Origin of the sequence: Streptomyces sp. NPDC057939 (assembly GCF_042887545.1) — a bacterium.
GTDB lineage: Bacteria > Actinomycetota > Actinomycetes > Streptomycetales > Streptomycetaceae > Streptomyces.
Map to the genome: position 1 here is coordinate 112,312 of NZ_JBHVPG010000002.1, position 56,680 is coordinate 168,991.

General features: G+C 72.6%; 50 protein-coding genes (2 of these 50 running past the window's edge). 28 read left to right on the plus strand and 22 right to left on the minus strand.

Going from position 1 to position 56,680, the window contains the following annotated elements; translation table 11 throughout:
* The 7 genes from ACFVS6_RS02755 to ACFVS6_RS02785 all read right to left on the minus strand — a co-directional run.
* A protein-coding gene (locus ACFVS6_RS02755) for an amino acid adenylation domain-containing protein (protein ID WP_389700137.1) crosses the window boundary here: on the minus strand, positions 1-6,767 show its 5' portion. The gene continues 4,393 nt to the left of window position 1, outside the view; only the first 6,767 of its 11,160 coding nucleotides appear in the window; it begins with the start codon at positions 6,765-6,767; its stop codon lies beyond the left edge, outside the window.
* A 57-nt stretch (positions 6,768-6,824) separates the two neighbouring features.
* Positions 6,825-8,615: an ABC transporter ATP-binding protein gene (locus tag ACFVS6_RS02760; protein ID WP_389700138.1), complete on the minus strand. Its 1,791-nt coding sequence runs from the start codon at positions 8,613-8,615 to the stop codon at positions 6,825-6,827.
* A complete protein-coding gene (locus ACFVS6_RS02765; protein ID WP_389700139.1) occupies positions 8,612-9,676 on the minus strand; it encodes an iron-siderophore ABC transporter substrate-binding protein in 1,065 nt (354 codons plus the stop codon). Before ACFVS6_RS02765 ends, ACFVS6_RS02760 begins: the two co-directional genes overlap by 4 nt.
* Positions 9,677-9,826: 150 nt before the next feature.
* The gene (locus ACFVS6_RS02770) at positions 9,827-10,723 is read right to left on the minus strand and encodes an ABC transporter ATP-binding protein (protein ID WP_389700140.1); all 897 of its coding nucleotides are present in this window, start codon (positions 10,721-10,723) and stop codon (positions 9,827-9,829) included.
* Between the two features lie 42 nt (positions 10,724-10,765).
* Positions 10,766-11,917 carry a FecCD family ABC transporter permease gene (locus tag ACFVS6_RS02775; RefSeq protein ID WP_389700141.1) on the minus strand — a complete coding sequence of 384 codons (1,152 nt, stop codon included), beginning with the start codon at positions 11,915-11,917 and terminating at the stop codon, positions 10,766-10,768.
* Positions 11,918-12,047: 130 nt separating this feature from the next.
* Positions 12,048-13,106 (minus strand): FecCD family ABC transporter permease, encoded by a 1,059-nt coding sequence (locus ACFVS6_RS02780; RefSeq protein ID WP_389700142.1) that lies wholly within the window; start codon positions 13,104-13,106, stop codon positions 12,048-12,050.
* Positions 13,107-13,373: 267 nt separating this feature from the next.
* A complete protein-coding gene (locus ACFVS6_RS02785; RefSeq protein ID WP_389700472.1) occupies positions 13,374-14,252 on the minus strand; it encodes an aminoglycoside phosphotransferase family protein in 879 nt (292 codons plus the stop codon).
* 302 nt (positions 14,253-14,554) lie between these two features.
* Between ACFVS6_RS02785 and ACFVS6_RS02790 the strand changes: the two genes are divergently transcribed.
* From ACFVS6_RS02790 to ACFVS6_RS02800, 3 genes are all read left to right on the plus strand, one after another.
* Positions 14,555-15,034 (plus strand): hypothetical protein, encoded by a 480-nt coding sequence (locus ACFVS6_RS02790; RefSeq protein WP_389700143.1) that lies wholly within the window; start codon positions 14,555-14,557, stop codon positions 15,032-15,034.
* Between the two features lie 59 nt (positions 15,035-15,093).
* Positions 15,094-15,525 carry a hypothetical protein gene (locus ACFVS6_RS02795; protein ID WP_389700144.1) on the plus strand — a complete coding sequence of 144 codons (432 nt, stop codon included), beginning with the start codon at positions 15,094-15,096 and terminating at the stop codon, positions 15,523-15,525.
* Between the two features lie 86 nt (positions 15,526-15,611).
* Positions 15,612-16,142: an adenylate kinase gene (locus ACFVS6_RS02800; RefSeq protein WP_389700145.1), complete on the plus strand. Its 531-nt coding sequence runs from the start codon at positions 15,612-15,614 to the stop codon at positions 16,140-16,142.
* A gap of 9 nt (positions 16,143-16,151) precedes the next feature.
* Here ACFVS6_RS02800 and ACFVS6_RS02805 read toward each other — a convergent pair whose 3' ends face one another.
* Positions 16,152-17,849: an ADP-ribosyltransferase domain-containing protein gene (locus ACFVS6_RS02805; RefSeq protein ID WP_389700146.1), complete on the minus strand. Its 1,698-nt coding sequence runs from the start codon at positions 17,847-17,849 to the stop codon at positions 16,152-16,154.
* A gap of 361 nt (positions 17,850-18,210) precedes the next feature.
* Between ACFVS6_RS02805 and ACFVS6_RS02810 the strand changes: the two genes are divergently transcribed.
* Positions 18,211-18,885, plus strand: a complete 675-nt coding sequence (locus ACFVS6_RS02810; protein ID WP_389700147.1) for a macro domain-containing protein — start codon at positions 18,211-18,213, stop codon at positions 18,883-18,885.
* 101 nt (positions 18,886-18,986) lie between these two features.
* Here ACFVS6_RS02810 and ACFVS6_RS02815 read toward each other — a convergent pair whose 3' ends face one another.
* Positions 18,987-20,453 (minus strand): carotenoid oxygenase family protein, encoded by a 1,467-nt coding sequence (locus tag ACFVS6_RS02815; RefSeq protein WP_389700148.1) that lies wholly within the window; start codon positions 20,451-20,453, stop codon positions 18,987-18,989.
* 305 nt (positions 20,454-20,758) lie between these two features.
* Here ACFVS6_RS02815 and ACFVS6_RS02820 point away from each other — a divergent pair, with 305 nt between their 5' ends.
* A complete protein-coding gene (locus tag ACFVS6_RS02820) occupies positions 20,759-21,262 on the plus strand; it encodes a hypothetical protein (protein WP_389700149.1) in 504 nt (167 codons plus the stop codon).
* A 22-nt stretch (positions 21,263-21,284) separates the two neighbouring features.
* Here the strand turns inward: ACFVS6_RS02820 and ACFVS6_RS02825 are convergent, their stop codons facing one another.
* Together ACFVS6_RS02825 and ACFVS6_RS02830 are read right to left on the minus strand one after the other, a co-directional pair.
* Complete coding sequence (locus tag ACFVS6_RS02825) at positions 21,285-21,665, minus strand: ArsR/SmtB family transcription factor (RefSeq protein WP_389700150.1); 381 nt, start codon at positions 21,663-21,665, stop codon at positions 21,285-21,287.
* 187 nt (positions 21,666-21,852) lie between these two features.
* Positions 21,853-22,227 carry a hypothetical protein gene (locus ACFVS6_RS02830; protein WP_389700151.1) on the minus strand — a complete coding sequence of 125 codons (375 nt, stop codon included), beginning with the start codon at positions 22,225-22,227 and terminating at the stop codon, positions 21,853-21,855.
* Positions 22,228-22,719: 492 nt separating this feature from the next.
* Here ACFVS6_RS02830 and ACFVS6_RS02835 point away from each other — a divergent pair, with 492 nt between their 5' ends.
* The 5 genes from ACFVS6_RS02835 to ACFVS6_RS02855 all read left to right on the plus strand — a co-directional run bounded on the left by ACFVS6_RS02835 (position 22,720) and on the right by ACFVS6_RS02855 (position 27,144).
* Complete coding sequence (locus tag ACFVS6_RS02835; protein WP_389700152.1) at positions 22,720-23,355, plus strand: NUDIX domain-containing protein; 636 nt, start codon at positions 22,720-22,722, stop codon at positions 23,353-23,355.
* 1 nt (position 23,356) lies between these two features.
* Positions 23,357-23,986, plus strand: a complete 630-nt coding sequence (locus ACFVS6_RS02840; RefSeq protein WP_389700153.1) for a kinase — start codon at positions 23,357-23,359, stop codon at positions 23,984-23,986.
* A 93-nt stretch (positions 23,987-24,079) separates the two neighbouring features.
* Entirely contained in the window at positions 24,080-24,841 is a 762-nt protein-coding gene (locus ACFVS6_RS02845) for a PIG-L deacetylase family protein (protein WP_389700154.1), read from the plus strand.
* Positions 24,842-24,951: 110 nt separating this feature from the next.
* The gene (gene argG, locus ACFVS6_RS02850; protein WP_389700155.1) at positions 24,952-26,397 is read left to right on the plus strand and encodes an argininosuccinate synthase; all 1,446 of its coding nucleotides are present in this window, start codon (positions 24,952-24,954) and stop codon (positions 26,395-26,397) included.
* Positions 26,398-26,619: 222 nt separating this feature from the next.
* On the plus strand, positions 26,620-27,144 hold the full coding sequence (locus ACFVS6_RS02855) for a peptidase inhibitor family I36 protein (protein WP_389700156.1): 525 nt from the start codon (positions 26,620-26,622) through the stop codon (positions 27,142-27,144).
* Between the two features lie 31 nt (positions 27,145-27,175).
* Here the strand turns inward: ACFVS6_RS02855 and ACFVS6_RS02860 are convergent, their stop codons facing one another.
* Positions 27,176-27,988, minus strand: coding sequence for a polysaccharide deacetylase family protein (locus tag ACFVS6_RS02860; RefSeq protein WP_389700157.1), 813 nt, complete (start codon positions 27,986-27,988; stop codon positions 27,176-27,178).
* Positions 27,989-28,348: 360 nt separating this feature from the next.
* Between ACFVS6_RS02860 and ACFVS6_RS02865 the strand changes: the two genes are divergently transcribed.
* From ACFVS6_RS02865 to ACFVS6_RS02890, 6 genes are all read left to right on the plus strand, one after another.
* Positions 28,349-28,666, plus strand: coding sequence for a hypothetical protein (locus tag ACFVS6_RS02865; RefSeq protein ID WP_389700158.1), 318 nt, complete (start codon positions 28,349-28,351; stop codon positions 28,664-28,666).
* A 133-nt stretch (positions 28,667-28,799) separates the two neighbouring features.
* Entirely contained in the window at positions 28,800-29,858 is a 1,059-nt protein-coding gene (locus tag ACFVS6_RS02870) for a serine hydrolase domain-containing protein (protein ID WP_389700159.1), read from the plus strand.
* 163 nt (positions 29,859-30,021) lie between these two features.
* Entirely contained in the window at positions 30,022-30,507 is a 486-nt protein-coding gene (locus ACFVS6_RS02875; protein WP_389700160.1) for a hypothetical protein, read from the plus strand.
* A 151-nt stretch (positions 30,508-30,658) separates the two neighbouring features.
* Complete coding sequence (locus ACFVS6_RS02880; protein ID WP_389700161.1) at positions 30,659-31,729, plus strand: DUF5954 family protein; 1,071 nt, start codon at positions 30,659-30,661, stop codon at positions 31,727-31,729.
* Positions 31,730-31,758: 29 nt separating this feature from the next.
* Entirely contained in the window at positions 31,759-32,151 is a 393-nt protein-coding gene (locus tag ACFVS6_RS02885) for a RidA family protein (RefSeq protein ID WP_389700162.1), read from the plus strand.
* 141 nt (positions 32,152-32,292) lie between these two features.
* On the plus strand, positions 32,293-32,529 hold the full coding sequence (locus tag ACFVS6_RS02890) for a hypothetical protein (RefSeq protein ID WP_389700163.1): 237 nt from the start codon (positions 32,293-32,295) through the stop codon (positions 32,527-32,529).
* 108 nt (positions 32,530-32,637) lie between these two features.
* On the opposite strand, the gene ACFVS6_RS02895 is transcribed toward ACFVS6_RS02890, so the two are convergent.
* Positions 32,638-33,249, minus strand: coding sequence for a GPP34 family phosphoprotein (locus tag ACFVS6_RS02895; RefSeq protein ID WP_389700164.1), 612 nt, complete (start codon positions 33,247-33,249; stop codon positions 32,638-32,640).
* A 170-nt stretch (positions 33,250-33,419) separates the two neighbouring features.
* Between ACFVS6_RS02895 and ACFVS6_RS02900 the strand changes: the two genes are divergently transcribed.
* Positions 33,420-34,493: a hypothetical protein gene (locus tag ACFVS6_RS02900; RefSeq protein WP_389700474.1), complete on the plus strand. Its 1,074-nt coding sequence runs from the start codon at positions 33,420-33,422 to the stop codon at positions 34,491-34,493.
* Positions 34,494-34,509: 16 nt separating this feature from the next.
* On the opposite strand, the gene ACFVS6_RS02905 is transcribed toward ACFVS6_RS02900, so the two are convergent.
* The 4 genes from ACFVS6_RS02905 to ACFVS6_RS02920 form a co-directional block, all read right to left on the minus strand.
* On the minus strand, positions 34,510-35,481 hold the full coding sequence (locus ACFVS6_RS02905; RefSeq protein ID WP_389700165.1) for an LLM class F420-dependent oxidoreductase: 972 nt from the start codon (positions 35,479-35,481) through the stop codon (positions 34,510-34,512).
* Positions 35,482-35,532: 51 nt separating this feature from the next.
* On the minus strand, positions 35,533-35,820 hold the full coding sequence (locus tag ACFVS6_RS02910) for a hypothetical protein (protein WP_389700166.1): 288 nt from the start codon (positions 35,818-35,820) through the stop codon (positions 35,533-35,535).
* A 145-nt stretch (positions 35,821-35,965) separates the two neighbouring features.
* A complete protein-coding gene (locus ACFVS6_RS02915) occupies positions 35,966-36,232 on the minus strand; it encodes a DUF4235 domain-containing protein (protein ID WP_389700167.1) in 267 nt (88 codons plus the stop codon).
* 194 nt (positions 36,233-36,426) lie between these two features.
* Positions 36,427-36,603, minus strand: a complete 177-nt coding sequence (locus ACFVS6_RS02920; protein ID WP_389700168.1) for a CsbD family protein — start codon at positions 36,601-36,603, stop codon at positions 36,427-36,429.
* A 284-nt stretch (positions 36,604-36,887) separates the two neighbouring features.
* Here ACFVS6_RS02920 and katG point away from each other — a divergent pair, with 284 nt between their 5' ends.
* The 6 genes from katG (at position 36,888) to ACFVS6_RS02950 (ending at position 47,075) form a co-directional block, all read left to right on the plus strand.
* On the plus strand, positions 36,888-39,074 hold the full coding sequence (gene katG, locus ACFVS6_RS02925; RefSeq protein WP_389700169.1) for a catalase/peroxidase HPI: 2,187 nt from the start codon (positions 36,888-36,890) through the stop codon (positions 39,072-39,074).
* A 133-nt stretch (positions 39,075-39,207) separates the two neighbouring features.
* Entirely contained in the window at positions 39,208-40,179 is a 972-nt protein-coding gene (locus ACFVS6_RS02930) for a cyclase family protein (protein ID WP_389700170.1), read from the plus strand.
* 134 nt (positions 40,180-40,313) lie between these two features.
* The gene (locus ACFVS6_RS02935) at positions 40,314-43,097 is read left to right on the plus strand and encodes a SpoIIE family protein phosphatase (protein WP_389700476.1); all 2,784 of its coding nucleotides are present in this window, start codon (positions 40,314-40,316) and stop codon (positions 43,095-43,097) included.
* Positions 43,098-43,283: 186 nt separating this feature from the next.
* Positions 43,284-44,834 (plus strand): sugar ABC transporter ATP-binding protein, encoded by a 1,551-nt coding sequence (locus ACFVS6_RS02940; RefSeq protein ID WP_389700171.1) that lies wholly within the window; start codon positions 43,284-43,286, stop codon positions 44,832-44,834.
* Positions 44,831-45,895: an ABC transporter permease gene (locus ACFVS6_RS02945; protein ID WP_389700172.1), complete on the plus strand. Its 1,065-nt coding sequence runs from the start codon at positions 44,831-44,833 to the stop codon at positions 45,893-45,895. The genes ACFVS6_RS02940 and ACFVS6_RS02945 overlap by 4 nt, the downstream gene beginning before the upstream one ends.
* A gap of 34 nt (positions 45,896-45,929) precedes the next feature.
* Positions 45,930-47,075: a substrate-binding domain-containing protein gene (locus ACFVS6_RS02950; RefSeq protein ID WP_389700173.1), complete on the plus strand. Its 1,146-nt coding sequence runs from the start codon at positions 45,930-45,932 to the stop codon at positions 47,073-47,075.
* Positions 47,076-47,077: 2 nt separating this feature from the next.
* Here the strand turns inward: ACFVS6_RS02950 and ACFVS6_RS02955 are convergent, their stop codons facing one another.
* The 4 genes from ACFVS6_RS02955 to ACFVS6_RS02970 form a co-directional block, all read right to left on the minus strand.
* Positions 47,078-47,851 (minus strand): YqjF family protein, encoded by a 774-nt coding sequence (locus ACFVS6_RS02955; protein ID WP_389700174.1) that lies wholly within the window; start codon positions 47,849-47,851, stop codon positions 47,078-47,080.
* Entirely contained in the window at positions 47,848-48,282 is a 435-nt protein-coding gene (locus tag ACFVS6_RS02960) for a hypothetical protein (RefSeq protein WP_389700175.1), read from the minus strand. The genes ACFVS6_RS02955 and ACFVS6_RS02960 overlap by 4 nt, the downstream gene beginning before the upstream one ends.
* A gap of 112 nt (positions 48,283-48,394) precedes the next feature.
* Positions 48,395-49,261 carry a DMT family transporter gene (locus ACFVS6_RS02965; RefSeq protein WP_389700176.1) on the minus strand — a complete coding sequence of 289 codons (867 nt, stop codon included), beginning with the start codon at positions 49,259-49,261 and terminating at the stop codon, positions 48,395-48,397.
* A gap of 112 nt (positions 49,262-49,373) precedes the next feature.
* A complete protein-coding gene (locus tag ACFVS6_RS02970; RefSeq protein WP_389700177.1) occupies positions 49,374-50,261 on the minus strand; it encodes a LysR family transcriptional regulator in 888 nt (295 codons plus the stop codon).
* Between the two features lie 102 nt (positions 50,262-50,363).
* Between ACFVS6_RS02970 and ACFVS6_RS02975 the strand changes: the two genes are divergently transcribed.
* Together ACFVS6_RS02975 and ACFVS6_RS02980 are read left to right on the plus strand one after the other, a co-directional pair.
* The gene (locus ACFVS6_RS02975) at positions 50,364-51,323 is read left to right on the plus strand and encodes a DMT family transporter (protein ID WP_389700178.1); all 960 of its coding nucleotides are present in this window, start codon (positions 50,364-50,366) and stop codon (positions 51,321-51,323) included.
* A gap of 7 nt (positions 51,324-51,330) precedes the next feature.
* The gene (locus ACFVS6_RS02980) at positions 51,331-51,723 is read left to right on the plus strand and encodes a hypothetical protein (RefSeq protein ID WP_389700179.1); all 393 of its coding nucleotides are present in this window, start codon (positions 51,331-51,333) and stop codon (positions 51,721-51,723) included.
* On the opposite strand, the gene ACFVS6_RS02985 is transcribed toward ACFVS6_RS02980, so the two are convergent.
* Complete coding sequence (locus ACFVS6_RS02985) at positions 51,710-51,979, minus strand: hypothetical protein (RefSeq protein ID WP_389700180.1); 270 nt, start codon at positions 51,977-51,979, stop codon at positions 51,710-51,712. The two genes, ACFVS6_RS02980 and ACFVS6_RS02985, sit on opposite strands and share 14 nt — an antisense overlap.
* A gap of 102 nt (positions 51,980-52,081) precedes the next feature.
* Between ACFVS6_RS02985 and ACFVS6_RS02990 the strand changes: the two genes are divergently transcribed.
* The 3 genes from ACFVS6_RS02990 to ACFVS6_RS03000 form a co-directional block, all read left to right on the plus strand.
* The gene (locus ACFVS6_RS02990) at positions 52,082-52,510 is read left to right on the plus strand and encodes a CGNR zinc finger domain-containing protein (protein ID WP_389700181.1); all 429 of its coding nucleotides are present in this window, start codon (positions 52,082-52,084) and stop codon (positions 52,508-52,510) included.
* Between the two features lie 91 nt (positions 52,511-52,601).
* Entirely contained in the window at positions 52,602-53,186 is a 585-nt protein-coding gene (gene thpR / locus ACFVS6_RS02995) for an RNA 2',3'-cyclic phosphodiesterase (protein WP_389700182.1), read from the plus strand.
* Positions 53,187-53,339: 153 nt separating this feature from the next.
* On the plus strand, positions 53,340-56,680 hold the 5' portion of the coding sequence (locus tag ACFVS6_RS03000) for a molybdopterin-dependent oxidoreductase (protein WP_389700183.1). The gene runs 61 nt beyond the window's last position; the window shows 3,341 of its 3,402 coding nt (coding positions 1-3,341); its start codon is at positions 53,340-53,342; the stop codon falls past the right edge of the window.

Consider the following 56,680-nt stretch of genomic DNA (forward strand, 5'->3'; position numbering starts at 1 on the left):
TGGGCGAACCGGTTGAGGGGACCGCCCAGCTCCCGTTGGCGCAGGATGATCGGTGTCGGTGTCAGCGGGCCGTCGTGGTGGGCTGGGGGTGCGGTCGGCGCCGCCCGCGGTGTGCTCGTGGTGAGGTGCTCGGCGAGGGCGCGCGGGGTCCTGAGCAGGAACACGTCGCGCGGCGTGATGGCGAGGCCCAGTGCCCGGGCCCGGTTGACGACGGTGATGGCGAGGATGCTGTCGCCGCCGGCCCGGAAGAAGTCGCAGTCGCCGTCCACGGCGGTGCCGGGCAGCGTCTCGGTGAAGATGTCGACGAGTGCGGTGAGGGCGGCGGGCGCGGGGCCGTTCCCCAGTGGCGGGGTGTCCTGTCGGGCGGCGCGTTCGGTGAGGGACTTCCGGTCCAGTTTGCCGTTGACCGTCAGTGGCAGGGCGCCGACGGTCAGGGCCCGGCCGGGCACCATGTGCGCGGGCAGCTTCGCGGTCAGCAGGGCGGTGAAGTCGTCCGGGATGCGTCCGACGACGTGCGCGATCAGGTGGTCGCCGCTGTCGGCCACCGTGACGGCGACGTCGACGACGCCGTCGAGTTCCCTGATCCCGGACTCCACCTCACCGAGCTCGATGCGGAACCCCTTGAGCTGGACCTGGTCGTCGGCGCGGCCCGTGAACTCCAGTTCCCCGTCGGGGGTCCGGCGGGCGAGGTCGCCCGTGTGGTACATGCGGGAGCCGTCACCGGCGAACGGATCGGCCACGAACCGGCCGGCGGTCAGCGCCGGCCGGCCGAGGTAGCCGAGGGACACCTGGTCGCCCGCCACGTAGATGGCGCCCTCCCGGCCCGGTGGCACCGGCCGGAGCCGGTCGTCGAGGAGGTGCGTGACGAGGCCGGGGATGGGGGCCCCGATCGGGCTGACGTCGTCGCCGCGGTCGAAGTCCTCGTCGGTCAGGACGCGGTGGGTGACGTGCACGGTGGTTTCGGTGATGCCGTACATGTTGACCAGCTGGGGGGTGGTGGTGCCGTGCCGATCGACCCAGCCGCGCAGCCGCCCGAGGTCCAGCGCCTCCCCTCCGAAGACGACCCGACGGAGGCTGGTCGGCGGGGATCCGGCGTGCCGGTCGGCCTCGATGAACTGGTGGAAGGCCGACGGCGTCTGGTTGAGCACCGTCACTCCGCGGTCGCGCACCAGGCGGTGGAAGTCGACCGGCGAGCGGGTCAACGCGTGCTCCGGGATGAGGAGTTCACTGCCGTGCGCCAGCGCGCCCCACAGTTCCCAGACCGCGAAGTCGAAGGAGTAGGAGTGGAACTGGACCCACACGTCCTCCGGGGCGAAGTCCATGTCGTGCCAGGTGTTCGCGAGCAGCGTGACCACGGCGGAGTGCGGGACGACGACGCCCTTGGGGGCGCCGGTGGATCCGGACGTGTAGATCACGTACGCCGGATCCTGCCCGACGGCCCGGGCGGTCGGCGGGGCCGCGGTCGTGGGCGCGACGTCGTCGGGTGCGGGCGCGTCCCCCTGGACGAGCACGCGGGCCGGCACTTCGGCCCGGGCCAGCAGCCGTGCGAACCGGTCCCGCTGCTCACGGTCCACGAGGACGACCTGCGGGGCGGAGTCGGCCAGGATGTACTCCAGCCGTTCGTCCGGGTAGGCGGGCTCCAGCGGTACGTAGGCGCCGCCGGCGGTGACGACGGCGATCAGGGCCGTGACCTGCTCCACGGAACGCGGTACGGCGACGGCGACCCGCTCGCCGGGCCCCACTCCGGCCACGCGCAGGGCGGACACCAACGCGTCCCGGGCGTCCGCCAGTTCGCCGTAGCTCAGGGACCGGGTTGCGCCGTCGATCGAGCACTGGGTGACGGCGGGGGCGTCCGGGTCGCGCTGTACGGCGGCGTCGAACAGGGCGCCCAGGGTGGTCGGGTTGACGCGGGCGGGACGCCGGGTGTCCTCGGGGAGCACTTCGCGCAACGGGTCGTCCGGTCGGCCGAGCAGGCCCGTGAGGGTGCGGGTGAAGGTGGCGAGCAGGGCGCGGGCGGTGGACTCCCGTACCAGTGCGGCGTCGTGGATGAGGTTGAAGCGCGGGCGGCCGTCGGAGGTCCGTTCCACCACGAGCGTGAGCGGGTAGTGCGGGGCGCCCTCGTTGACGACGTCGGTGATGACGAGGGTGTCGTCGGGGCTCCTCAGCTTCGCGAGGTCGGTCGCCACGTCGAACACCACCAGGGTGTCGAAGAGGGGGCCCGTGCCGCTCCGGCGGCTGATCCGCGCCAGGGAGACGTGTTGGTGGGGCCGGACGGCGTCCTGGTGTTCGCGCACCGAGGTGAGCAGTTCGCGTGCCGTGGTGGTCGGGGTCCATCGGGCCCGCACGGGAACGGTGTTGATGAGGAGGCCCACCATGTCCGCGATGCCGGGGACGTCCGCGTCGCGCCCGGAGACGGTGGAGCCGAACACGACGTCCCGGGTGTGCAGGACGCCGCCCAGCGTGAGGGCCCAGGCGCTGTGCACGGCCACGCTGAGCGGGACCCCGGCCGAGCGGGCGGCCCCGTCGATGTCGGCGTCCGGTTCCTCGACCGCGTCGGCGAACCGGTCGGACGGTGGGTTCCCCCCGGCGACCAGGGACGGGCCGGGCAGGCCGGCGAGCTGTTCGTGCCACACCCGGTCGCTCTCGTCCTCGTCGAGCGAGGCGAGCCGTCGCACGTGGTCGCCGAAGTCGGCGCGCGGGTACCCGGTGCCAGGGGCGTGGTACTCGGCGAGCAGGGCGCGGAGCATCGGCGGTACGGACCAGCCGTCGGCGACGATGTGGTGCACGGTCTGTACGAGGACCTGCCGACCCGAGCCGGCGCGGATGAGGGTGTAGCGCATCAGCGGGCCGGCGGCCAGGTCGAAGCCGGCGCGGCGGTCCCGTTCGGCGTGGTCGCGGATCTCCTCGTCGGTGATGCCGGGTCGGTCCAGGGTGGTGAACGGGGCCTGCGCGCCGCTCTCCAGGACGGAGACCACTCGGCCGTCGGCGAGGGCGACGAACCGGGCTGCGAGGTTGGGGTGGAGGGCGAGCAGTCGGGTGGCCGCCGCCGCGAGTCGGGTCTCGTCCACCTCTCCTTCCAGGGTGAGCAGTTGCTGCTCGACGTAGCTGCCGTCGGTGTCGTCGTCGAAGACCGAGTGGAAGTACAGGCCCTCCTGAAGCGGGGTCAGCGGCAGGACGTCCCGCAGCGTCGGGCCGTCCAGGTCGTCGACGTCGCGCTGGGTGAGCGCCAGCGGGGCGAAGTCGCCGGGAGAGTGGCCGCCGACGGGCAGGGTGGCCAGGGCGGCCAGCCCGGTGAGGGCCTCCCGGAAGTACGCGCCGATGACGGACGCGTCCTCGTCCGTGAGCAGCCCTTCGGGCCAGGAGAGGGTGGTGACCAGTTCGTGGCCGCCGGTCGCGTCGGGTTCGGCGATGGCGTTGAACTCCAGGGCGCGCGGCAGGCGCATCCGTGGATCACGCCGCTCCCCCAACTGGTCGGTGGCGTAGGCGAGTTCCCAGTCCCCGGCGGATCCGGCGTCGAAGCGGCCGAGGTAGTTGAACAGGACCTGTGGGGCGGGGTTGTCGAACTCGGCTCCGGTCAGGTGCCGCAGGACTCCGTAGGAGAGGCCGCCCCGCGGGGTCCGGGCGAGGTCGTCCTTGACGGCCTTGAGGGCGGTCGCCAGGTGGCCGGGGTCGGTGCGGTCGACGGCGGGGCCGGGGTCGACGGTCACGGGGAAGAGGGTGGTGAACCATCCGACGGTGCGGGACAGATCCGGTTCGAAGCCGGCGCTGTCGGCCACGAACCGGGCTTCGCGGCCGTGGCCCTCCAGTTCGACGTGCGCGAACGTCTGGTCCTGGCCGAGGTCGCGGCGCCATCGGGCGAGGGCGACGGCCAGCGCGGTCAGGAGCACGTCGTTGGCGCCCGCGTGGAACTTCGCGGGTACCTCGCCCAGCAGTGCGGCCGTGGTGTCGGGGTCGACGCGCACGGTCGTGGTCCGTTCCCGGGCGACGGTGTCGGCGTCGGACAGGGCGCGCCTGCCCAGCGGGGCGTCCGGTCCCGGCAGGGGGCGTTGGTAGCGGGCACGGTCCGGGTCGAACGCGGCGCGCTCCAGCAACTGGGTCCAGCGTCGGAACGAGGTGCCCGTGCGGGGCAGTTCGACGGGCTCTCCGGAGGTGAACCGGCGCCATGCCGTGGCGAGGTCCTCCATCAGGATCCGCCAGGACACTCCGTCGATCACGACGTGGTGGGCGACCAGTACGAGTTGGCGTGCCGTGCGGCGCCAGACGGCCCGCAGCATGACGCCGTCGTCCGGGTCCAGTCCGTCGGTGGCGAGCGCGACGCAGGCGTCGAGCGGCCGGTCGCTCTCCTGCCAGATCCGGGCGGCCGACCGGTCCGGCTCCGGAATCTCGAAGCCCCATCGGTCCGCGCGCACCAGCCTGGCCCGGAGCATGTCGTGGCGGTCGAGCAGGGCGGTGAGTACCGCGTCGAGGCCGTCGGCGGTCAGGTCCGGCGGGGTGTTCAGCACCACCGATTGGACGAAGCCGTCGATCGCGTCCGTGGTCTCGCCGAGCCATTGCACGACGGGTGATCCGACGACGGCGCCCGTCGCCACGTCGGCCTGGTCCACGCCGACGGCGGCGCCGCGGTTCGCGACCGCCGCGAGCGCCCCCACGGCGCTGTTCGTGAAGATCTGGCGTGCGGTGACGTGGAGGCCCGCTTCGCGCAACGCGCTCAGCAGGGAGATCGCCAGGATGCTGTCCCCGCCGAGCTGGAAGAAGTCCTGGTCCACGCCGACCTCGTCGAGGCGCAGCACGGTGGCGACCGCCGCGCACACGAGGCGTTCGTTCTCCGTGGCGGGTGGGGTGGCCGCGCCGGCGGTGAGCGCGGGCTCGGGCAGCGCGGCCCGGTCGATCTTGCCGTTCGCCGTGAGCGGGAACTCCTCCAACACGACGACGTGGGCGGGGACCATGTACTCGACCATGTGCCCGGCGGCCCACGCCTTGACCTCGTCCGCCCGCAGCGCCGCGTTCCCGGCGGCCGGGATCACGTAGCCCACCAGGTAGGTTCCGCCCGCCGTGTTCTTCCTCGCGACGACGCAGGTGTGCCGTACCGCGGGGTGTTCCGCGAGGCCGACCTCGACGTCCTCGATCTCCAGCCGCATGCCGCGGATCTTGATCTGATTGTCGGAGCGGCCCAGGAAGTCGAGGGAGCCGTCGGGGGCGAAGCGCGCGAGGTCGCCGGTGCGGTACAGCCGGGAACCGTCGGTGGCGAAGGGGTTCGCGACGAAACGCGACGCGGTCAGGCCGGGCGCGTTGACGTAGCCGCGGCCCAGGAGGAAGCCGCCGACGTAGAGTTCGCCGCCCACGCCGACGGGTACGGGGCGGAGTTCGTCGTCGAGGACGTAGAGCCGGGTGTTGGGGTTGGCCTTGCCGATCGACGTCGACAGGCGTTCCGCCGTGCCCCGGTAGATGACGTGGGAGACGCCGATGGTCGTCTCGGCCGGGCCGTAGCCGTGGTACATCGGTATGTCGAGGCGGGTGCGGAAGCGTTCGTACAGCTCCGGGGTCAGTACCTCGCCGCCGCACCACACGTGCCGCAGGCAGTCCAGCCGGCCGGATTCGCCCGCGATCTCCAGCAGGACGTCGAGCATGGACGAGACCAAGTAGGTGAAGGTGACGCGCTGTTCGGCGATGACCTCCAGCAGGTGGTGCGGGTCGCGTTCGCCGCCGGGGCGCAGCACCACGAGCCTGCCGCCGGACACCAGGGGCAGGAAGATCTCGTTGATGGAGATGTCGAAGGACAGCGGTGCCTTGAACAGCGAGGCGTCGTCGGGTCCGAAGTGGAGGATCTCGTCGACCTGCCACAGCAGGCGCTCGCTGATCGCCTCGTGGCGGATCATGGCGCCCTTGGGCCGACCGGTCGACCCGGACGTGAAGATCACGTAGGCGAGGGCGTCGCCGGGGACGACGGGTCCGGCGCCCAGGTCGGGGCGGGAGCCGAACCGCCAGTCGCCGAGGTCGACCGGTACGGCATCCGGTTCGTCGGGGGCGTGCTCGCCGGAGGTGTTGATCTGCAGGCCGACGCGGGCGTCGGCGATGACCACGGCCCGGCGCGCGGCCGGCCATTGGGGATCGAGGGGTACGAACGCGGCGCCGGCCCGGAGCACGCCGAGCAGGGCGACGACCATGTCGGCGGATCGGCCCAGCGAGATGCCGACGACCTGTTCGGCGGCGACTCCCAGCTCGACCAGATGATCGGCCAACTGGCCCGATAAGCAGGCTGCTCGACGATACGTCAGAGTGCGGTGTTCGTCGACGATCGCGATGGCGTCCGGCCTGGTCCGGGCCTGTTCCAGGAACATCTCGACGATGGTCGGCCGGAGTCGATCCGCGTCGGTGTCGTTCCACCCGGCGAGGGCCGCGATCCGCCCCGCCGCGCCGGAGGGGCCGATGGTGGCGACGGGCCGGTCCGGGAAGTCGGCGAGGTCGTCCAGGGCGAGTTGCGCCTCGGCGCGCACGACGCCGTCCGGGACGGCGATGCTCCGGCCGTCGGCGCCGACCTCCCAGTCGGCAGGTCCGACCCCACCGTTGTCCACCCACGCGAGGACGTCGACGAACAGGGTGCCGGGGGTCAACTCCAGGCCTTCGGGGTCGCGGCCCGTGGCCCAGTACGACAGCCCGATCGCGCACGCTTCGGCGATGGTCCGGTCGGAGTGCTGACCGGTTCTCCGGCGCACGTCGGCCAGGCGTGTCGCAGAAAGCAGTACGTGACGAGCTGTCGGTTCCGTCATCGGAGACTCAACGTCCTTTCTGTTTCACCATCCGGTCCCGTACGGAGCCGGGGTCACTCAGCTGCCTTCCCGCCACGCCTGCCACAGCCTCGCGTAGCGGCCGTCCAGGGCCACCAGTTCCTCGTGGCTGCCCTGTTCCACGACGCGACCCGCGTCCAGCACGGCGATCCGGTCCGCCGCCACGGCCTGGGTCAGGCGGTGCGCCACGAACAGGGTGGTGCGTCCCGTGCAGGCGGCCAGCACGGCGCGTTCCAGCTCGGCCGCGCCCTCGCTGCCCGCCTCCGCGGTCGACTCGTCGAGCACGACCACCGGCGCCCGGCCCAGGACGAGCCGGGCCAGGGCGATCTGCGCGACCTTGGTGACGTCGAGCCGCTCGCCGCCCTCACCGACCGGGGTGTCCGGTCCGGCGGGCAGGGCCCGGACCCAGGTGTCGGCGCCGACCGTGGTCAGGGCCGCCATCACCTCGTCGTCGGTCGCGTCCGGAGCTGCCAGCCGGAGGTCCTCGGCGAGCGGTCCGGAGAACACGTGGGTCTCCTGCGTCAGGATGCTCACCAGTGCCCGGGCCCCGGCCTCGTCCACTCCGGCGAGGTCCGTCGGGCCGATGCGCACGGAGCCGGCCTGCGGGGTGCCGATGCCCGCGACCAGGGCGGCCAGGGTCGATTTTCCCGCGCCGGTCGCCCCCACCAGGGCGAGCGAGCCACCGGCCGGGATCGTCAGGTCGACGTCCCGCAGGACCGGTTCCTCGGTGTCCGGGTAGCCGAACGTCAGCCCCCGCACCGTCACCGGGTGGCGCTCGTCCGCGGCCGAAGCGGCGGCCAGGGCGCCGACGAGGCGATCCTCCGCGTCCTCCCCCAGTACTCCGACCAGCCGGGTCAGGCTCGCGCCCGACTTCTGCGCCTCGTCGAAGGTGAACATGATGGAGCCCAGCGGGGTGAACAGTCGGTGGAACAACAGCGGCGCGGCCGACACCTCACCCAGGGTGGCGGCGTCGGCCTCCAGCAGGGCGTACCCGACCACGATGATCAGGACCAGCCCGATGAACTCGGCGCGGTTCTCCCTGCCGACGAAGCGACCGAAGAGCCGGAACACCTCGACGCCGAGGTTGCGCACCCGCCACGACTCGCTGGTGACCTTGTCCCGGACGGCCCCTTCCAGGCGGTACGCCCGGACGGTGTCGATCCCGTTCAGTCCGCTGATCAGCGCCTGCGCGCGGTCGGCCTGGGCTGCGCGCTGCTGCCGGTAGAGCGGGGCGGACACCGGCAGGTACCAGCGCAGGGCCAGCGCGTACGCGGGCAGCGCGCCGGCGCCCGCCAGGCCGAGCCGCCAGTCCAGGCCGAACATGCCGACGGTGGCGATGACGACCAGCACGCCCGCCGAGAACACCGTGGGGACGGCCGTACGGATGCCCTTGGACAGCACGGCCACGTCATCGCCGACCCGGGACAGCACGTCGCCCCGGCCGACCTGTTCGATCCGTGCGCTCGGCATCCCCAGCACGGCCCGGACGGCGCCTTCGCGCAGCCGGGCGAGCAGGTCGGCGCCGAGGCGCCCCACGAGGTACGTCGACACCGCGGTGGCCGCCGCGCCGAGCAACGCGGCGGCCACCATCACCACCCCGGTCGTGATCAGGATCGACCGTGACCCGCCCGCGACGACCGCGTCGACGACCCGGCCGAGCAGCAGCAGCGGGAGTACCTGGAGCGCCGCCCCGGCCACCGTGGTGAGCACGGTGGCCGAGGTCAGCCAGGGCCGTTCGCGGCAGTGCGCGGCCACCCAGCGGGCGGCCTCCCGTCCGGTCGTCGTGTGCAGGGTGGACTGGGCGGCCCCGCGCGTTTCGGTGGTGGTCACCCCTTGCCGACCGACTTGACGAGTTCGTCGATGGCGTAGGGCAGGGACAGCAGGGTGCCCTGGGACATGGCCGCGCCGACCGCGGGTCCCTCGCTGTCCAGCAGGTAGGACACCTTGCCGTTCTTGACGGCGGACAGGTTGGCGAAGAGCTCGAACTTCTTCAGGGCTTCCGTGTCCGCCTTGTCGTTGATGACGAAGAGCCGGTCGACGTCGATCAGGTCCATGCGTTCCGGGGAGAGCGTGGTGAAGAACTTGCCGTCCGCGATCCTGTCGATCTCGGTCTGCCCCTTGAAGCCGATGCCCGTGACGAGCCGTCCCCGTACGTCGGTGGTGGTGAACGGGGCCGCCGCGTCCTTGTACCAGGACAGTGCGACGGCGGTCTGGGAGGCGAACTCGGGGTGGGCGGCGCGGGCCGCGTCCAGCTTGTCCTGGATGCCCTTCACCAGCGCGGCGCCCTCGTCGGCCTTGCCCAGGGCCTTGGAGATGTGGAGGGCGTTGTCCTGCCAGGGAGCGCTGAACGGCTCCTTCTCGGCCTTGGTGCGACCCACCGTCGGTGCGATCTTGGAGAGCTTGTCGTAGGCGGCCTGGTCGATCTCGGAGTACACCGCGATGATCAGGTCGGGGCGCAGGGCGGCGATCTTCTCGTAGTTCGGGCCGGCGTCGCCGTTGTTCATGACGACCTCGGGGCGGGTGGCGCCCCACTTCTCCTTGACCCAGGGCCATTGGGTGTTGATGTCGGGAGCCGTGCCCGGCGGGTTCGGGTACTGGTCGACCATCCCGACGGGCTTGATGCCGAGGGCAAGGATGGCTTGGTCGTCGGTGTAGCCGACGGAGACCACCCGCTGGGGCGCCTTGGTGACCTTCGTCGATCCGAACGCGTGCTCCACGCCGACCGGGAAGGCGCCGGTCGCGGCGGCCGGGGCGCCGTCGCTCTTCTTGTCCCCCTCGCCCTTGGTGTCCGAACCGCACCCGGCGAGGAGGCCGAGCCCGAGGGTGGCCGCGGACAGTAACGCCGCCGCCCTTCGCCGGGAGTTCGTACGCGTCGTTCGCTGGAGAGGCATCCGCAGTCCCTTGCTGTCGTACTGTCCGTTGCAGTCCGTGTCGCGGTTCGACTCGCGGTCCGCGTTGCGGCCGTGTCGCCGTCCGCGTCGCCGTTCCCGTTCGTCTCGTCCTGCCCGAAGGCAGGCAAACCCTACCGTGCGCAAGTGAGGCTAGCCTAGCCTTACTTGCTCCGTATCTTTGTCCGACCTCTCGACCCGTACGTGGGCGCGGCCGATCGGCACGATGAGCGGTCGGTCGCCGACCGGATCGTCGATGACCTTGGCGCGCAGACCGAACGCCTCGTACAACAGATCGGCGTCGATGACGTCGCCGGGATGGCCCTGCGCCAGGATCGAACCCTCCTTCATGACGATGAGGTTGTCGCTGTAGCGGGTCGCCAGGTTGAGGTCGTGGAGCACCATGACCACGGTGCACCCCGACTCGTGGAGGTCGTCCACGAGGTCGAGCACGTCGATCGCGTGCGCGAGGTCCAGGTAGGTGGTCGGCTCGTCCAGCAACAGCAGGTCGGTGCCCTGGGCCAGCGTCATCGAGATCCACACGCGCTGGCGCTGTCCGCCGGACAGCGCATCGACAGGGCGGTCCGCCAGGTCGGCCACGCCGGTCATCGCCAATGCCCGTTCCACGACGGCCGCGTCGTCCGACGACCACTGCCGAAGCCAACTCTGGTGCGGATGGCGGCCCCTGGCCACCAGGTCGGCCACCGTGAGGCCCTCGGGCGCCACCGGGGCCTGCGGGAGCAGGCCGAGCTTCTTCGCCACGTCCCGGGTCCGGAGGGTGGCGATGTCCTCGCCGTCCAGCACGACCGTCCCGCTCGTCGGTTTGAGCAACCGTGACAGGGTCCGCAACAGGGTCGACTTCCCGCACCCGTTGGCGCCGATGATGGTGGTGATCACCCGTGGCGGTACCGCCACGTCGAGGCCGTCGATGACGGTGCGGGCGCCGTACCCGACCGTGACGCCCCGGGCCGCCAGCCTGGAGGAGCCGTCACCTCCGGAGGCGGCGCCGTCACCTCCCGGGCCGGTCCCGGTGATGTGTTGAACGGACACGTTTCCCCCCCAGATCCCGACTTGCTCGAACGTGTGCACCGGTCAGCGGACGTTGGCCCGCACCAGTAGGTAGACGAGGAAGGGGCCGCCGACCGCCGCGGTCACCACACCGACCGGCAGCGTGATCGGCAGCGCCGCGCGCGCGATGAGGTCCGCACCGATCAGCAGGAGCGCTCCGACCACGCCGGAGGCGATCATCGGCGGCGTGGGGCACCTGACCAGCCGCATGGCCACCTGCGGCGCCACGAGGGCGACGAACGGGACCGGACCCGCCGCGCTGACCGCCACCCCGGCCAGTAGGACGGCGCACAGGAGCAGGACCGCCCGGACCACCGCGTACCGGACGCCGAGGCCGGCGGCCACCTCGTCACCGAGGTGCATCGGTTTGAACTGGAAGGCCACGCACGCCACGACGGCCATCAGGACGAGCGTGGACCGGAGCGCGACCGTGATGTCGTCCCAGGAGCGGTTGTCCAGCGAGCCGATCAGCCAGGCCTGCGCCCTGGCCACGTCCCGGATGTCGGCACTGACCAACAGCCAGGTCGTGATCGCCTCCATCACGGCGCTCACCGAGATCCCGATGAGGATGAGCCGGAAGCCGTCCACGCCGCGCCGCCACGCGAGGAAGTACACGAGGAGCCCCGTACCGAGACCACCCGCGAGGGCCGCCCCGGACAGGCCCACGGAGTTGACGACGGCGGTCGCGGTCCCGCCGGACACCGTCACCAGGAACACGGCGACCGCACCGGCGCCCCCCGTGATGCCGAGGATGTCCGGACTGGCCAGCGGATTCCGTGCGATGGACTGGGTGATCGCCCCGGACATGCCGAGCGCGACGCCGACGACGCATCCGGCCAGGGCGCGCGGCATCCGCAAATCCATGATCACGAACTCGTCGACCTGCTCGCCCCCGCCCAGGATCGTGGCGATCACCTGCGGCAGGGCGATGGGGAAGTCCCCGACAGCGATGGACAGGCAGAACACGAGGAAGGTCGCCGTGGCCAGCAACACGGTGACGGCCACCATCCACGGCCGCCAGACGAACGACACCCGGCCCAACCGCACGCCGGGCACCACGGGCGACCTCGCGCCCGACGACCCGGCGTTCGACGACGTCGAGCCCGACGACCGCTCGCCCGGCGACCCGGTGCCGGACGGCCCGGTGCCGGATGACTTCACATCGGATGCCTTCATGACCGCGCCCTCACCTCCGATGCGTTCGTGTCCACCGACATCACGCCCGACGCCTTCGCCTCCGACACCTTCGCGCCGGACGCCTGCACGTCGGATCCCTTCGCGCCCGATGAAGCGACGCAGGACCCGTTCACGCGCTCCTGAACTTTCCGCGCCACACCAGGAACGCGAAGAAGGGAGCGCCGAGGAGGGCCACGACGACGCCCGCGTCCAATTCGCCCGGGCGCACCAGCAGGCGTCCCACGATGTCGCAGACCAGGAGGACGATCGCGCCGAGCAGGCCGGCGTACGGGACGAGCCAGCGATAGTCGGGGCCGGTCAGATATCTGGCCACGTGCGCCACCATGAGGCCGATGAACGCGATGGGCCCGCAGGCCGCGGTGGCAGCTCCGGCCAGCAGGGTGATGGCGATGATGCCGGTGGTGCGGATCAGCGCGACGTTCACCCCCAGTCCCCGCGCCACGTCGTCGCCCAGGTTGAGGAGGTTGACGGCCGGCAGCGTGGTCAGCGCCAGCAGCAACCCGGCCCCGATGAAGGCGGTCACGGGCCAGATCACGTCGAACCCGACCCCGGCGACGGAGCCCGCGTTCCAGAAGCGCAGCGCGTTCAGCGACGCCTTGTCCGAGAGCGCGACCGCCGTCGTCATCGCTGCGAGGAACACGGTCACCCCCTGTCCGGCGAGGGCCAGCGTCAACGGGTTGCCCGCCCCGCGGCCCATGCTCGCCAGCCCGAACACGACGACGCCGGAGACCGCGGCGCCCAGGAAGGCGAACCACACGTACTGGAACGGGTTGACGAACCCGAACACGGCGATCACCGTCACCACCGCGAACGAGGCGCCGGAGTTCACCCCCAACAGGCCGGTGTCGGCGATCGGGTTGCGCGTGTAGCCCTGGATCAGCGCCCCGCCGACCCCCAGGGCGATGCCCGCCACGACCGCGAGCACCGTCCGGGGCACCCGTACGGTCCGCACGATGAGTCTGATCTCGGTGAGCCGCCGGTCCGAGTCCGGCGCCCCGATCAGCCCCTGCCACACCTCCCCGGGGCTCAGCGCCCGGGCCCCGACCGCCAACGACACGACCGCTGCGGTCAGGAGGACCAGCGAGAGGACAAATACGCCGGTAACTCTGCGGTTCTGAAGGTCAGTTGCGCCTTTGCGCGCCGAGCGCTCCACCGTGGTCGTGCCCATGTCGCTGTACGTTATCCCTTCGATCCACCGGGTGAACCCGGATCGGCGGCCCTCACCACCGGCGGCCGCGCGGATGGACGTCGCTCGATGCCGGACGAAGTGTGGCTGGTACTCGAAGCAGGAGGAACGGGACGCACGGGATCGCGGTCGCGTGCAGAACTTAGGCAAGGCTAAGCTGATCTTTTACGGCTGTCGATAGACAAAACGGGCGGGCGGGAGCGCGCGGCCCCCGCACCACCCCCACCCCTGTCCAGGACGGCCGCGCGTTCAGGTCCCGAGGACCTCGCGGATCACGTGACGGGCGTTGGCCGAGATGATGGCATTGGTCGTCCGGTAGTAGGGCAGTTGGATGACCGCCATGGACAGCGCCCAGCCCCGGCTGCGGGCCCACGTCGCGTCGTCCACGTCCACCGCCTCGCGGTAGGCGTGCCGCGCCGGGGCGGGCAGCAGGTTCCAGGCGGGGATGAGGTCGGTGGCGGGTTCTCCCATGCCCACGGTGCCGAAGTCGATGACCGCCGAGACGCGGTCACCCGCCAGCAGCAGGTTGCTCGGCATGAGGTCGGAGTGCGTCCAGCACGCCGGGCCGGTCCAGGGCGGGGCGGCGAGCGCTTCCTCCCAGGCAGCGGTGATCTCGTCGGCGTCGAAGGGCTCGTCGGTGTGGCGCAGCGCCTCGATCGCGGCCCGTACTTCCCGGTCCTCGGTGATCAGCGGCTCGCCGCGGTGCGCGGGCGGACCGTCGGCCAGGTCGACGTTGCGGAAGGCCACGGCGAACTCGGCGAGGTCGCGGGCCACGGGGCCGGGCTCCGCCAGGTCGCCCTCGACGGGGTTGCGGCCTTCGATCCACCGGTACACCGACCAGTGCAGGGGGTACCCCTCCCCCGGAACGCCGGTGACCACGACCTCCGGGATCGGCAGCGGCAGTAGCGGAGCGAGCCGGGGCAGCAGCCGCGCCTCCATGGCGATGGCTTCGCCGCCGCCGGGGCGCAGCGGCAGCCGCACGGTCAGGTCGTCGCCGAGCCGGTAGATCGCGTTGACGGTGCCTCCGGAGGCGAGCCGGGTGACCGGGAGGTCCGCCCACTGGGGGAACTGGGCGCGCAACAACCGCCGGACCAGGCCCGCGTCGGTTTCCGCTTCGTCCGCGTGCATCCTGGCCATGCGCCCCCACCTGCCCGTTCTTCCGGCTCCTGACCCGGATCGTCGCACGACCGCGCCACGCCGCGGAACCGATATTCGCCGTGCCCGCACCGGGCCGGCGCCGTTACCGTGTACCGGCCCCGCCTGCGGCGGGAGCCGGACGGCCCGGACGGCGGTGGCGGGGGATCCGCGTTACCGCTCTCCGGTGGAAACGGAAGAGGGAGAGGACGAACCGTGCTCGACCGAGCGGGCCCACGCCCCCACGGATGGCTTCCGGCTGCGGTCGCCGCCACGACGAATCGGCGGTGGGCGGGATGAACAGCGAGCTGCGGCATGCGGCCGTGGCCGCGCTCGTGGAGTTGGGACGCAGCCACGACCACATCGATCGGGCCGACGCCGGTCAAGGGCTCGCAGCCCTCGCCGAGATGCCCGGAGCCTCCGAACCACTGCGGAGCCTCGTACTCGACCATGCCGACACCTTCGTCACCCGGGTGACCGCGGGGGCCCTGCTCCGGCGGGGGGACCCGGCCGCGCTGAGGGTCGTCGCGTCCGCCCTCGCGGTCGCCGACTCGAATCACGCCGATTGGATCCACACCGCGATCGACGACGTGTACGGCATCCGCTCCGACGACCGGGACGAAGCGGCACGGCTGTGCGCGGAGATGGTCCGCGACCCCGACGGTCGCGTTGCCGAGGGGGCGCGACAACTGCTCGCCGCCCTGGCCGGGATCGAGCGGGTCCTGCGTCCGTTCCGGCCCGGCACGAACGCCGACGTGTGCACGCCGGCCGGCTGATCCCGCAGGAGACGTCCGCGACGCGCATCGGCGGTGGATCGTGCACGTAAGGTGTCGGCATGTCGCTGAGCCACATAGTCCTCTCGTCCGGTCGATCGATCGAACTCACCGGGCTGCGGATGTCATCGACCTATGCCGGGTTGTTGGAGGGCTACCCCTGCAAGGTCGTGAACGACATGCAGGTGCGCGGCCTGCTGTTCGAAGCCGAACGTGATTTCTCCTCCGGGCCCGTCCATCTCGTCCCGCCGTCGCGCGAGTATCCGGACGGGAGCGGTGGCGCCTTCGGCCCTGTCGAGGTGCTGCCCGCCGTGGCATGCATCGGGGCCTTCAGTTCGACGGCCATCGATCCCGACCTCGACCCGTTCCTGCACCGTTCCGCGCTCACGGTGGCCTGGTTCCAGCCCCTCCCGGACGTCCCGTCGGGCGAGGACGCCGATCCCGCGCTCCGCGACATCCGCTGGACGGAACTGGCCCGCGACCACGAGCTCTAGCGTCGGGCACCCGGGGCGGTCCCTCGCCGAACCGGTCGGACCCGGCACGGACCCGGCACGGACCCGGCCCGGATACCCTGCGGCGCATGGGTATGGAACGTGTGATCGTCGCCGGGATCTCGGGATCGGGCAAAACCACGATGGCGACGGCGCTCGCCGCTCGCCTCGGGTTGCCCCGAACCGAGCTGGACGCCCTCTACCACGGTCCGAAGTGGGTGAAGCGCCCCGAGTTCGAGGACGACGTCGCCAGGTTCACCGCCGAGCCCCGATGGGTGTGCGAGGAGCAGTACCATTCCACGCTCGGCGGCCTGTTGTGGACCAGGGCGGACACCCTGGTCTGGCTCGACCTGCCCCGACGGACGGTGATGTGGCGGGTCGTGCGTCGATCGGTCCTCCGGGTCGTCACCCGGCGTGAGTTGTGGAACGGGAACCGGGAGACCCTGCGGGAGTTCCTGTTCGATCCCGAACACCCCATGCGCTGGGCCTGGACCCACCACTCGGTGAGGCGCGCAGCCATCGGTGAGCGACTCGCGGCCCATCCCCACCTCGTCGCCGTCCGACTGCGCGACACCCGGGAGGTACGGCGGTGGCTGAGCGACGTCCGGGCCGGCTCGTAGGGCCAGTCGTCAGGACACCAGGCCCTGTTCCTCCAGTTCGGTCAGCTTGACGGTGCACAGGCCGCCCCGCTCGGTCGTGACGCCCGTGACCTTGAACTGCGTACCGGGCGAGAGGATGAATTCCTCCTCGTCCGTGAACGCGGAGAAGCGGCGGATCCCCACCGCCCGGACCGGGACCACCTCGAAGAGCGTCCGCTTGCCCCGGTTGCCGAGGAAGGCCCGTGCCACACCGAGTTTCGACGTGCACGAGGACACGCCCCACCAGGTCACCGTCCGCCCCAACGGGTACTGCGCTCGCAGGTCCAGGGCCACCCCGCGCCACAACGACTCCGTGCGGGCCGGGAGATGCGACACGGCGGAGAACAGCAGCCGCAGGTACGGCAGGTACGGGACGACCTTCGTGCGGTCAGGGGCACGTAGCACGGCGTTGATCTCGCGGTAGAACGCGGACTCGCACGTGTAGAGGTGGAGCGCGGCGATCGCGTCCGCGGACAGGCCGTCGGCGCCATCGTCGGCCCGCGACCTACCGAACTCGTAGGACCGGTCGACGTGCCGGCCGAGGTCGCGGAGCAGCGCGGCCACCGGAGCGACGGCTTCACCGAAGCCCATCAGCGGGGTGTCGAACACGCCGGTGATCGCCGGGAGGACGAGGCCCTCGTCCTTGACCCCGGAGAGGCGGTCCAGGTAGAGCTGGTGCTGTTCCATGGTGGACGCGATGAACGCGCCCATCCGATCGGCCGTGCCGTCGTTCGTCCCGCCGGCGCCCGCCGCGGCCCGGTTCCACCCCTTGCTCGGCAGCCAGTCGATCCCGTCGGCGCCCAGCGACGCGAGGGCGTCGTTGACCATGCGGAAGTGGTCGCCCTCGCAGAAGACGTCACCCTGCGCGGCCGGGTTGGGGTGGTCGATGTGCCGGACCTCGACGTCCGGGTACTTCTTCTGGAGCCGCAGGACGACGTTCTTCAGGGTGCGTGCGTGTGCCCCCCACCAGGCGAAGACGACGCCCCGGTCCTCCTCGGCCGCCTCCTGCTTCGCCTTGAGGATCTCTTCGACGATGCGCTCGACGACCGGACGCCAGAAGGCCGTGTGCCGTCCGGCTCCCATCGCTCCGTCGGCGCTCGCGGTGAGCGCCGCGTTCAGCAGCAGCACGCCCTGCGTGAGCATCGCCTGGAACCACTCGGGCGGCTGGACCACGTCGTGCTCCGCCAGGAGGGCGCGGACGTCGGCGATCGGGGTCTTCTTGGGGATGCCGTGCTTCCACATCGCTGCCGCCTTGATGATGCAGCGGATGCTCACGACCTTGCCGAACTGACTGTCCTTCCAGTCGTGGAAGGTGTTGTCGAACATGGCTATGCCGGTGGCGCTCTCGGGCCGCGGGTACGGGTTCTGCCCGAAGACCACGACCTTCCACTTGTGTGGCGGATGGGGCTTGAGGGCCTGGAAGGTCAGTTCGCGGACGGGGACGACCTCCGGGCTGCGGCCCTGGCCGATGAAGCCGGACGCTTCCGGTTGCGACTCGATGACCTGCTTCAGCAACGGCAGCCACGGTTCGCCACCGCCCTTGAACAGTTCGGCGAGGGCGAGCGGGTCGGTGAGCGCGCCGGCCTCGGCTCCGGCGTCGACGGGGACGTCGAAAGTGGCGTCGGCATCGGGATCGGCATCGGGATCGGGATCGACCTTGGCATCGGCCGGGGCGTTTTCATCGCGCATCGTGAAGGCACTCCGAATCGTCGGGCGGGCTCATGGCCACAGGGGCGAAGAGGGTGGGGTTGGGGCTGCTGGGGTGTGCCGGCGCGGTCGCGGGCCCCGGAATGGGTGCGGCACGCATCCCGAGCGCTCCTGGGCGGGGCGTCGGGCGTGGGTGGGCCGGTGGGGCCGGGCAGAGCCGTGCGGGGGCGGGCCGGCATGGGTTTCGGGACCGCGTCGGCGTAAATCTGGCGGCAGGCTAACACCGGGCTCGGACACCCGCAATCATGACGGTACGTCACGGTCGGGCTCCGTCAGCCGCGTTGTCAGTGGTGCGCGATAACGTCGTGAGCAGTGCAAAAACCCCTGTCGATCGGAGTGGATCATGGCCGTGGATCTCGTGCAGTCGCCACTGAGAGTGGTACTCGCGGACATCAACACCGAAGTCGTGGCGGCATGGCGGGCGGCATTCGCCGACACTGCCGGGATCGAGATCCGCGAGGGTTCGATACTCGACGAGGAGGTCGATGCCTGGGTCTCCCCCACCAACTCCCGCGGCCGGATGGACGGTGGGGTGGACGCGGTCATCAAGCGGCACCTCGGAGCGGGCATCCAGTTGCGCGTGCAGCGGGCGATCCGCGACCGGTTCGCGGGAAGCCTTCCGGTGGGCAGCGCGGTGACGGTGCCGTCCGGGGCCACGAACCCGAGGTTCCTGATATCGACGCCGACGATGGAAACGTCCGCGGAGAACGTGAGTGACACGTTGAACGTGGCCCTGGCCTGCGCCGCGGCGTTCCAGGCCGTCCACCAGCAGAACCAGCGGGTTCCCGGCAGCATCTCGTCGGTGGCACTGGTCGGCATGGGCGCCCGCACCGGCCGGGTTCCGGCGCGGGTGTGCGCGAACCTGATGTGGACGGGCCACACCCTGTTCAACGACCACCACTTCGAGGACTACGAGGAGTTGCGTCGCACGGTCGTCGCGCAGCTCGACGACATCGACGATGCTCCCACCGACACCCGCATACGCATAGCCCCGCCCCAACGCTCACGATTGGGCTGACACCCCCGAGACGTGATGCCGCCACCAACCGGCATCACGAACTCCGCCCGTGGCATTGGACGTTGTGATGAGCAGGCCCTTAGCGGTGTCGGGGGATGCTGTCACACCGTCGGAAGCCAACAACCGTGCAGGCCGAGCGGGACGCGTACGGGAATGCGTGCGCGGGCCACCGGGCCGGAGGTGGGGTCCTCGGCCGGGATGACCAGGAACCAGCTCGACCCGTCGGTGCGGTCGGTGGCGAAGGTCAGCCAGTAACCGTGCTCGTCCGAACCGGTGCCGCCCGCACCGGATCCGGATCCGTCCGTATCGCGTCCGGGCTCGGGCGCGAAGACCGGCTCGCCGACGGACAGGTTCCCGGCCGACCAGACTTGGCTGGTGCCGGTCTCGGTGTCGTACCAGCGCACGGCGTCGTACTCCCCGGGCAGTAGGTCCGTCCGGCCGGTGTCGGTCGCCAGTGCGACATGGCGGTGGCGGCTTCCGATGCGCCGGTCGTCGATCCGGGGGAACTCCACCCGGGTGTCGTCGAGCATGGTGCGGGCCATACTGCCCGCGACCGGATCGATGCGGGCCCGTACGAGGCCGCCGGTCACCGGGTCCGCGGTGTCCTCGGAGCCCCCGCCGACGGTCAGCCGGCTCCATTGCACGTAGTCGAGGACCACCGGGGCGTCCGCGCCCGGCCCCTCGTCGTACGCGTTCACGGTGTGCCACATCCAGAATGCCTCGTCGGAGGCCCAGCGCAGGGGCCCGCCGTCGCGCGGGATCAGTGCCACGCGGGTGCCCCGCTCCGGCCGCCAGGCCAGGAAGGAGCCGCCCGCCATGGCGGCGCCGAGGTCGAAGAAGACGGGGGCGAGGACGAGAACGGCGTAACGGGCGGTCAGGGCCATGTCGTGGATCATCATGGGCTCGTCCACCCCGTCGACCGGGGTGGGACCGCGCGTCACCGCGCCGTCGCGGTCGATGACCGACCAGGTCAGATGGGGCGGCTCCAGGCCGTAACAGAAGACGACCATCTCACCCGTGACCGGATCGATCTTGGGGTGGGCGGTGATGCCCGCGGGCAGTGCCCCGCCGAAGTCCTCCTTGCCGAGGGTCTCCAGCCCGGTGCCCATGCGGAAGGGGCAGTCCGACTCGGCGAGCGCCAGCAGGCGTCCGCCGTGCCGGACGACGTTGACGTCGGGGAGGTCTCGGAAGGTGCCCGCGAGCTCCGGTCCGACCTGATCGGCGTCCGGCGTGATCATCGATTCGAGGCCGCCCCACAGCGCACGACCCGCCCTTTCCTCGGCGAGCAGCGCCGGGGTACGAACGAATCGGTTCCGGTACCGGGCCCGGCCCTCGGAGAGCCATATGCCGTGCAGCATGCCGTCCCCGTCGATGGGGTAGAGGAAGGAGCCGATCGGCGTGAAGCGCGGGTTGGGCCCGTTGCGCAGGTAGAGACCGTCCAGTGCGTCCGGCAGCACGCCCGTGACCTCCAGGTCGGCCGCCTCGACCTCCTCGGTCACCGGCGCGAACGAACCCTGCAGGTGGGCGACCCTTGTGGGGTCGAAGCGGGGTGGGGTGTGCGTGTTCACGGGACCTCCCGGCATGCGTCCGCGACCGGAGGGCTCCCTACCGACGCGACGGATCCTCCGCGGGCGCGCGTGTGCGGCACCTTCCAGTGAAACCCGGGCCCGCCGCGGGCGCCAGGCGACGACGGCCCGCCGGGCCGGGGACGCGCCGCCGCCCCGGGGCTCGGGCGAGGTCGGGCGGGCCAGTACGGTGAGCCGACCGGGCGTCATGTCCCCTGTCGCGTAAGCACGTCACCGCGTCCGGGAGCGTGTCGTCCGGTCGACCGATCCGTTCCCTGCGACCGAAACGACTCATGACTGTGAACGACATGGACCGAGCCCCCATCGACGACACGCTCTTCGGTGGCGTCACCGTTCGCCAGGACGGCCAGGACCGCATCGAGGTCGATGGCCGGGAGATACCCCGCGCGGTCCTGGAGCGTTCTCCCGGCACGGAGGTGGACCCCCAGATCGCGATCGGCACGCGTGACCCGGCCCTCCTCACCCTGACCGTCGACGGCCGGGAGGCCGGGCTGACGCCGGCGAAGGGCGGGCTGAGCCGACGCTCGTACCGGGTGGACGTGACGTACGACGGAGCCGTCTACCGGCTGGTCCCCGACTCCGTCCCCAGCAGCAGGCTGACCCGCGACGGTACGCACCTGGGCGACTTCTCCAGCGACGGTGACGAGATGGTCATCGCCGAGTGGCAGGAGGGAGCCGAGGTCCGGCCGGTCGACGCCTCGATCGGCTACGCGCTGGCATCGGCGTTCGGCACGGGCGCCCAGCCCATGTGGATGATGATCGTCGACGGTGTGACCAGCGCGCTCCCGTAGCCGCGAGCGCGGGCGGCAGCGGTCAGTCCGCGTGTACGCGCGTACTCCGTAGCGGGTGCGCGGGAGCGGACGCCGGCTCCCCCTGGCGGAGCTCCTCCAGGAGTTCGTGCTGGCCCACCAGCAGCTCGGTCAGGATCCGGCGGGCGGCGCGCAGCAGTTCGGCGACGTCTCCGCCGGCCAGCGCGTAGCTGACGGTCGCGCCGTCGCGTATGGAGACGACGATGCCCGACCGACGCAGCACCGCCAACTGCTGCGAGAGGTTGGACGGTTCGATGTCGATCTCCGCGAGGAGCTCCCGGACGGGAACGGGACCGTTCTGGAGCAGTTCCAGCACACGGATGCGGACGGGGTGGCCCAGCATTCGGAAGAACTCGGCCTTCGCCTGGTACAGGGGTACCTGCATTCCCACGCATGCTCCCGCCGTGTGCGTGGAACGGTGCTTGCCGTTCCGGGGGTTCGGAGTCGGACAGCTGTCGGAACCCATCTTCCCGTTCCGCGGGCCCACGCATGTCTGAGGTTGACCGGTTTCAGATGTGCCGAGTTGAAGAATCCTTCAACTCGTGGGCATGCGTGGGCCCGGGAAGGCCGTGCTACACCTCCAGGGCCGCCTCGATGCGCTTCAGCTGGTGGCGGGCCATGGCCAGGTTGGAATTGCCCTTGTCCAGCACGACGTAGAGGAAGAGCCCGTCCGTACCGCGCCCCCTGAGCAGCCGGATCAGGTGGTACTGGCTGCCGAGGGTGATCAGCAGGTCCTCGATCTCGTCGCGGAGGCCCAGCATCTCCAGGGTGCGCACCTTCGCGCGGATCACATCGGTGTTGCCCGCGGCGGCAACGACCAGGTCAAGGTCCTTTCCACCGCCGAGAGTTCCGAGCGCCATGCCGCTGGTGTAGTCCACCAGTGCCGCTCCCAGCGCCCCCTCGATCGAGGTCATCGTCTCCTTCAAGGACACTTCCACGTTCGCCATCGGTCCAGCTCCCTCACGTGCCGTTCTCCACCGGGGTCCGACACCCGCGTGCACGAAGTCGGACCGATTTCGAAACTCACGCTACTGAGCGCACCCGACGGCGTGCGGAGAATGACGAACATGGCGGAAACCGCTCCCTCCGCCGAGCGCCTCCCGAAGCGCACGACGGGCGGCAACGGGGTTCTCGACGGGCCCCGCAAGTCCCCGATCGAGTGCTTCGGGACCCTGTCCACTCGAACGTGTGAGTTCGGGATCCGTCGCGCCCGAGGGAACCGCCCGGCACCGCCGTTCCGTAATTCCGTTCGAAATCCTCGCCCTCGGGGGCCCGTTACGGTGCCCTGAGGTGAAGGGTTGTTCGAGCACCGCTCGGTTCCGCGTCGACCAGGGAGGCCCCTTGCAGACAGCGTTCGACCACCGTCAGCCAGGTGGGGAAATCGCACGGGACGCCGTCGGGGTCCGCCACCTCGGCGAACACGGCCCCGGGACCGTCCGGTGAGCGGCCGCGAGCGCTACGCGTTGACGGTCGACGTGCACCTGATCCTGGCCCGCGACGGGGCGACCGGCACGGAAGTGCTCTTGTCCCGGCGGTCCGGTGCCGTGTACGCCTCCGGGTTGTGGCACCTGCCGTCGGGGCACCTGGACGGGCCGCACGAGGACGTGGTCGACGGGGTGATCCGCGAGGCGTCCGAGGAGACCGGTGTGGCCATCGACCGGACGGCGGTGGCCCTCGCCACCACCGTCCACCACCGGAGCCCCCACGGCCGTGCCCGCGTCGGCTTCTTCTTCGAGGTCCGGCGCTTCACCGGCGAGCCCGGAATCATGGAGCCCGAGCTCTGCGACGCCATGGGCTGGTACGCCCTCGACGCGCTGCCCGAGCCGATGGTGGCGTACTGCCGCGCCGGACTGGACGCCTACCGCGGCGGCCACCCCGGCGCCCTCCACTTCCAACAGCCCGGCGACCCGGTTCCCCACGAACCCGGCGGACCCGTACGCACCCGGCTGCTGACCGGCCCCTCCCGCGCGGGCGGTGCTCCGTCGCCGGCGCGGGGGCGGACGGGAGCCGCGTACGCGCGCACAGCATCCGACCTGGCCCGGACGCTGCGTCGCGCCCTCCTCGGAGGTCGGTGACGTGCCCCGGGTGGGCGTGGGAGGTGAGGAGACCCGGCTCGTGATCCTCCGGGGCAACTCCGCATCGGGCAAATCCTCGGTCGCGGCCGGGGTCCGTGACCGATTCGGTCGCGGCCTGGCCCTCGTCGGCCAGGACAACGTGCGGCGGGTCGTCCTGAGGGAGCACGACGTGCCCGGCGGCGCCAACATCGGACTGATCGACACGATCGCCCGCTACGCCCTGGACGCGGGCTACCACGTGGTGGTCGAAGGCATCCTGTACGCCGATCGATACGGGGACATGCTCGCGGGCCTGCTGGGCGACCACCGCGGGGTCTCACGCTGCTACTACCTCGACGTCCCGATCGAGGAGACACTGATCCGGCACGCCTCGAAAACCGACCACGAGTACCTGATCCGGGTCACCGAACGGGAACTGCGCACCTGGTACCGCGAACGCGACCTCCTCCCCGGCGGCCCGGAAACCGTCATCGGAGCGGACAACACCCTGAACGCGACGATCGACCTCGTCATGAACGACACCGGGCTCGCCGGCCTACCCCCGCGCGTCGACCGCCCCCGCTCCCCGTCCGTCACGGTCGACCACACCGCCCTCCCCGTCGAACCCCACGACGGAGGACCTCGCCGGTGACCGGGGCTCCTATGCTGCCCGTTCGAGCAACGCGTTCCGGGGAAGAGATGAAACCGCCGATCGCCGAAGCCCCGAAGGAAGGACCGAGCCGACATGTCCCGTGCCGATCTCCTCGCGGTCTACGCCCATCCCGACGACGAGTCCCTGTCCGCCGGTGGTGTCCTCGCCCGGCACGCCGCGGCGGGCGCGCGGACCGGCGTCGTGACGGCGACCTGGGCGCCCGACAGCCACCGCGCCGGTGAGCTCGCCGACGCCTTGCGGATCCTCGGGGCCGGGGAGCCCCGCATGCTCGGCTACGCCGACCATCGGGTTCCGTCGTCGGCCCCCGGGCGGCCGCGGTGGTGCGACGCTCCGCTCGACGAGACCATCGGGCGGGTGGTCGCTCACGTGCGGGCCTTCCGGCCGGCCATCGTCGTCACCCACGACTCCCAGGGGGACTCCGGCCACCCCGACCACGTCCACACCCACCGCGTGACCCTGCTGGCCGTGCACGCCGCCGGACTCGAAGGGTTCCTCCCCGAGACAGGTCCCCCGTGGCGGCCCGGAGCCCTGTACCTGTCCTCCCATCCGCGCTCCGCCTCGGGCGAGCTGGACGAGCTGCTCGCCGGGGTCGGCAAACGGGTGCACGCCGTTGCCGACGACACGATCGGCGCGACCGTCGACGTCCGCCCCTGGATCGAGCAGAAGTGGGCGGCGATCCTGGCCCACCACTCGGAGGCGTCCCGGGCGCGCTCGCTCCCCGGGCTCCTGTCCGGGGTGCCGGCGGCGGCCCGGGAACGGATCCTGGGCACGGAACGCTTCGTGCGGCACGACCTCACCCCGGGCTCCGGGGGCCTGACGGAGCTGACGGCATGAGCCCGTCGGCGGTCCGCGGGGTCACGGGATCGGGGCCGGATCCGACCCCGATCGGGGTCCTTCCGAGATTCGGTTTTGCATGACCATGCATTATTGCGCATACTCTTCCTATGTCTAAGGTTCTCACCTCCCTTCCCGCCGGCGAGCGCGTCGGCATCGCCTTCTCCGGCGGCCTCGACACCTCCGTCGCGGTCGCTTGGATGCGCGACAAGGGCGCCATCCCGTGCACCTACACCGCCGACATCGGCCAGTACGACGAGCCCGACATCGCCTCGGTGCCCGGCCGTGCGAAGACCTACGGCGCCGAGGTCGCGCGCCTGGTCGACTGCCGGGCGGCGCTCGTGGAAGAAGGCCTGGCCGCGCTGACGTGCGGGGCGTTCCACATCCGCTCGGGCGGGCGCGCCTACTTCAACACCACGCCGCTCGGCCGCGCCGTCACGGGGACGCTCCTCGTACGGGCGATGCTGGAGGACGACGTCCAGATCTGGGGCGACGGATCGACCTTCAAGGGCAACGACATCGAGCGGTTCTACCGCTACGGCCTGCTCGCCAACCCGCACCTGCGCATCTACAAGCCGTGGCTCGACGCCGACTTCGTGACGGAGCTCGGCGGCCGCAAGGAGATGTCGGAGTGGCTGCTGGCCCACGACCTCCCCTACCGCGACAGCGCCGAGAAGGCGTACTCCACCGACGCCAACATCTGGGGTGCCACCCACGAGGCCAAGACCCTCGAACACCTGGACACCGGCGTGGAGACCGTCCAGCCGATCATGGGCGTCCGGTTCTGGGACCCCTCGGTCGAGATCGCCACCGAGGACGTGACCATCGGCTTCAACCAGGGCCGCCCGGTGACGATCAACGGCAAGTCCTTCGGATCGCCCGTCGACCTGGTGATGGAAGCGAACGCCATCGGCGGTCGGCACGGCATGGGCATGTCGGACCAGATCGAGAACCGGATCATCGAGGCCAAGAGCCGCGGCATCTACGAGGCGCCCGGCATGGCGCTGCTGCACGCGGCGTACGAGCGGCTGGTCAACGCGATCCACAACGAGGACACCCTCGCCCAGTACTACAACGAGGGCCGGCGCCTCGGCCGCCTGATGTACGAGGGCCGCTGGCTGGACCCGCAGGCGCTGATGGTCCGCGAGTCGCTGCAGCGCTGGGTCGGCGCGGCCGTCACCGGTGAGGTCACGCTGCGGCTGCGGCGCGGTGAGGACTACTCGCTCCTCGACACCACCGGCCCGGCGTTCAGCTACCACCCGGACAAGCTGTCCATGGAGCGCACCGAGGACTCCGCGTTCGGTCCGGTGGACCGGATCGGCCAGCTCACGATGCGCAACCTCGACATCGCCGACTCGCGCGCCAAGCTGGAGCAGTACGCCGTTCTCGGCCTGATCGGCAGCGACAACCCCGCGATCGGTGCCGCCCAGGCAGCCGCGACCGGGCTCATCGGCAGCCTCCAGGAGGGCGGCGCCGAAGCCATCGCCTCCCGCGGCGAGGTCTCCGCCGACGAGGAAGTGCTGGACCGCGCCGCGATGGAGTCCGGCACGGACTGATCCGGCGCGCCGGGCGCGGGCCCGGTGCTCCGACGGGACGCGTCACGCGAAGGGCCGTCCCGGCGCCCCATGGGTGTCGGGACGGCCCTTCGCGTGGTCCGGGGCCGGGGCGGGCGAGCCGCGCGGTGCGGCCGGGGTGCGATCAACCCGGTGCGGGGGTGCGATGGAAACCCGGCGTCGAGCCGTCGCGCGACCAGCGGACGGTCGGCCGGAGATTCGGCGGTGATCACCGTGGACGCGCAGCCCGACACCCCCTCCCGAGCCCCCCGGCACCGTCGCCGGGCCGCCCCCCTCCGGGCCGCCCCGGGACACGTCGGTCCGACGGCTGCCGCCGGTCCCGCGTGGCTCGTCCCGACCCTGGTCATGCTCCTGGCCCTCGTACTCGCCCTCGCCCCCGCGGGCCCGGCGGCGCGGGCGGCCCCGGCCGACCGTTGCAGTCCGGGCTGGGTGTGCGGTTGGACGGACCCCGGCTACGCGGGTGTGGCGAGCCTCGTGGCGCACGACATGCCGCGGTTTCCCGCGACGACCGCGTACGTCGGGTTCAACGACGGGGCGTCGGTGTGGAACGGCGGCCGGACGTGGCGCGACGGCGGCGGCCGCACGTGGGGGCGCTGCGTCACCGTGTACAGCGGTGTCGGTTACACGGGGAAGCAGCTGACCGTCCGTCCCGGGCAGGGTGTCCCCCGGCTCCCCGCCGACTTCGACGCCGTGCGGTCCGGCCGGTTCCACGTGTGCCGCGTGTCCTGACCTCCCCGTCGCAGGGGCGGGCGCGGCGTGCTCAGCCGGTGGTTCGGACCGGGAAGGTGAACCGGTAGCCCTCGGCCGAGAGCCAGGGGAGGTACTGGCGCAGCGCGGCGACGGTCTCGCTGCGGTCCCCGCCCCCGTCGTGGAAGAGCACGGTGGGCCGGGTCGGCAGGTCCTTCTCCACGGCCGAGACGATGGCATCGAGGCCCGGCTTGCTCCAGTCCTTGGGGTCCACGGTCCAACCGAGCGGCCGCATGCCGTTCGCGGCGGCGATGGCGCGGCTCTGCGGGGTGAAGGCCCCGCCCGGCGCGCGGTAGTAGTCCACGGAGACCCCGGGGGCCGCCTCCTCGATCATCTTCTTGCCGTCGAGGATCTGGCGGCTCTGGTAGTCGACGGGCTTGTGGTCCATCGTCACGTCGTGGTCGACGGAGTGGTCGCAGAGCCGGTGCCCGGCGGCGGCGACCTGACGGACCAGGTCCGGGTGCGCCCGGGCCTGCGTGCCGATCATGCAGAACGTGGCCTGGACGTGGTTCTCCTTCAGGACCTCCAGAACCTGCGGGGTCCACCGGGGGTCCGGGCCGTCGTCGATCGTGATCGCGATGTCACGACCGGTTCCCTGGGCGAGCCGGGATATCCCTTCCGGCGTGCTCGCGGGCGCCGCCCCGGGGACCTGCGGCTGCGCCTGTACGGGACCGGAACCGGAACCGGGCGCCGCGGGCGCCTGTCCCGGGGTGCCGCCACCGGCAGCGAGGGCCGGTGCGCCGGCCGCGGCCAACAGGCCCAGGACGGCTGCCGTCACGGTGATGCCCGTACGACGGCGGCGGCTTCCGGAGGTGGTGGTGCCCATGGATGTGCTCTTCCCTTGCACTCGGCCCCCCTGGACTCGCGTTGCCCGTCCAGGCTAGGCGGCGGGTCGGGCGGCGCCCATGGGCCGAACGGCCCATGCCGGCCGTACGGGGCGTGAGAACGGCCACTCGGCGCACGGGAATGGGCCGGGGCCGGCGCGCGGGAGCGCCGCGCGGGGTGCGGCGCGTACGGGCCGGCGCGTGCGGGCCGGCGCGTGCGGTCGGTCCTCCGCGGAGGACCTCGTACGACCCTCCCCGCGCGGGTCCGCGCGGGCGGCCAGTCGGGTCGATTCGGGACGCCGTCCGTGGGCAGGCCGGGCGGGAGGGGCATTTTTTCGGCGCCTGCGGGCATCCGGACCGGCATGACCGTATACGTCGTCACCGTTCCCGGGACCCTACTGACCGAGCTCACGCCCGACGCGCGCGCCGAGCTGCTCCGAGCCCTCCGTCCGGCCGACCCGCGCACCACGGACGTCGGCGTGGAGGAGGACCTGCACCTCCTCTCCCTGTATCCGGAATCGCCCGGCTTCGCCCTTCACCTGGAGGTGGAGGCGGCCGACACGGGGTCCGCCGAGCAGAAGGCGCGCGATCTGGCGACGGAGGCGCTGGGACGCGCCGGTCTGGGCGGGGAAGGGGCCCGCCTGGGTGATCCCGTCATCACGGGCATCGCCACCGAATAGGCGGGCCGGTCGGGCGCCGCCGCGCTTCGTCCCGGCGGCGTATCCGCGTACCGCTCAGGTCGGAGCGGAGTCGTCCCGCAAATCATCATCCGGGCGCATCGGTCGGCCCGTCGCCGCCGTCATGATTTCGAGCATGGATCAAGAACTCGGCACCCTCGCCCAGCAGACCGCCGACCGACTCGGGCAGCAGCGCGTCGGCGTGGTGGTGGCCGCCGTGGCCGGGGACCACGTGGAGATCAGGGGCACCGGCAGCACCGGTGGGGACCTCGCCCGCGCCCCTGGGCCGGACACCCTGTTCGAGATCGGGTCGGTGACGAAGTCGCTCACGGCCCTCACCCTGGCGCGCATGGCGGTACTGGGCTCGGTGGACCTGGACGAGCCGCTGCGCGACCTCCTGCCGAGCGGCGTGGTCGTGCCGTCGCGCGCGGGCCGGCAGATCTCGCTGCGTCACCTCGCGAACCACACGTCCGGCCTGCCGCGCCTGCCGCGCGGCATGATGCTCCAGGCCCTGCTCCACCCCTCCAAGCCGGATCCGTACGCCGACTGCACCGCGGACGTGCTCCTGTCCGGGCTCGCCCGGACCCGGCTGCGGGCAACCCCGGGGCAGAGGTTCCACTACTCGAACCTCGGAGCCGGACTGCTGGGACTGGCCCTCGCCCGCCGGGCGGGCACGGACTACGAGAGCCTCGTGACCCGGGAGGTCTGCGCTCCGCTGGGCATGCGCGACACCCTCGTCACGGTGGACGGCACCAGGGCGGAACGGTCCGCGCGGGGTCACGGTCGGCGCGGGCGCCCGGTCCGGCCCTGGAACCTGGCCGACCTGGCGGGGGCGGGCGGCCTGTGGTCGACCGCGAACGACATGGTGGCCTTCGTACGGGCGCAGCTCGACGGCGGTCCCGCGGAACTCGCCGACGCGATCCGCACGACCCGGGCCGACCAGCACCGTACGAGTCCCTTCGGCTGGGTGCACCTCGGCTGGACGGCTCACCGCCTCCACCCTAAGCAGGGCTCCCACCTGCAGATCTGGCACAACGGGGGGACCGGGGGCTTCTCCTCCTTCGTCGGCTTCGACCCGGAGACGCGCTGCGCCGTCATCGCGCTCGCCAACTCCGCGCGCCCGGTGGACCGCCCCGCCCTCGACCTCCTACGAGCCTTGCAGTCGCAGGCCGCCCGAGGGACGTCGGGACGGTAGGACACGCGGCGCGGGCAGCTCGCGGGCGGGGCGGTGGTGCGTGCGGCCGACCGCGCCCCTTCGTCGGATCCGGTGGACTCCGTAGCCCGTACCGGCGGGCCCGCGACGTCTTCCGGGCGTGTACGGCCCGCCGGAGCCGCTCCGCCTGCCACCCTCGGCACCCATGGATGTCAGCACCTTCTACGCCCTGTTCTCCGCCACCTGTTTCACCCTCGTCGGGCTGTGGTGGAACGTCGTGCAGAGCCACCACGACTGGATGCGCGATCCCGCCCTGCGACGCGTCGTCGGCGGGATCTACCTGTCGTTCCTGCTCCCCGCCCTGATGGGGCTGTTCGCCCAGGTCGGCGGCACCGAGCAACCGCAGATCTGGCGCGGGGCCTTCATCGTGCTGGCCATCATCGGCTGCGGGTGCACGCTGCGCCTGCTGTCCCTCGGGCGGGGCAACCGTTTCCTGGTGTGGCAGCAGGCCGGGGCCGCCGTCCTCTACGCCCTGATCGCCGTCGTGGGCGCCTTTCCCGAACTCGGCCGCCACACCGGTCTGCGCCCCATCCAGGCCGAGGCCATCATGCTCATCACCCTGATCGTCCTCGGCCACGCCCTGGTCTGGCGCTTCATGGCGGGCGAGGGACGCCAGCCGGAAGAAGCCTGACGGGCAACGGCCACCGGGCGACGGCCGCCGTCCGGGCGGGCGTTCGGCGGTTCCGTGAGGGCGTTCGGACTGTACCGCGCAACGGCGGCTCCGGGCACGGGAATCGACGTATCCGGAGCGCGGCAGCGGTCGGCGGCGCCAGGATGGGTGGATGGATCCTGGGAATGTGGTGCCGGGCGGATCACGGCCGATCGTGGTGCGGGTGCCGGTGGAACCGGTCGAGGCCGTGGTGGAGGCCGACGCGATCGACGCCGTGGTGGGCGCGGGCGATCCGGCGGTGCGCGGTCCCCTCTTCGGGGTCGCCGAACAGCGGGCCGGGGACGCGCCGCGGTGGCGGGTGGTGATCGAGGTGACGTTCGGTTGTCCGCAGCAGGCACGTGACGGGCTGAACTCCTGGCTGTGGTTCCGTGCGAAGGACCACGCGCAGGACCGGGAGGAGCGGCGGGAGCTGCTGGCGGCCGTCTCCCGGCTGGAGACCGAGCGCGTCGACGAGTTGTCCGCCGCCGGGACCCGGTACCGGATCGTGCGTGCCGAGGAGTACGCCGGCGCGGGCCCGGGCGGCATCGAGCAGCCCCGGCCGACGGACCCGGAGCCCCTCGTCCCGGACTGGGACCGTACGTCCGAGGTCCCCGGGATCGACCAGGGTCTGGTCGTCGACCCGGACGCGCCCGTCACCCCGAGCCGGGCGCTGGAGCAGATGGCGTTGCGCGGCCTGTGCTACACGGGTGCGCGTTTTCCCGCCGACGTGCGCGCCGACGCGCGGCGGGCGTTGGACACGCATCCGGACGTGCTGCTGCTGCCGGCGACGTTCACGGTCGCGGAGCGGCGCGGGAACGGCTGGAGCCCGATCAGCGGTCCGCACGCCACCGCCCACGAGGCCCGCAAGTCCTTGGACTTCGCCCTGACCTGGATGTGGCCGCGCATGCACGGCCTCATCTCCCCCGTCGCCGGCCCGCACGTCGACGCCCGTACGGGAACGCCGGACGCCGCGCGGGCCGCGCGGCTGGCCACGTACGCCAGGGCCGCGGACTCCCTGCGGGTGGGGCGCGTGAACCGGCTGGAACTGGACGGCTCCGTCTACCAGATCGTCCGGACCCGCAGGTTGCTGCGCTGGGGCCCCGACGGGCCCGAGGGCCCGCGCCCCTCCGACGTCAACAGCCAGGAACCGATGCGGATCCACCTCGCGCTCGACGAGGACGGCGACGTCCACCCTCAGGGCTGAGGCAGGGGGCCGTCTGCGAGCATGACGGGATGGAATCCATTCGACGGACCGTCGGCTCCGCGTCCCCCCTGGAACCGCGGATCGGTTTCTCGCGCGCGGTCCGGGCGGGCAACCACGTGGCGGTGGCCGGCACGGCCCCCATCGGCGACGACGGCTCGACCGTCGGCCCCGGGGACGTCTACGCCCAGACCGTACGGTGCCTCGACATCGCCGTGCGTGCGCTGGAGGCGGCCGGGGCGGCGGTGTCGGACGTCACCCGCACCCGTCTGATGCTGACCGACGTGACCCGGTGGGAGGAGGCGGCGCGGGCGCACGGTGAGCGGTTCGCGTCGGTGCGGCCCGCGTTGACGGTCGTCGAGGTGTCCCGCTTCATCGATCCCGACTGGCTGGTCGAGGTCGAGGTCGACGCCGTCATCGTGTGAGCGGTCGCGCGGGTCGACCGGCGGGGTGGGCCGGGCGCGCGGCAGGCCGTGCCCGACGACGCCGGTCCCCGGCCGGGCCACACCGGTGAAACCGTGCGCGATCGTGCCCGGTTCGGCGGTCGGACCGGGGACAATCACCGGGTGAGCACTCCAACCCAGTCCCAGCGCGGCGTCGGCCGCGGCGTCAGCACCCTCATCCCGCAGAGCGCCACCGACCAGGCCATGGCCGCGCTCACGGGACTCGAAACGGTGCCCGTCCACGTCGGGCTCCTCCAGGCGGCGACCCTCCTGTTGGAGGAGGCCGCACGGACCGCCTCCGACGACGCGACGAAGGCCGCCATGGCCAGAACGGCGGGCATGCTGCGCGCCGCCATGTGACACCGGGACGGGACGCGGCCGTCCGGGCGCACGCGCCCCGTCCGTACGGTGCGATCCGCTCCGACCCGGCGGACGGGGCGGAGCGGATCGCGACGGCCCCGGTGCGGGTCAGACGCCGCCCCGCCAGATGTTGTCGAAGGCGGCCTCGTCGATGGCGCGGCGTTGCCGTACGGAGGCCAGTTCCACCACCGCGTCGCTGACGGCGGCCAGCACCGTGGCCACGGCGTCGTCGGCGACGTCCGGGGAGTCCCCGGTCCGCTCGCCCCGGACCCCGACGGTTTCCGCGAGGTTGGCGAGGACCGGGTCGTCCGACGCCCAGCGGTCGACGGCCCTGCGGCGGGCGGGCGATTCGACGAGCTCCGGGTTGCCGGCCCGGAAGGAGAGCCCTCGGCGGCGCTGCCGGGCGAGCAGCCCTTCCTCCTCCAGCGCGGCCTCGTAGACGGCGGACAGGCCGCGACCCCGGCGCCACAGCCAGTCGGTGACCGACTCGTAGGGCTCCTCCTGGACGATCGAGGAGGCCGCCTCCGCCATCAGCCGGTCGGTCGGTGCCGGACGGTCGTCGTCGGGGACGATCAGATCGCCGTCCAGCCTGATGGCCCGGGTGCCGAGGAGGTCGATCGCCTCGGCGCCCGCGAGCGCGAGCGACAGGTCGCCCTTCTCGGCCAGCTGCCCGGCGGCCGTGTCCATGGTGACGATCAACAAGTCACGCGGTGTGGTCATTTGGGGCTCCACGTCCGATGCGTCCGCTGGTGGGTGCGTACCTGAACGGCTGGTCCGGCACGGTCCGACAGGGGCAGGCTACCCGCGTCCCCGGCCCCGGGGACGTCGACCGGGCCGCCCGGTGGCTCCGCCCGGCGACCCGCCGCACGCGTCCCGCAACCGACTCGGGCATGATCGTCGCCATGTGGGAGGACGACGGCGCCCGGAACGGGAGCATGCGGTACACGCTGACCGACACGGAGAACGACCGCCTCTGGGGCGCCTGTTACGAGGTGGAGGGCCTGTTCGCCGAGCCGGTCCGGGAGACGTACGAACTGTTCGGCTGGGTTCCGGAGACTCCCGGGGTCCGCTACCGCGTCGGGAGTCGGGTGTGGTTCGTACCGCAGGGCACGGACCTCGGTCCCTGGCTGCTGGAGGACGTGGAGAGCCTCGGTCCGCACCCGGGGACGGACGGTCTCGTCCTGACCGGAACGGACGGCCACGAGGAGCCGCCCGTGGGACACCGGGGAACGGTGCGCCTGCACGACGAGTACCGGTGGATCGGCTCCTGCCGCGAGTTCACCCGCATCCTGCGCGCCGAGGAGCCACAACCCCGCCTCGTCCTGCGCGGGTTCGCCCCGAGCGGGCGCATGCGGCAGGCGCTCGGGGAGGCCGAACTGGGGATCATGGACGACCGGGGCGAGCCCTTCACCGAGCGGTACCTGTGGCCGACCGTCGACGCCTGGCGTCCCTCCTCGCTCGGGGAGGATCTGATCGACGTGGAACTGGACCTCGGCCGCGGCCGCTTCGGATCGGTGCCCGAGCACGTCCGGCCGGTCTGGGAACGGTGGCGGGCGGGGCCGCCCGGAACGGTCGGCGCTTGGACCGAGCTGAGCACCCCGCGGCGCGAGACCTGGCTGGACCTCGTTTGTGAGCGGGGTTGCCGCGTCGCGCACGAGGACCGGTCGGGTGCCGCGTACGAACTCGACGGCCGCCACGTCACCGACGTCCCGGGCCTCTACCTGGCCCTGGGCGAGGCCGTGAACGGGCCCGGCGGCTACCTGGGGAACTGTACGGGGGCCGTCGCCGATTGCCTGCGCGGCGGCTTCGGCCACACGGGCCCGTCGACCCTGCTCTGGCACGACTCCGCGACGGCGCGCGAGCACCTGCCCCACGTCCTGGCCCCGGACGGCCACCCGTACGACCTGCTCGCCGAGGTCCTCGACATCCTTTCCCGCGGCGGAATGCGGGTCACCCTCGCGTAGTCCGCCCGCGGACGGATCATGCGGCCATGCCGCGCAGGGCCGGGAGGAGGGTGGTTTCGGACCAGTCGATGAACGAGTGCTGGTGGGATCCGCCGACCTGGATCAGGGCGATCTCGGTGAAGCCCGCTTCGACGAACGGACGGACGGCGTCGACGAAGTCGTCGGGGTCGTCGCCGCAGGGGATCGACTTCGCGATGTCCTCGGGGCGGACGTAGCGGGAGGCCTGGTCGAAGGCGGACGGGCCGGGGAGCTCCGCGTTGACCTGCCAGCCGCCCACCGACCAACGGAACTGGTCGTGGGCGCGCCGGACGGCAGCCTCACGGTCGGTGTCGTGGCAGACCGCCAGTTGGCCGACCCGCGGCTTGCCCACGCCTCCGGCCCGGTCGAAGGACTCCAGGAGTTCCCGCTCGGGGTCGACGGCGATGGCCAAGTCGGCGTACCGGCCCGCCAGTTCGCAGGACCGCTTGCCGGACACCGCGATGCCGATGGGCGGCGGTTCGTCGGGGAGGTCCCACAGTTTGGCGTTCTCGACGTCGAAGTACTGGCCGTGGTGGTTCACGGAACCGCCGTCGAGGAGGTCGCGGATGATCCCCACACCCTCTTCCAGCATCGCCAGCCGCACGTGCGCGGCCGGCCAGCCGGGTCCGACCACGTGCTCGTTGAGGTTCTCGCCGGAGCCCAGGCCCAGTCGGAACCGGCCGTCGGACAGCAGTTGCATCGTGGCCGCCTTCTGGGCGACGACCGCCGGGTGGTAGCGGATCGTCGGGCAGGTCACGTACGTCATGAGGGGAATGGTCGTCGTGGCCTGCGCGGCCGCCCCCAGGACGCTCCACGCGTACGGGGCGTGGCCCTGGGAGGCGAGCCAGGGGAAGTAGTGGTCGGAGGTGACGGAGAAGTCGAAACCCGCCCGTTCGGCGGCGGCGACGTGCTCGACCAGCTCCCGGGGGCCGGCCTGCTCGGTCATCATCGTGTATCCGAATCGCACCATGTGGTGCGCCTTACCGGTCTGCCGTGTGCGAAACCTGCGGGTCGGCCGGACTCAGGCCGCCGCCGCGGTGTCGTCCTCGTCGGGGAGGGACGGCGCCGCGCGGGAGGTCGTCGTACCGAACGACGCTCCGGTGGCCCTGCACAGCCGTTCGGCGCGCAGGACGGTGCTCACGACGGCGGCGCCCGAGAGGTGCGGGAGCTCCATCACGACGGTGCGGGGCCGGTAGCTCCTGAGCAGGAACTCGAACTCCGAGACGGCAGTTCCGCGTGTGCCGACGTCGAGGTCGTCGGGCAGCCGGACGAACAGGACGTCTCCGTCGAACAGGTGGGTGAGCAACATGGCAACCCCTTCCCCCTTGCATGGCCGATGCGCCATGTTCACCATGGAAATGCCCGGTGAGCGCGCCGTCACACATAACAAAGCTCACCTGGTGGGGAAGTAATCCTTGGGATGCTCGCCGCGCCCGCCCGGCGGCGTAGGCGTCTCAGCCCGGCCAGGTGCCCGAGACCCGTCGGACGGCGACGGCTCCGGAGCGCTCGACGGCCGCCTTGACGAGGGCGAAGATCGCCCCTTGGACGGCCGCGGCGAGCAGGACCTCCCGCCACCGGCGCCCTTCGTCCATCGCGTCGGGGGCGTCGTCGTCGTGCCCCGCGAACTTCCACACCTGCTTGAACAGCGCCCCGGCCAGCATTCCGGCCCCCGCTCCGAGGGCGAGGCCGACCGGCTTGTAGGCGACTTTCGATGCCTTCATGTCCTTCCGCCTGCCCACGTCACCGGCTCCGATACCTGCGGGGATCCGGCTGTACCGGAGGGGCGGGCGGCGGGCTGCCGCAGCGGCACGCCCGCGGGCCCCCGGCGTCGGTCATGGCCGGGGGCCCGCGGGTCGCGGGTGAATGCGGGTGACTGTCACCCGGGTGACTGCGGGTGTCCGTCACATGTCGCCCGTCACATCTTGTGGCGCTTGCCCTTCATCGCTTCCTTCGCGTCCCCGATGGCTTCCTTGGCCTTGCCCTTGGCCTGGTCGGCCTTGCCCTCGGCTGCCATCCGGTCGTTTCCGGTGACCTTGCCCGCGGCCTCCTTGGCCTTGCCCTTCGCCTTGTCCATTGCGCCCTTGTCGGCCATGGTGATCTCCGATCCGGTCGGGTTGGGTTCGGGGCTCGCGACGGTGGAACACCGCGCCGTTCGCCCATCCGTGGGGGCACCTGCCCCGTTGTTCCCCCGATAAGCCCCCGTCACCGAATCCCTTTCCCGTGCGGAGTTCGCGTTCCGGCAATGCGGGCGTGCTCTGCGTGTTCTCGTGACGGTGCGGTCCACGGTGCGCGACCATACGGACGCCGACCCAGGCACCCTTTCCGGCGTCGTGAGAGCCGGCAGTAGGAAACACCGAGACAGGAAAGAGGGCGGACGTGTCCGGCAGCGAAAGCGAGAACCCAGCAATCCCCTCCCCGACCGCCACGCCGACGCGACCCAGGACGAACCGGGACTGGTGGCCGAACCAACTGGACCTCCAGGTCCTCCACCAGCACTCGCCCCTGTCCAATCCGATGGCCGATGACTACGACTACGCGAAGGAATTCGCGAGCCTCGACGTCGAAGCGCTCAAGCGGGACGTCTTCGACGTGATGACGGCCTCCCAGGACTGGTGGCCGGCCGACTACGGGCACTACGGGCCGCTCTTCATCCGCATGAGCTGGCACGCCGCGGGAACGTACCGCATCGCCGACGGCCGGGGCGGCGGCGGCTCCGGCGCCCAGCGCTTCGCCCCTCTCAACAGTTGGCCGGACAATGCGAGCCTCGACAAGGCGCGCCGTCTGCTCTGGCCGGTCAAGCAGAAGTACGGCCGCCGGATCTCCTGGGCGGACCTGCTGGTATTCGCCGGAAACTGCGCGATGGAATCGATGGGGTTCAAGACGTTCGGGTTCGGTTTCGGCCGGGAGGACATCTGGGAACCGGAGGAAATCTTCTGGGGATCCGAGGACACGTGGCTCGGGGACGAGCGCTACAGCGGTGACCGGGAACTCACGGGGCCTTTCGGCGCCGTGCAGATGGGCCTGATCTACGTCAATCCCGAAGGCCCGAACGGCAACCCGGACCCGGTGGCCGCCGCCCGGGACATTCGCGAGACCTTCGCGCGCATGGCGATGAACGACGAGGAGACGCTGGCCCTCATCGTCGGCGGCCACACGTTCGGCAAGTGCCACGGCGCCGTCGACCCGGACTGCATCGGCCCGGAGCCCGAGGCCGGGCCCATCGAGCAGCAGGGCCTCGGCTGGCGGAACACGTGCGGCAGCGGCAAGGGCGTCGACTCGCTCACCAGCGGACTGGAGGGCGCCTGGACCTCCGAGCCGACGAAGTGGGACAACGGTTACCTGGACAACCTGTTCCGCTACGACTGGGAGCTGACGAGGAGTCCCGCCGGCGCGCAGCAGTGGACCCCGAAGGATCCCGCCGCCCGGGACACCGTGCCCGACGCGCACGATCCGTCGAGGCGGCACGCCCCGATGATGCTGACGACGGACCTGGCGCTGAAGGTGGATCCGATCTACGCGCCGATCGCGAAGAGCTTCCACGAGAACCCGGACAAGCTCGCGGTGGCCTTCGCGAAGGCCTGGTACAAGCTGCTGCACCGCGACATGGGGCCGATCTCGCGCTACCTCGGCCCGTGGATCCCCGAGCCGCAGCTGTGGCAGGACCCGGTACCCGCGGCCGACCACGAGCCGGTCGGGGACGCGGACATCGCCGCGCTGAAGGAAAGGATCCTCTCCTCCGGGCTGTCCCTCCCCCAACTGGTCACCACGGCTTGGGCGTCGGCTGCGAGCTTCCGCGGCACCGACAAGCGCGGTGGTGCGAACGGGGCCCGGATCCGGCTCGCGCCGCAGCGCGACTGGGAACTGAACGACGTGCCCGAGGTGAGCGGGACCGTGCGGACCCTCGAAGGGATCCAGCAGGACTTCAACGCCTCGGCCGGCGGCAGGAAGGTTTCGCTCGCCGACCTGATCGTCCTGGGCGGCTGCGCGGCCGTCGAACAGGCCGCGAAGGACGCGGGGCACACCGTGACGGTCCCGTTCGCGCCGGGGCGCACGGACGCCTCGCAGGAGCAGACCGACGTGGAGTCGTTCGCCGTGCTCGAACCCCGGGCCGACGGGTTCCGCAACCACCTCCCCGAGGGCGAGAAGCTGTCCCCGGAGACGCTCCTGCTGGACCGCGCCAACATGCTGAACCTCACGGCGCCCGAGATGACGGTGCTGATCGGCGGCATGCGGGCGCTGAACACCGGCTTCAAGGGGTCCGCGCACGGTGTCCTGACGGACCGGCCCGGGGCGCTGACCAACGACTTCTTCGTGAACCTGCTGGACATGGGAACGCAGTGGAAGGCGTCGGAGTCGGCGGAGAACGTGTACGAGGGCCGGGACCGCGCGACGGGCGAGGTCAAGTGGACCGCGACCGCCGTCGACCTCGTCCTCGGTTCGCACTCCCAACTGCGGGCCATCGCGGAGGTATACGCGTGCGAGGACGCTCGGGAGGCGTTCGTGCGCGACTTCGTGGCCGCGTGGGACAAGGTCATGACCCTCGACCGGTTCGACCTGGCCTGAGGCCCACCGGGTGTCGCGGCCGGTCGCTCCCCCGGCCCGCCGCGACACCGCACCGCACACGGGCCCGGCGGCCCCGGCCCGCGCCGTCGGGGTCGCCGGCCCGTCCGTACGAGCTCTGGAGCGCCGAGCCCCGATGAACAGCGACCCCGACGGTGACCCCGCACCCGCGCCGTCCGGTACGGGCGGCGGGGCCGCCGCCGTCTCCCGCGCGGAGTTCGACGGGCTGTTCGACGCGGTCCGTACGTGGGGCCGCTGGGAGGCGGCCGACCGGGGCGCGTGGAACCGGGTGACGGCGGCCCATGTGGGGAGGGCCGCGGCGCTGGTCCGGGCCGGGACGATCGTACCGTTGGGGCGTCCCTGGGACACCCTGCCCGGGCCCGACAACACGAAGCCCGCGCTGCACCTCATGTCCGACCTCGGCGACGTGGAGGAGCCGGAACCCGCCGCCTACAAGGACTTCCTGGGCGTCGACTACCACGCCAAGGCCGTGAGCCACTTGGACGCGCTGTCACACATCGCCTACCGCGGGCAGTTGTACGACGGCCGGGTGGCGCGGCAGAGCATCGGGGCGGGCGGGGCCCGCTTCGGGGCCGTCGCGGCGCTCGGCCCGCTGGTCGCGCGGGGCGTGCTGCTCGACCTGCCCGCCGTGCTCGGCTCCGACTGGTTGGAGCCGGGGCGCGCGGTGCGCCGGCGGGACGTGCTCGCCGCGGAGGAGGCCCTGGACGTCACCGTCGGGGAGGCTGACGCCGTGCTGCTGCGCACCGGCCGGTTCCGCCGACGCCGGGACACCGGCCCCTGGGACACGGGTGCGGCGAGCGCCGGCTGGCACGTGGACGCCCTGCCGTTGCTGGCCGAGCGGGGCGTCGCGCTGATCGGCTCGGACGGGGACAACGACGTGCGGCCGTCGCCGGTCGAGGGCCTGCACTCCCCCGTCCACGCCCTCGCCATCACGGCGATGGGCGTTCCCCTGCTGGACAACCTGGACCTCGAAGCGCTGTCCGCGGCGTGCGCCGGGGCGGGTCGTCACGCGTTCATGCTGGTCGTGGCGCCGTTGAACGTACCGGGCGGCACCGGCTCACCGGTCAATCCGGTCGCCGTCCTCTGATGCCCGCCGCGGCGACCCGGACGGGGACCGCCGTCGGCAGCGGCGCCGTCGAGGCGCGCCCCACCTCGCCCACATCATGAGGAATATACTCAAATCGGGTGATCGAGCGGGCTCCGGTGAGGGGAGTGGTGCAGATGGGGGTCGTCGAGGACCGCATCGGCCCCGTGCACTTCCGTGACCGGTTCCTCCAGGGTGAGGCGGTCGGCGGGGGCGTGCACAGTGCGATCCTCAGCTCGTGGCAGCGCTGCCGGCTGCTGGGACTCTCGCCGGACCAGTCGGAGCTGCCCTTCATCGAGGACCTCGACCTGGAGGGGCCCCTCGTGCGCGCGGCCGGGCCGGTGCTCGACCGGCTGGAGTCGATCTTCACGGGGAGCCGGATGAACATCTGCCTCGCCGACGCGCGCGGCACGGTGCTGGAGCGTCGTTTCGGGGACACGGCCATGGTCAGGCACCTCGCCCCGATCCAGGTCCTGCCCGGCTTCGTGTTCGCCGAGCGGGTGGCGGGCACCAACGGTATCGGCCTCACGCTCGCGGAGCGCAGGCTCGTCCAGGTCCACGGCGCCGAGCACTTCGCCGAGCGGTCCCAGTCGGCGGCCTGCACCGCGATCCCCGTGCGCGACCAGCTCAGCGGACGCATCGAGGGCGTCCTGTGCCTCGGCTACCCGTACACCGACGCCGATCCGGCGCTGGTCCCGCTGGTCCGCAGGGCGGCCGAGGCCGTCGAGCGGCGCCTGATGGAGCAGAGCTCGGCCCGGGAGCGCGGCCTCCTGCAGGCCTACCTGGAAGCGGGCGACCACGCCCGGACCGGCGTCGGCGCCCTCGACGGACACCCGGTCACCATGGACGACCTGCTCCAGAGCGACCTCGACCAGGCCGACCAGCTGATCCTCAAGGAGAAGGCCACCGAGCTGATGTCCTCGGCCCAACTGGCCGCCTCCGACGTGCTCCTGTCCCGCGGCCGGTCGGTCACGCTGGTGAGCCGGCCCGTGACGAGCTCGTCCGGTGTCGAGGGACTGGTCGTCGAAGCGCTCCTCCCCGAGGACACGGACCGGCACGCCCCGGCCCCCACCGCCCCGACCGCAGGGGCCTTCCCCCGGACCCCGGCCGGGCCGGGCCCGGCCGCCGCCGCGGGCGGCGCACCCGGCGCCGCGGACGCGCCCGTCGGCCCGCGCACCGGTGATCGCGCCGACGGGCGGGTCCGGGGGCTCGTCCTGGTGGGCGAGCCGGAGGTGGGCAAGTACGCCGTGGCGGCGCGCCGACGCCTGGAGCTGCTGGCCGAGGCCAGCAACCGCATCGGCACCACCCTGGACGTGACCCGCACCGCGTGGGAACTCGCCGAGACGGCGGTGCCGCGGCTGGCCGACTTCGTGACCATCGACCTGCCCGAGGCGGTCCTGCGCGGTGAGGAGTCGCCCCGCCCGACCACCGAGATGCACCGCACGGTGGTCCACGGCATCCACGAGGACTGCCCCTTCTACCCGGTGGGCACGCAGGTCGTCCTTCGCGCGACCACGCCCCACATGCGGTGCCTGGCGACCGGCCAGCCGGTGCTGGAACCCGATCTGAGGGCCGCGTTCGGGTGGATCGCCCAGGACCCCGAGCACGCAGATCGGCTCCTCGCCCGCAACATCCACTCCCTCATCACGGTGCCGTTGCTGGCCCGCGGCGTGCTGCTCGGCATCGCCGGGTTCTACCGTTCGCAGGACCCGGCCCCCTTCGGGGACGACGACCGTTCCCTGGCGCAGGAACTCGCGGCCCGCGCCGCCCTGTGCATCGACAACGCCCGCCGCTACACCCGCGAACACACCCTCGCCCTGTCCCTGCAGCACAGCCTGCTCCCCCGCGGCCTCCCGGAACAGAACGCCGTGGAGGTCGCCCACCGCTACCTGCCCGCCGAGTCCGGGGTGGGCGGCGACTGGTTCGACGTCATCCCGCTCTCCGGCACCCGCGTGGCCCTCCTCGTCGGCGACGTCGTCGGCCACGGACTGCACGCCGCCGCCACCATGGGCCGGCTGCGCACCGCCGCGCGCAACTTCGCCGAACTGGAACTCGCCCCCGACGAGCTCCTCACCCACCTGGACAACCTCATGGTCCGGCTGGACCGCGAGGAGGGCGGCGACCATCCCGGCCCCGGCAGCACCGGCATCGTCGGCGCCACCTTCCTGTACGCGATCTACGATCCGACCTCACAGTCGTGCACGATGGCCCGCGCCGGGCACCCGCCGCCCGCGCTGGTCGGCCCCGACGGCACCGTGACGCTCGTCGACCTGCCGGCCGGTCCCCCGCTGGGCCTCGGTGGCCTGCCGTTCGAATCGGTCGAGATCCACCTCCCCGAGCACAGCCGGCTGGTCCTCTACACAGACGGCCTGATCGAGGACCGGGACCGCGACATCGACGCGGCCCTGGACGAGCTCCGGCGCGTGCTCGCCCATCCGGACCTCAGCCCCGAGGACACCTGCGAGGCCGTCCTCGACGCCGTGGCGCCCGAGCACCCCGGGGACGACATCGCCCTACTCGTCGCCCGTACCAACGCCCTGCCCGCCGACCGGATCGCCACCTGGGACCTGTCCGCCGATCCGGCGATGGTCTCCCGCGTCCGGGGCGAGGCCATGGCCCGGCTGGACGAGTGGGGTCTCGACGAGTGTTCCTTCGCCGCGGAGCTGCTGCTCAGCGAGCTCGTCACCAATGCCGTCCGCTACGGCACCGAGCCCATCCGGGTCCGCCTGATCCACGACCGGACGCTGATCTGCGAGGTCCACGACGCCAGCAGCACCGCCCCCCGGATGCGTCACGCGGCCACCACCGACGAGGGTGGCCGCGGCCTGTTCCTCGTCGCCCAGCTCGCCCAGGCCTGGGGCACCCGCTACACCCCGGGGGGCAAGGTCATCTGGGCGGAGTGCACCCTGGACGCGGCGTGACCGGGTGCCGGGCGCGGGCCGGGCCCGGGGTCCGCCGTCACGGGTCGCGGCCCGGGCGCGGGCCCGCCCCGGGTTCGCCCATTGGGACAGCGGTACGGGGCGTTATGTCGCGGATGCGGTACATGATCCCCGTAGAATCCCGCATGCCGTCGGGAAGAACTCGGAGGCCGACCCCCGGAGAAGTCTGTGCATGACGCTCCCGACACCTCGACGGGGCCGCCCGCCCGCTCCGGCGGGGAGCCCTTGGTCCGCGTGCGCGGTCTCGGCAAACGGTTCGGCGGCACGCGCGCGCTGGAGTCGGTGGACCTCGACGTGCACCGGGGCGAGGTCCTCGCCCTGCTGGGGGCCAACGGCGCGGGGAAGTCCACCCTGATCAAGGTGCTCGCCGGGGTCCACCACGCCGACGAGGGCGAGGTGACGGTCGGGGGGCACCCGCTCGGCTCGCACGCCGCAACCCGGAACATGTCCTTCATCCACCAGGACCTCGGGCTCGTCGACTGGATGACGGTGGCCGAGAACATCGCCCTGGGCAACGGCTACCCGCGCCGGTACGGGCTGATCTCCTGGCGAGGCACCCGCGAGCACTGCGCGGAAGCGCTGCGCACCGTCGCCGGGCACCTGGACGCCGACGCCCGGATCGCCGACCTCGCCCCCGCCGAACGTTCGCTGGTCGCCATCGCCCGCGCCCTGGCCTCGCGCGCCGAACTCCTCGTCCTCGACGAGCCGACGGCCACCCTCCCCGCCGCGGACTGCGCCCGACTGTTCGATGTCCTGCACGCCCTGCGCGACCGGGGCCACGGCATCCTCTACGTCAGCCACCGGCTCGACGAGGTGTACGAGGTCGCCGACACCTTCGCCGTCCTGCGGGACGGGCTCCTCGTCGACCGGGGGTCCCTGGCCGGGCACAGCCCCGCCCGGCTGGTCCACGCCATCGTGGGCCACGCGTCGGCCCCGCACCGGCCCGCGACCGAACCGGCCGCCGGGCCGCCCCTCCTGCGCCTGGACGGCCTGACGACCGAGTTCGCCCAGGACGTCGGCCTGGACCTGCGGGCCGGCGAGATCCTCGGCATGGTGGGCCTGACCGGAGCCGGCCACACGGACCTGGGCCGCGCCCTGGCGGGCGTACGGCCGATCCTCGGCGGGCGGGCCCTGCTCGACGGGAAGCCGTACCGCCCCGCGACGGTTGCCGCCGCGCTCGACCGCGGAGTCGGCTTCGTGACGGGCAACCGTCAGGAGGAGGGCTGCGCGGCCGAGCTGACCGTCCGGGAGAACTTCCTCGCGAACCCCCGGTCGGGGGGCGGGCGGGCGTCGTGGTGGCTGGGCCCGCGGCGCGAGCGCGCCGAGGCCGCCGCCCTCATCGACCGGTTCTCGGTGCGGCCCCGCGACAGCGAGGTGCCGATCGCCACGCTGTCCGGCGGCAACCAGCAGAAGGTGATGGTCGGCCGCCGGCTCCGGGGCGACCTGCGCCTGCTCGTCCTGGAGGAGCCGACGGCCGGTGTGGACGTCGGCGCCAAGTCCACCCTGTACCGCCTGCTCGACGGAGCGCTGGCCGACGGTCGGGCGGTCCTGCTCATCTCCACCGATTTCGAGGAGGTGGCGGGCGTGTGCCACCGCGCCCTGGTGTTCGTCCGCGGGAGCGTGGCGGCCGAGTTGACGGGCGCGGCCCTGACCGTCGCCGAGCTCACCAGGACGGCCTCCGCCATGCCCCCCATCACCGGAGCTGCGACCAGCCGATGACCCCCTTCCTCCCTCCCCGATCCCTGCCGGCGCGGCTGCGCGGGCACTTCATCGGCAGCTACGGCCTCCTGGCCCTGGCCGTCCTGCTCTTCGTGGTCTTCTCGGTCGCCCTGCCGAACACGTTCCCCACCCGGGACAACGTCTCCTCGATCCTGTCCAACCAGGCGATCCCCGCCGTGCTGGCGCTGGGCGCCACGATCCCCATCGCGACGGGCAAGTTCGACCTGTCCATCGGCTACGGCCTCGGGTTGGCCCACGTCATGGTGATGGACCTCGTCGTCACCGAGGGCTGGCCCTGGCCCCTCGCCTGCCTGGCGGTGGTGTGCGGGGCCGGGGTGGTCGGCGCCCTCAACGGTGTCATCGTCGAGTTCGGGCGGATCGACTCCTTCATCGCGACCCTGGGCACCGGCAGCATGATGTACGCCGTCACCGGCTGGATCACGGACGGGGCGCGGATCGTCCCCGGTCCGGGCGGACTGCCCGGTGCCTTCACGGGCCTGTACGACTCCCGGTTCCTCGGGCTGCCGTTGCCCGCGTTCTACGTGCTGGCCGTCGCGGCCGCCCTCTGGGTGGTGTTGGACCGGCTGCCGGCCGGCCGGTACCTGTACGTCATCGGGTCCAATCCGCGTGCCGCCGACATCATCGGCATCCCGACGCGACGCTACTGCGTTCTGGCGTTCGCCGCGTCGGGTCTGGTCGTCGGCTTCGCCGGTGTCCTGCTGGCCGCGCAGCAGCAGACCGGCAACCCCAGCGTCGGGCTGGACTACCTGCTGCCCGCGTTCGTCGGCGCCCTGCTCGGGTCCACGACGATCAGGCCCGGGCGGGCCAACGCCATCGGCACCGTCGTCGCCGTCGCGGTCCTCGCCATCGGTCTCGCCGGCATCGGCCAGCTCGGCGCCCAGTTCTGGGCCACGCCGTTGTTCAACGGGGCCACCCTGCTCATCGCCGTCGGCCTGGCCGGGTGGTCGGCCCGCCGGCGCCTGCGGCCGCGCGTCCCCGAGCCGGGCCGCCCGCCCGCCGGGCCGGACGTCATGTCGCCGGCCGACGGCGTCCGGCCCTGATCCCCTCGAACGCACACCCGCGTCAGGAGCCACCGTGCACCCGAACCGCAAGTCCAGCGCCAAGGCAGCAGCCCTGCTGGCGGCGGCCGTCGTCCTCGTGGCCGGCTGCGGGAGCGGCGGCCCGGCGACCGACGCCGGCGTCGCCCCGACGAAGGACGGCTGCCCCGCGAGCCTCGCGCGGGCCCGGGCGGCCGTTCGGCAGGCCGAGAACAGCGACGCCGTCTGGAACGGCCCCACCGAGGGGCCCGCCGCCGTCGCGGGCAAGACGATCGTCTACGTCGCGCAGACCATGACCAACCCCGGTGTCGCGGGCGTCGCGAAGGGGCTCCAGGACGCCGCGCGGGCCATCGGCTGGAAGGTCCGGGTGATCGACGGGGAGGGCACCCCGGCGGGCATCCAGGCGGCGCTCGGTCAAGCCGTCACCCTCAAGCCGTCGGGAATCGTCATCGGCGGCTTCGACCCCGAACTGACCTCGCAGCAGGTGGCGCGGGCCCGGGCGGCGGGCATCCCGCTCGTGGGCTGGCACGCGGTGGGCACGCCCGGTCCGAGCGAGGAGGCCGGTCTGCTGACGAACGTCACCACGAAGGTGGAGGACGTCGCGAGGATCAGCGCGGACTGGGTCATCGCCGGGACCCGGGGGAACGCCGGGGTCGTCCTGTTCACCGACGACTCCATCCCGTTCGCCAGGAACAAGTCCGAGCTGATCAAGAAGGAGCTCGCCACCTGCGCCGGTGTCGAGCTGCTGTCGTACGAGAACATTCCGATCCCCGACGCGAGCACGCGCACGCCCCAGGAGGTGTCGTCCCTCCTGTCCCGCTTCCGGGACCGGTGGACCCACTCCGTCGCGATCAACGACCTCTACTTCGACGACGCGGCCCCGGCCTTCCGCGCCGCCGGCAGGCCGGGCTCGGGGCCGCCGTTCAACATCGGCGCGGGGGACGGCGACCCGTCGGCGTTCCAACGGATCGACAGCGAGCAGTTCCAGGCCGCCACCGTGCCCGAGCCGTTGTCCCAGCAGGGCTGGCAGATCGTCGACGAGTTCAACCGCGCCTTCGCCGGTCGGCCCCCCAGCGGCTACGTCGCCCCCGTCCACATCTCCACGGCCGCGAACAGTCGCGGCGCGACGTCGTGGGATCCGCCGGGCTACCGCGAGGCGTACCGGAAGATCTGGGGGAAGTGAGATCAGGTCCCGCGGGGCGGGCGGGAGGCCCGGCCCAGGCGGACCGGGACGCCGGGTGAGTACAGCACGCTGACCGGGGCGTCCACGGGGGTCGGGATGCCGGCGGCCGCGATGAGGTCCTCCTCGCAGGTGACCAGCTCGGCCCGGAACAGGGGCCAGCGGGGGTGGTCGTTGGACAGGTATCCGGCGCCGCCGGGGAAGGCGTTGTGCATGCCCCACCGGGCGGTGAGGAAGTGCTCCAGCTCGGTGGGTTCCTCGATGCGGGCCCCTGTGCGCACGGTGATCCGGCTGGACGCGCCGCGCGGGCCGGGCAGGCGCCGGGAGCTCGTGTAGTGGACGGTGTCGCCCTCGGCCCGGAAGGCCATCCGTGACCACAGGTACGGCAGCCGGAACCCCAACCGGCCCGCCACGACGGGGATCAGCCGGGACGCGTCCATGGAGCGGAAGACGACCCCGCGCCGCCCCTGCGCGTCGCGGGAGTACAGCCGTACGTTGGTCTCCGGGAACGACCCGAAGTACGGCACGCCGGGCAGTCGCAGCAGCCCCACCTTGTGCATCCGGAAGGCGACGAGCCCGACGTAGGTGAGCCCGTCCCTGGTGTCGGGGACCGCTCCCCCCGGCATGAGGTGGGCGACGGCGTCCGGTGCGACGGCCCAGTGGATGAACGTGAGGTCGAGCCACTGCTGGGTGAACAGCGGCCTGGGTACCGCGGCCGGGGCGTCGGGGGTGACCGGGTCGGGTGTCCGCCCGCACGGGTCGAGCCCGGTCCGGCTCACAGGAGGTCGCCGACCGCGCCGGGCCGCCGCGCCGTCCGCTCCCGCGCCCCGGCCCCGGAATCCTCGCGGGGCAACACCCACACGATGTACACCGCCTGCGCGCACAGCATGATCGCGTACTGGAGCGGGGCCAGGAGCACCGCCGGAAGCAGGGGGGCGAGCGGGAGGAGCAGCGTCCAGCCGCCGCGGATCCGCGCCGCGCCGCCGTCGGGCGGCTCCAGGCGCCGTTCGTGCAGCAGGGCGAGGACGAAGAGGGTGCCGATCGCGATCAACGGCAGTACCACCAGCCCCAGCAGCATCCCGTCCAACAGCTCGTGCGCGAAGGGACCGTTCCCCAGGGCCGGCAGGACGAGGGCGGCGGCCGTCCAACCCACCGCGGCGGTGGCGAGATGGCGCAAGAGGCTGACGCGGAGCCAGCGGCCTGTGGTCATGGGCGGGTTCCTCGCATCGCTGGTCGGGCGCGGCGGTGGGCACCGTTACGGCGGAGAATTATTGAACACGTTCAAGCTACCAGCTTCCCGATGCCTGCGACAGGGCGGCGGCTCAGGGGCCGTCCGCCTCGACCTCCGCGCCGGCCCTGGCCAGCACGAACACGCCGGCGCAGATCAGGACCAGGCCCAGCAACTGGGGCAGCAGCCACCAGTGGGCCCGCAGGTGCTCCTCGTACAACAGCACCCCGAGGGCGACGCTGACGCCCGCGTCACCGAGGGTCAGCGCGGGTTGCGAGGCGACGAGCGGGCCGCCCTGCATGGCGTGTTCCAGGAGCAGCAGGGCGCAGACGCCGCAGGCGGCGAAGGCGTACGTCTCCCAGGCCGTCAGGAAGGCGCCGAGGCCGCGTTCGTCGAGCACGTGCATGGACGACTTCATGAGGGCGGCGGTGAGCGCGTAGCAGACGGCGGTGGCCGCGCCGAGGCAGCCGGCGCGCATCCGGCCCGGCGGTCTGCGCAGGCCGGTCACGGCCAGCGCGGTCACGGCCGCCGCGCAGGCGGCCAGGGCCAGGAGCCAGCGGTCGACCGGGACGTGCGTGCGGTTGCCCGCCGGTGAGGCCGCCAGTAGGACGACGGCGAGCCCGGCCACCACCCCGGCGACGGCGAGCCACACCACCGCGGGCAGCCGGTCGCGCGCCACCAGCGAGCCGATGAGCAGGGCGAGCGGCAGTTCCAGGACGAACAGGGGCTGTACGAGGGCCAGCGCGCCGGTCGCGAGCGCCACGGCCTGCCCGACGCCGGCGGCGATCACCGCCAGGATCCCGCCGATCCACAGCGGTCGCTTCAGCAGGTCCAGGACGAGGCCGAACCGGAAGCCGTCGCTCTGCGGCACGGTGAGCGCGGCCCGCCGCTGGAGGACGGTGGCGAGGGCGTTGCTGAGCGCCGCGAACAGCGCGAAGAGGACCGGCAGTACGAAGCCCATGCCCCGATCCTCACCGCACCCGGCGCGGCTCCCCGCCGCGACACCGCGCGGGGCGCGCCGGGCTCCGGCCGTTCCCCCGACCGGACCCATGCGCCCGACGCGGCGGGCCGGGTCAGCCCACCGCCTCCCGCAGGGCGTCGAGGAGGTCGCGCACGGCGGGCCGGGCGAGCGAGACCTCGCGGACGGCCACGTGGATCCTCCGCAGCGGCCGGGGGTTGCGCACCGGGCGGACGACCACTCCCGCAGGGGTGGAGCCCAGCGCCAGCCGCGGCATGAGGGCGACGCCCAGGCCGGCGGCCACGAAGCCCTGCGCGGTGGCGTAGTCCTCGCTCTCGACGGCGAAGCCGGGGCTGAAGCCGGCCGCCGCGCACGCGGTGAGCACGGCGTCCAGGCAGGGGCCCGGCGGTTCGCTGCCGACCCACGGTTCTCCGTCGAGGTCGATGAGGTCGACCTCCTCACGCTCGGCGAGGGGGTGGTGCGCGGGAAGGATCGCGTCGTACGGGTCGTCGTGCAGGTGGACCGTGCGCACGCCCTCGTGGGGGCGTGGGTCGGGCCCGACGGCGAGGGCGAGGTCCGCCCGGCCCTGTTCCACCTCGTGGAGCGGGGCCGCCGGGTCGGCCAGCCTGAGGTCGATCGGGACCCGGGGATGGGTGCGGCGCAGGGCGACCAGGGCGGGTGCCACCAGCGCGGCGCCGGCGGAGGCGAAGTAGCGGACGGCCAGCCGCCCGGTGTGCCCCGCCCGAAGGTCGGCCAGGGCGGCCTCCGCCGCCGCGAGGTCGCGGCTGATGATCTCCGCGTGGTCGGCGAGCAGCCGGCCGGCCGCCGTGGGCCGCACACCGCGACCGACCCGTTCCAGCAGGGCCGTCCCGGCCTGCTTCTCCAGGGCGGCCACCTGTTGGCTCACCGCGGAGGGGGTGTAGCCCAGGTGGCCGGCCGCGGCCGTGACCGAGCCACTGGTGATGACCGCCCTGAGGACCTGCATCCGTCGCACATCAAGCATGTAGCACAGGTTAACGGTAGGTGCATGATCCTTTGCTTGTGCTGTCGAATCGGCTGCGGCACCGTTCTGAGGAGGAACGACCGGCCGAGGGGAGACAGAAGGATGACCAGTGCCGTACGGGTGGCCGTGCTCTCGCTGTTGTGGGGCTCGACCTTCCTGTGGATCGAACTCGCCCTGGACGCGTTCACACCGGTCCAGGTGGCCTTGATCCGCTGCGCGCTCGGCGCGGCCCTGCTGCTGGCCCTGTGCCGAGCGAAGGGGCTGCGCCTGCCCCGGGGACGGCACGTCTGGGGCCGTCTCCTGGTGGCCGCGTTCTTCTGCAACGCCCTGCCCTTCGTCCTGTTCGGCATCGGCCAGCAGACGATCGACTCCGGGGCGGCCGGGGTGCTGAACGCCACGACTCCGCTGTGGTCGCTGCTGCTCGGCGTGGTCCTCGGCGGCGAACGGCCCCTGCGCGCGGTTCGCGTGTTCGGCCTGCTGGCCGGGTTCGCGGGGACGGCGCTGATCTTCGCTCCGTGGGAGCGGTCCGCCCTCGTGGGATGGGGCGCGCTCGCGATCGTGGGGGCCGCCGCGAGCTACGCGGTCGCGTTCGTCCACATGGGACGGCACCTGGTGGGGCGCGGCGTCCCCACCCTGGCGCTCGCCGCGTCCCAGCTGATCGCGGCGACGGCGCTCACCGCTGTGACCTTGCCCTTCGGCGGCCTCACACCGGTGCGGGCCGAACCGCGGGCCCTCGTCGCCGTCGTCGTGCTCGGACTGTTCGCCACGGGTCTCACCTTCTACCTGACGTACAGGATCATCGCGGACGAGGGCGCGACGGACGCGGCGACGGTGGGTTACCTGCTGCCGGTGGTGTCCGTGGTCCTCGGGGCGGTACTCCTCGGCGAGGAGCTGGGCCCGCGGGTCGTGGTCGGCATGGCGGTGGTGCTGGTGGGTGTGGCCATGACGCGTCGCCGCGGCCGGCCCCGGCGGGATCCGGCCCGCGCCGCGGCGGCGGGCGGACCTGCGGGGATACTGGCGGTCGGGGCCCCGGCGGGTGGCCCGTACCGATCCGAGGGATGAAGAAGCGATGACCCTGACAGAAGGCCGGCGGGTACGGCTGGCGGCCGACACGACGCTGATCGATTCGCTCGCGCCGACGGACGACTCACCGGCGCCGCCGGGTGCCTCCTTCGGGTCCTTGTTGCTCGCGGCGGGCACCGAGGGCACCGTGGAGAGCGTGGTCGAGGACCGGCACGGGAGCGAGGGCGTGCGCGAGTACCAGCGCCTGACCTCGCTCCTCGACTCCTTCGGCCGCGACATGCCGACGGAGAGCAAGCGGCGGCTCGAGGATCAGGTCGCCGCCCTGGAGCCGGAGTGGACGGCCCATCAGGAGCGCGGCCCCCTCGTCACGGTCCGGGTGCGCTTCGACAACGGCTTCGTCCTGGACGGCGTGCGGCAGGAGCTGTTCACGTCCGACTGACCTTCCCGGTCGCCCCCAGTGGGTGCTCGGGGCCGGGGCCGGTTGCCCGTGTCCGCCGCGTTCGCCCGATGAGGGCTTCGACGACGAGGAGTCGTGCGGCCGCGAGGGCGGGGCAGAAGGCGGACGTCGTGGTCCACAGCACCGCCACACCGGCGTGTTCGAGCGCCTGGGTCGCGGAGTCGGGGAGTTCCGCGAGCCGGCGCAGGCGCGGCGCGGGCTGCGCGGCCACGACGGAGGCCGTATCGCTCGTGAACACGTTGACCGACGGCGAGGCGCACGGCCGCCCCTGCACCGCACCCCGCGCGGGGAGGCGCTGCCCGGTGCGATCGACGCGGCGCTCTCGCAGGCCGCCGCCTCGTTGCCGCGCGACGTCGACGCCGCGCAGGCGGTGTACCTCGTCCACACGGCGACCCGCATGCGGGAGGTCTTCCGGGCCGTGCAGGACGGCAGGCCGGACGACGCGGCCGCGACGGTGAACGCCCTCCTGCGCGACACCGGCGCCAGGCCACGACTGGACCGGCGCGAGGACGAGCCCTGGCAGATGCACTTCCACGGCGCCGGCGACTCGTTCGCGGCCGGGAGCAGCGCCAGCTGCGCCACCGCGCTCGCGCCGGCCGTCGGCGGCGGCCTCGCCGGCCGGCTCGGCGTGTGCCGGGCCGACCGCTGCGACCGCTGCGACCGCGTGTACGTCGACACCTCCCGCAACGGCACCCGCCAGTTCTGTTCCACCGCCTGCCAGAACCGTACGAAGGCGGCCGCCTTCCGGGCCCGCAAGGAGGCCGGATGAGCGGGTGCGCGCGGCCGGCGCGCCGCGCGCACGACACCCGGTACGGGGTCGAAGGTGACGCGGTGGGCCCCCGCACGGTACGAAGTGCAATGTGAACGCACAGACCCAGCCCGCCACCGTTCGGATATTCATCGCGCTCGCCCCGCCCGACGACGCGAAGGACGAGCTCGCGCGAGAACTGCGCCCCGCCTATGAGGCGCACCCGCGCATGCGCTGGAACCGCATCGAGGACTGGCACGTCACGCTCGCGTTCCTCGGGGAGCTCCCGGTCGCGACCGTCCCCCTGCTGCGGCCTCCGCTCGCGGAGCTCGCCGCGCGGCGCGCCCCCGTCCGGTTGGCCCTGCGCGGCGGCGGCCACTTCGACGACCGGGTGCTGTGGAGCGGCGTCGACGGCGACCTCGACGGGCTGCACCTGCTCGCGAGCGACGTCCGGGCCGTGGTCAAGGAGTGCGGCATCCCCTTCGAGGACCGACCGCTGCGACCGCACCTGACGCTGGCCCGCGCCCGTCGCAACGAGACCTCCTGCGCGGTGGAGGCCGCCGCCGGCCTCGCCGACTTCACCGGCCGCGACTGGCCCGCCGCACGCCTGCACCTGGTCGGCAGCAACATCGGCCGGGGCCCCGGACCGATCCACTACCGGGACATCGAGGCCTGGGAGTTCCGCGGCGGGAGCTGACGACGGCCTCGCCCGGGCCGCCGACCGGGCCGCCGACCGGGCCGTAGGGCCCGCGGTCGAGGGCCTTCGGCCGCTGGAACGCGCGGACGCGCGGGTGTCCCATGGAAGGGACGGGCCCACAGGACCGCCGTTCCCGTTCGGAGGTACCGGATCATGGCCGAGGTCGTGGAGAAGCGCGGATTCTGCACGCTGTGCAAGTCACGGTGCGGGGCCGTCTTCACCGTCGAGGACGGCCGGATCACCGGGGTCCGGCCGGACCCGGAGCACCCCACGGGTTCCGCGATGTGCCCCAAGGGACGCTCGGCCCCCGAGATCGCGCACGGCACGGGGCGGCTCACCACACCGCTGCGCCGCACCCGACCCAAGACGGACCCGGACCCCGGCTGGGAGGCCGTCTCCTGGGACGAGGCCCTGGACGAGATCGCCGCGAGGGTTTCCGGGATCGCCGCCGAGGACGGCCCGGAGGCCGTGGCCTTCGGCGTCGCGACGCCGTCCGGCACCTCCGTCTCGGACGCCACCGAGTGGATCGAACGGTTCGTGCGCCGGTTCGGCAGCCCGAACACCGTGTACAGCGCGGAGATCTGCAACTGGCACAAGGACTTCGCGCACGCCTTCACCTTCGGCTCACCGCTCCCCCCGCCGGACTACGCGCACGCCGACCTCGTCCTGCTGTGGGGCTTCAACCCGGCCAAGACCTGGCTGTCCCAGTCCGCCGCGCTCTCGGCCGCCCATGCCCGCGGCACGGAACTGGCCGTCATCGACCCGCGCCGCTCCACCACCGCCCTCGGCGCCGACCACTGGTTGCGCGTGCGCCCCGGAACGGACGCCGCCCTCGCCCTGGGCCTCGCCCACCTCCTCATCTCCACGGGGGGCCACGACGAGGCGTTCGTGCGCGCCTGGACGAACGCGCCCCTCCTCGTCCGGGCCGACACCGGCCGCTTCCTGCGCACGGCGGACCTGCCGGACGGCGGCGGGCAGGCGTTCGTCGTCTGGGACGAGTCAGACCGTTGCCCGCGCCCGTACGACACGACGCGCGCCGCCGACCGTCCGGAACGCTTCGCACTGCGCGGGACGCACCGGGTACGCACCCGGACCGGCACGGTCGACTGCGCCCCGGCCTTCGAGCACTACGCGCGGGCCTGTGCCCCGTGGACCCCGGAGCGGGTCGCGGCCACCACCTGGATCCCCGAGGGGGAGATCCGTGCGCTGGCCCGGCGGATGGCCGCCGCGCGGTCGGTGGCGTACTACGGCTGGACCGGCGTCGGGCAGAGCTCCAACGCGTCCCAGACCGAGCGCGCCCTGGCCACCCTCTACGCCCTGACCGGCTCCTACGACACCCGCGGCGGCAACCACGTCGTTCCGCCGCCCGCGTACCGCCCGGCCACGTCGGTCGCGCAGTTCGGGCCGGAGCAGCGGGCCAAGGCGCTCGGGCTGGACAAGCACCCGCTGGGACCGCCCGCCTCCGGATACGTCAACTCGGGCGACCTGTGCACGGCCATCGAGACGGGCCGACCGTACCGGGTGCGCGCCCTGATCGGCTTCGGCTCGAACCTGGTCGTCTCCCAACCCGACTCCGACCGCACGGCCGCCGCCCTGCGCACACTGGACTTCCAGGTCCACCTCGACCTGTTCCACAACCCCACCAGCGCGAGCGCCGACATCGTCCTGCCCGTCAACAGCGCCTACGAGCACGAGGCCCTGCGCTTCGGCTTCGAGATCGACCACCGCGCCCAGGAGCAGGTCCAGTTGCGGCCGCGGATGGTGGAGCCGCAGGGCGGATCGCGGTCCGACACGGAGGTCGTCTTCGCGTTGGCGGACCGGCTCGGCCTGGGCGGGGACTTCTTCGACGGGGACGTCGAAGCCGCCTGGAACTGGCAGTTGGAACCGCTCGGGCTGACCGTGGCCGGACTCCGGGAGCAGCCGGGCGGCGTACGGGTCCCCCGGGAACGGCGGTACCGCAAGTACGCCGATCCCGACGCGGGCGGCGGCGCGGGCGCCGTGACCGGGTTCGGGACACCGACGCGGCGCGTCGAGTTCTATTCGGAGCGGCTGCTGGAGCACGGGTACCCGCCCGTGCCCGAACACCGCGGGCCGGCGGCCCCCGACGAGGCCTTCCCCCTCGTGCTGACCTGCGCGAAGCACGGCTACTTCGTGCACAGCCAGCAGCGTTCCCTGACCTCCCTGCGGCGGCGCGCCCCCGACCCGGCCGTCGACCTCCACCCCCGGACGGCGGCCGCCCGCGGCATCGCCGAGGGACAGTGGGTGGAACTGTCCACCCGGCTCGGTTCCATCCGCTTGCGGGCCCGTTTCGACGCCTCCCTGCACCCCGGGGTCGTGGTGGGCGAGTACGGGTGGTGGCAGGAGGCCACCGACCTGGCCCTGCCCGGCGCCTGCGCGACGGACCCGGCCGGGCACAACTTCAACCGCCTCGTCGACCACGGCGACAGCGACCCGCTGAGCGGTTCGGTCCCGCTGCGTTCGGCGGTCTGCGAGATCCGCCCCGCCCCGGACGACGGCACCTGGACCGGCACCCGCCCGTTCGTCGTCACCGGGATCGATGAGGCGGGTGAGGGCGTGCGGAGCCTGCGGCTGGAACCCGTCGACGGCGGGCCGCTGCCCGACCACCGGCCGGGCCAGCACCTGACCGTGCGCGCCGGCGGGACGGGTCTCACGGGTGGGACGGGGCCCGCCCGCAGCTACTCCCTCATCGGCCCGGCGCTCGAAGCCGGGCGGACCGCGTACCGGCTCGCCGTGCGGCACGTGCCCGGCGGCGCCTTCTCCCCGCTGGTCCACGCGCTGGAGCCGGGTGACCGGCTGGAGCTGACCAGCCCCCGGGGCGTCTTCGCCGTGCCCGTCGACACCCGCCACCCGGTGGTGCTGATCGCGGGCGGAATCGGCATCACGCCGTTCCTCGGCCACCTCGAAACCCTGGCCGCCACCGGGGGCACCGTGCCCGAGGTGGTCCTGCACCACGGCAGCCGCGACTCGCGGGACCACCACTTCCGGGACCGGATCCGCGCGCTCGAAGCCCGGCTGCCGCAGCTCACCGTCATCGACCACTACGCGCGGCCGCTGCCCGGCGACGTGGCGGGCCGCGACCACGACCGCACCGGGTTCGTCGACGCCGACGCCGTGGCCCCGGAACTGATCGCCCGACGCGCCCGCTTCTACCTGTGCGGGCCGACCGCGATGCTCGCCTCGGTCACGGCGGGGCTCCGACGGCGCGGGGTGCCCCGCTTCGAGATCTTCAGCGAGACGTTCCGACCGGCCCGGCAGGAGGTGTCCCTGCCCGACGGCGCGGAGTTCACCGTCACCTTCGCCCGCAGCGGACGCACCGCCCGGTGGCGCAAGGGCGACGGCCCGCTCCTCGGCCTCGGCGAGGCGGCCGGGGTGAGCATGCCGTCCGGCTGCCGCGTCGGGCAGTGCGAGAGCTGCGCCCGCACCGTCCTCGCGGGCGCGGCCGCGCACCTGGTCACGCCGTCCGACGACCTCCC

What these genes read in the sequence shown, in the direction of transcription:
- ACFVS6_RS02895 (WP_389700164.1), bottom strand. Translation starts at nt 33,249, where the DNA reads ATGACCACACCGCGTGACTTGTTGATCGTCACCATGGACACGGCCGCC.
- ACFVS6_RS02810 (WP_389700147.1), top strand. Translation starts at nt 18,211, where the DNA reads ATGGCCGTGGATCTCGTGCAGTCGCCACTGAGAGTGGTACTCGCGGAC.
- ACFVS6_RS02785 (WP_389700472.1), bottom strand. Translation starts at nt 14,252, where the DNA reads ATGCACGCGGACGAAGCGGAAACCGACGCGGGCCTGGTCCGGCGGTTG.
- ACFVS6_RS02905 (WP_389700165.1), bottom strand. Translation starts at nt 35,481, where the DNA reads ATGGTGCGATTCGGATACACGATGATGACCGAGCAGGCCGGCCCCCGG.
- ACFVS6_RS02885 (WP_389700162.1), top strand. Translation starts at nt 31,759, where the DNA reads ATGGAATCCATTCGACGGACCGTCGGCTCCGCGTCCCCCCTGGAACCG.
- ACFVS6_RS02820 (WP_389700149.1), top strand. Translation starts at nt 20,759, where the DNA reads ATGGACCGAGCCCCCATCGACGACACGCTCTTCGGTGGCGTCACCGTT.
- ACFVS6_RS02900 (WP_389700474.1), top strand. Translation starts at nt 33,420, where the DNA reads ATGATCGTCGCCATGTGGGAGGACGACGGCGCCCGGAACGGGAGCATG.
- ACFVS6_RS02970 (WP_389700177.1), bottom strand. Translation starts at nt 50,261, where the DNA reads ATGCTTGATGTGCGACGGATGCAGGTCCTCAGGGCGGTCATCACCAGT.
- ACFVS6_RS02880 (WP_389700161.1), top strand. Translation starts at nt 30,659, where the DNA reads ATGGATCCTGGGAATGTGGTGCCGGGCGGATCACGGCCGATCGTGGTG.
- ACFVS6_RS02765 (WP_389700139.1), bottom strand. Translation starts at nt 9,676, where the DNA reads ATGCCTCTCCAGCGAACGACGCGTACGAACTCCCGGCGAAGGGCGGCG.
- ACFVS6_RS02805 (WP_389700146.1), bottom strand. Translation starts at nt 17,849, where the DNA reads ATGCGCGATGAAAACGCCCCGGCCGATGCCAAGGTCGATCCCGATCCC.
- ACFVS6_RS02910 (WP_389700166.1), bottom strand. Translation starts at nt 35,820, where the DNA reads ATGTTGCTCACCCACCTGTTCGACGGAGACGTCCTGTTCGTCCGGCTG.
- ACFVS6_RS02920 (WP_389700168.1), bottom strand. Translation starts at nt 36,603, where the DNA reads ATGGCCGACAAGGGCGCAATGGACAAGGCGAAGGGCAAGGCCAAGGAG.
- ACFVS6_RS02965 (WP_389700176.1), bottom strand. Translation starts at nt 49,261, where the DNA reads ATGGGCTTCGTACTGCCGGTCCTCTTCGCGCTGTTCGCGGCGCTCAGC.
- ACFVS6_RS02975 (WP_389700178.1), top strand. Translation starts at nt 50,364, where the DNA reads ATGACCAGTGCCGTACGGGTGGCCGTGCTCTCGCTGTTGTGGGGCTCG.
- ACFVS6_RS02980 (WP_389700179.1), top strand. Translation starts at nt 51,331, where the DNA reads ATGACCCTGACAGAAGGCCGGCGGGTACGGCTGGCGGCCGACACGACG.
- ACFVS6_RS02870 (WP_389700159.1), top strand. Translation starts at nt 28,800, where the DNA reads ATGGATCAAGAACTCGGCACCCTCGCCCAGCAGACCGCCGACCGACTC.
- ACFVS6_RS02800 (WP_389700145.1), top strand. Translation starts at nt 15,612, where the DNA reads ATGGGTATGGAACGTGTGATCGTCGCCGGGATCTCGGGATCGGGCAAA.
- ACFVS6_RS02775 (WP_389700141.1), bottom strand. Translation starts at nt 11,917, where the DNA reads ATGAAGGCATCCGATGTGAAGTCATCCGGCACCGGGCCGTCCGGCACC.
- ACFVS6_RS02960 (WP_389700175.1), bottom strand. Translation starts at nt 48,282, where the DNA reads ATGACCACAGGCCGCTGGCTCCGCGTCAGCCTCTTGCGCCATCTCGCC.
- argG (WP_389700155.1), top strand. Translation starts at nt 24,952, where the DNA reads ATGTCTAAGGTTCTCACCTCCCTTCCCGCCGGCGAGCGCGTCGGCATC.
- ACFVS6_RS02795 (WP_389700144.1), top strand. Translation starts at nt 15,094, where the DNA reads ATGTCGCTGAGCCACATAGTCCTCTCGTCCGGTCGATCGATCGAACTC.
- ACFVS6_RS02825 (WP_389700150.1), bottom strand. Translation starts at nt 21,665, where the DNA reads ATGCAGGTACCCCTGTACCAGGCGAAGGCCGAGTTCTTCCGAATGCTG.
- ACFVS6_RS02935 (WP_389700476.1), top strand. Translation starts at nt 40,314, where the DNA reads ATGGGGGTCGTCGAGGACCGCATCGGCCCCGTGCACTTCCGTGACCGG.
- ACFVS6_RS02860 (WP_389700157.1), bottom strand. Translation starts at nt 27,988, where the DNA reads ATGGGCACCACCACCTCCGGAAGCCGCCGCCGTCGTACGGGCATCACC.
- ACFVS6_RS02780 (WP_389700142.1), bottom strand. Translation starts at nt 13,106, where the DNA reads ATGGGCACGACCACGGTGGAGCGCTCGGCGCGCAAAGGCGCAACTGAC.
- ACFVS6_RS02915 (WP_389700167.1), bottom strand. Translation starts at nt 36,232, where the DNA reads ATGAAGGCATCGAAAGTCGCCTACAAGCCGGTCGGCCTCGCCCTCGGA.
- ACFVS6_RS02930 (WP_389700170.1), top strand. Translation starts at nt 39,208, where the DNA reads ATGAACAGCGACCCCGACGGTGACCCCGCACCCGCGCCGTCCGGTACG.
- ACFVS6_RS02830 (WP_389700151.1), bottom strand. Translation starts at nt 22,227, where the DNA reads ATGGCGAACGTGGAAGTGTCCTTGAAGGAGACGATGACCTCGATCGAG.
- ACFVS6_RS02865 (WP_389700158.1), top strand. Translation starts at nt 28,349, where the DNA reads ATGACCGTATACGTCGTCACCGTTCCCGGGACCCTACTGACCGAGCTC.
- ACFVS6_RS02845 (WP_389700154.1), top strand. Translation starts at nt 24,080, where the DNA reads ATGTCCCGTGCCGATCTCCTCGCGGTCTACGCCCATCCCGACGACGAG.
- ACFVS6_RS02945 (WP_389700172.1), top strand. Translation starts at nt 44,831, where the DNA reads ATGACCCCCTTCCTCCCTCCCCGATCCCTGCCGGCGCGGCTGCGCGGG.
- ACFVS6_RS02875 (WP_389700160.1), top strand. Translation starts at nt 30,022, where the DNA reads ATGGATGTCAGCACCTTCTACGCCCTGTTCTCCGCCACCTGTTTCACC.
- ACFVS6_RS02790 (WP_389700143.1), top strand. Translation starts at nt 14,555, where the DNA reads ATGAACAGCGAGCTGCGGCATGCGGCCGTGGCCGCGCTCGTGGAGTTG.